The organism is Methylobacterium sp. 37f (genome assembly GCF_023093475.1).
Taxonomy (GTDB): Bacteria; Pseudomonadota; Alphaproteobacteria; order Rhizobiales; family Beijerinckiaceae; genus Methylobacterium.
The window spans coordinates 57672-114147 of the sequence record NZ_JAGHKN010000003.1; the positions used below are offsets into that span (position 1 = coordinate 57672).

Annotated in this window: 50 protein-coding genes and 1 tRNA gene (2 of these 51 only partly in view); 21 read left to right on the forward strand and 30 right to left on the reverse strand. The window is 69.6% G+C overall.

What is annotated here, in order from left to right; translation table 11 throughout:
• Both J7U37_RS02890 and J7U37_RS02895 read right to left on the reverse strand, forming a co-directional pair.
• Positions 1 to 88 carry the start of an AraC family transcriptional regulator gene (locus tag J7U37_RS02890; RefSeq protein ID WP_156633905.1) on the reverse strand. 848 nt of this gene lie to the left of the window's left edge, so 88 of the gene's 936 nt are visible here — the first part of the coding sequence; the start codon lies at positions 86 to 88; the stop codon falls past the left edge of the window.
• A 113-nt stretch (positions 89 to 201) separates the two neighbouring features.
• Positions 202 to 1098, reverse strand: coding sequence for an AraC family transcriptional regulator (locus J7U37_RS02895; RefSeq protein ID WP_056484743.1), 897 nt, complete (start codon positions 1096 to 1098; stop codon positions 202 to 204).
• Positions 1099 to 1202: 104 nt separating this feature from the next.
• Here J7U37_RS02895 and J7U37_RS02900 point away from each other — a divergent pair, with 104 nt between their 5' ends.
• From J7U37_RS02900 to J7U37_RS02915, 4 genes are all read left to right on the forward strand, one after another.
• A complete protein-coding gene (locus tag J7U37_RS02900) occupies positions 1203 to 2705 on the forward strand; it encodes an ATP-binding protein (RefSeq protein ID WP_247634767.1) in 1503 nt (500 codons plus the stop codon).
• Positions 2702 to 3124 (forward strand): response regulator, encoded by a 423-nt coding sequence (locus J7U37_RS02905; protein WP_200935878.1) that lies wholly within the window; start codon positions 2702 to 2704, stop codon positions 3122 to 3124. Before J7U37_RS02900 ends, J7U37_RS02905 begins: the two co-directional genes overlap by 4 nt.
• 86 nt (positions 3125 to 3210) lie before the next feature.
• A complete protein-coding gene (locus J7U37_RS02910; RefSeq protein WP_056484747.1) occupies positions 3211 to 3834 on the forward strand; it encodes a response regulator in 624 nt (207 codons plus the stop codon).
• A gap of 154 nt (positions 3835 to 3988) precedes the next feature.
• Positions 3989 to 4927, forward strand: a complete 939-nt coding sequence (locus J7U37_RS02915) for a pirin family protein (protein ID WP_056182149.1) — start codon at positions 3989 to 3991, stop codon at positions 4925 to 4927.
• Between the two features lie 16 nt (positions 4928 to 4943).
• Here the strand turns inward: J7U37_RS02915 and ggt are convergent, their stop codons facing one another.
• The 9 genes from ggt to J7U37_RS02960 all read right to left on the reverse strand — a co-directional run bounded on the left by ggt (position 4944) and on the right by J7U37_RS02960 (position 16494).
• On the reverse strand, positions 4944 to 6521 hold the full coding sequence (ggt, locus tag J7U37_RS02920; protein ID WP_247634768.1) for a gamma-glutamyltransferase: 1578 nt from the start codon (positions 6519 to 6521) through the stop codon (positions 4944 to 4946).
• A gap of 20 nt (positions 6522 to 6541) precedes the next feature.
• Complete coding sequence (locus tag J7U37_RS02925; RefSeq protein WP_247634769.1) at positions 6542 to 7471, reverse strand: ATP-binding cassette domain-containing protein; 930 nt, start codon at positions 7469 to 7471, stop codon at positions 6542 to 6544.
• Positions 7468 to 8511, reverse strand: coding sequence for an ABC transporter ATP-binding protein (locus J7U37_RS02930; protein WP_247634770.1), 1044 nt, complete (start codon positions 8509 to 8511; stop codon positions 7468 to 7470). Before J7U37_RS02930 ends, J7U37_RS02925 begins: the two co-directional genes overlap by 4 nt.
• A 2-nt stretch (positions 8512 to 8513) precedes the next feature.
• Positions 8514 to 9422 carry an ABC transporter permease gene (locus J7U37_RS02935; protein WP_056182138.1) on the reverse strand — a complete coding sequence of 303 codons (909 nt, stop codon included), beginning with the start codon at positions 9420 to 9422 and terminating at the stop codon, positions 8514 to 8516.
• 331 nt (positions 9423 to 9753) lie between these two features.
• Entirely contained in the window at positions 9754 to 10698 is a 945-nt protein-coding gene (locus J7U37_RS02940; RefSeq protein ID WP_056484755.1) for an ABC transporter permease, read from the reverse strand.
• Positions 10699 to 10714: 16 nt separating this feature from the next.
• Complete coding sequence (locus J7U37_RS02945) at positions 10715 to 12220, reverse strand: ABC transporter substrate-binding protein (RefSeq protein ID WP_247634771.1); 1506 nt, start codon at positions 12218 to 12220, stop codon at positions 10715 to 10717.
• Positions 12221 to 12611: 391 nt separating this feature from the next.
• Positions 12612 to 14231 carry a gamma-glutamyltransferase family protein gene (locus J7U37_RS02950; RefSeq protein WP_247634772.1) on the reverse strand — a complete coding sequence of 540 codons (1620 nt, stop codon included), beginning with the start codon at positions 14229 to 14231 and terminating at the stop codon, positions 12612 to 12614.
• Positions 14232 to 14377: 146 nt separating this feature from the next.
• Positions 14378 to 15394, reverse strand: a complete 1017-nt coding sequence (locus J7U37_RS02955; protein WP_247634773.1) for an EthD domain-containing protein — start codon at positions 15392 to 15394, stop codon at positions 14378 to 14380.
• A 35-nt stretch (positions 15395 to 15429) separates the two neighbouring features.
• Positions 15430 to 16494, reverse strand: coding sequence for an SDR family oxidoreductase (locus tag J7U37_RS02960; RefSeq protein WP_247634774.1), 1065 nt, complete (start codon positions 16492 to 16494; stop codon positions 15430 to 15432).
• Between the two features lie 98 nt (positions 16495 to 16592).
• Between J7U37_RS02960 and J7U37_RS02965 the strand changes: the two genes are divergently transcribed.
• The 4 genes from J7U37_RS02965 (at position 16593) to J7U37_RS02980 (ending at position 19174) form a co-directional block, all read left to right on the forward strand.
• The gene (locus J7U37_RS02965; protein ID WP_056182119.1) at positions 16593 to 16970 is read left to right on the forward strand and encodes a helix-turn-helix domain-containing protein; all 378 of its coding nucleotides are present in this window, start codon (positions 16593 to 16595) and stop codon (positions 16968 to 16970) included.
• A 78-nt stretch (positions 16971 to 17048) separates the two neighbouring features.
• Positions 17049 to 18050 (forward strand): asparaginase, encoded by a 1002-nt coding sequence (locus J7U37_RS02970; protein WP_247634775.1) that lies wholly within the window; start codon positions 17049 to 17051, stop codon positions 18048 to 18050.
• 143 nt (positions 18051 to 18193) lie between these two features.
• Positions 18194 to 18466 carry a hypothetical protein gene (locus J7U37_RS02975; protein WP_056182116.1) on the forward strand — a complete coding sequence of 91 codons (273 nt, stop codon included), beginning with the start codon at positions 18194 to 18196 and terminating at the stop codon, positions 18464 to 18466.
• Between the two features lie 69 nt (positions 18467 to 18535).
• The gene (locus J7U37_RS02980; RefSeq protein ID WP_247634776.1) at positions 18536 to 19174 is read left to right on the forward strand and encodes a DNA-3-methyladenine glycosylase 2 family protein; all 639 of its coding nucleotides are present in this window, start codon (positions 18536 to 18538) and stop codon (positions 19172 to 19174) included.
• Here J7U37_RS02980 and J7U37_RS02985 read toward each other — a convergent pair whose 3' ends face one another.
• Entirely contained in the window at positions 19175 to 20611 is a 1437-nt protein-coding gene (locus J7U37_RS02985; protein ID WP_348772971.1) for an amidase family protein, read from the reverse strand.
• A 4-nt stretch (positions 20612 to 20615) separates the two neighbouring features.
• Here J7U37_RS02985 and J7U37_RS02990 point away from each other — a divergent pair, with 4 nt between their 5' ends.
• On the forward strand, positions 20616 to 20879 hold the full coding sequence (locus J7U37_RS02990) for a hypothetical protein (RefSeq protein ID WP_247634777.1): 264 nt from the start codon (positions 20616 to 20618) through the stop codon (positions 20877 to 20879).
• 114 nt (positions 20880 to 20993) lie between these two features.
• A complete protein-coding gene (locus tag J7U37_RS02995; protein ID WP_247634778.1) occupies positions 20994 to 21932 on the forward strand; it encodes a glyoxylate/hydroxypyruvate reductase A in 939 nt (312 codons plus the stop codon).
• 110 nt (positions 21933 to 22042) lie between these two features.
• Here J7U37_RS02995 and J7U37_RS03000 read toward each other — a convergent pair whose 3' ends face one another.
• From J7U37_RS03000 to leuC, 7 genes are all read right to left on the reverse strand, one after another.
• Positions 22043 to 22225: a DUF3606 domain-containing protein gene (locus tag J7U37_RS03000; RefSeq protein ID WP_056182112.1), complete on the reverse strand. Its 183-nt coding sequence runs from the start codon at positions 22223 to 22225 to the stop codon at positions 22043 to 22045.
• A 214-nt stretch (positions 22226 to 22439) separates the two neighbouring features.
• Positions 22440 to 22886, reverse strand: a complete 447-nt coding sequence (locus J7U37_RS03005) for a hypothetical protein (RefSeq protein ID WP_247634779.1) — start codon at positions 22884 to 22886, stop codon at positions 22440 to 22442.
• Between the two features lie 240 nt (positions 22887 to 23126).
• Positions 23127 to 23399 carry a hypothetical protein gene (locus J7U37_RS03010; protein WP_056182106.1) on the reverse strand — a complete coding sequence of 91 codons (273 nt, stop codon included), beginning with the start codon at positions 23397 to 23399 and terminating at the stop codon, positions 23127 to 23129.
• A gap of 124 nt (positions 23400 to 23523) precedes the next feature.
• Entirely contained in the window at positions 23524 to 23799 is a 276-nt protein-coding gene (locus J7U37_RS03015; RefSeq protein ID WP_056182102.1) for a hypothetical protein, read from the reverse strand.
• 357 nt (positions 23800 to 24156) lie between these two features.
• Positions 24157 to 24330 carry a hypothetical protein gene (locus tag J7U37_RS03020; RefSeq protein ID WP_056182098.1) on the reverse strand — a complete coding sequence of 58 codons (174 nt, stop codon included), beginning with the start codon at positions 24328 to 24330 and terminating at the stop codon, positions 24157 to 24159.
• A gap of 310 nt (positions 24331 to 24640) precedes the next feature.
• A tRNA-Leu gene (locus J7U37_RS03025) sits at positions 24641 to 24725 on the reverse strand.
• Positions 24726 to 24830: 105 nt separating this feature from the next.
• Positions 24831 to 26246, reverse strand: a complete 1416-nt coding sequence (leuC, locus tag J7U37_RS03030; RefSeq protein ID WP_056182283.1) for a 3-isopropylmalate dehydratase large subunit — start codon at positions 26244 to 26246, stop codon at positions 24831 to 24833.
• A 306-nt stretch (positions 26247 to 26552) separates the two neighbouring features.
• Here leuC and J7U37_RS03035 point away from each other — a divergent pair, with 306 nt between their 5' ends.
• The 4 genes from J7U37_RS03035 (at position 26553) to J7U37_RS03050 (ending at position 29524) form a co-directional block, all read left to right on the forward strand.
• A complete protein-coding gene (locus J7U37_RS03035; RefSeq protein ID WP_056484773.1) occupies positions 26553 to 27554 on the forward strand; it encodes a 2-hydroxyacid dehydrogenase in 1002 nt (333 codons plus the stop codon).
• A complete protein-coding gene (locus J7U37_RS03040; protein ID WP_056182089.1) occupies positions 27551 to 28429 on the forward strand; it encodes an AprI/Inh family metalloprotease inhibitor in 879 nt (292 codons plus the stop codon). Before J7U37_RS03035 ends, J7U37_RS03040 begins: the two co-directional genes overlap by 4 nt.
• A gap of 136 nt (positions 28430 to 28565) precedes the next feature.
• Positions 28566 to 29318 carry a rhodanese-like domain-containing protein gene (locus J7U37_RS03045; RefSeq protein ID WP_247634780.1) on the forward strand — a complete coding sequence of 251 codons (753 nt, stop codon included), beginning with the start codon at positions 28566 to 28568 and terminating at the stop codon, positions 29316 to 29318.
• Positions 29315 to 29524, forward strand: a complete 210-nt coding sequence (locus tag J7U37_RS03050) for a SlyX family protein (RefSeq protein ID WP_056182084.1) — start codon at positions 29315 to 29317, stop codon at positions 29522 to 29524. Before J7U37_RS03045 ends, J7U37_RS03050 begins: the two co-directional genes overlap by 4 nt.
• A 496-nt stretch (positions 29525 to 30020) precedes the next feature.
• On the opposite strand, the gene J7U37_RS03055 is transcribed toward J7U37_RS03050, so the two are convergent.
• On the reverse strand, positions 30021 to 31463 hold the full coding sequence (locus tag J7U37_RS03055) for an NAD-dependent succinate-semialdehyde dehydrogenase (protein WP_056182280.1): 1443 nt from the start codon (positions 31461 to 31463) through the stop codon (positions 30021 to 30023).
• A gap of 160 nt (positions 31464 to 31623) precedes the next feature.
• Positions 31624 to 32412: a class II glutamine amidotransferase gene (locus tag J7U37_RS03060; protein ID WP_056484777.1), complete on the reverse strand. Its 789-nt coding sequence runs from the start codon at positions 32410 to 32412 to the stop codon at positions 31624 to 31626.
• 590 nt (positions 32413 to 33002) lie between these two features.
• Here J7U37_RS03060 and J7U37_RS03065 point away from each other — a divergent pair.
• A complete protein-coding gene (locus J7U37_RS03065; protein WP_247634781.1) occupies positions 33003 to 33395 on the forward strand; it encodes a response regulator in 393 nt (130 codons plus the stop codon).
• 135 nt (positions 33396 to 33530) lie between these two features.
• Here J7U37_RS03065 and rpsU read toward each other — a convergent pair whose 3' ends face one another.
• Positions 33531 to 33845, reverse strand: coding sequence for a 30S ribosomal protein S21 (gene rpsU / locus J7U37_RS03070; protein WP_055957071.1), 315 nt, complete (start codon positions 33843 to 33845; stop codon positions 33531 to 33533).
• 583 nt (positions 33846 to 34428) lie between these two features.
• Here rpsU and J7U37_RS03075 point away from each other — a divergent pair.
• Positions 34429 to 35910 carry a PAS domain-containing methyl-accepting chemotaxis protein gene (locus tag J7U37_RS03075; RefSeq protein ID WP_056182077.1) on the forward strand — a complete coding sequence of 494 codons (1482 nt, stop codon included), beginning with the start codon at positions 34429 to 34431 and terminating at the stop codon, positions 35908 to 35910.
• 111 nt (positions 35911 to 36021) lie between these two features.
• On the opposite strand, the gene J7U37_RS03080 is transcribed toward J7U37_RS03075, so the two are convergent.
• Entirely contained in the window at positions 36022 to 40887 is a 4866-nt protein-coding gene (locus tag J7U37_RS03080; protein WP_247634782.1) for an NAD-glutamate dehydrogenase, read from the reverse strand.
• Between the two features lie 1136 nt (positions 40888 to 42023).
• Between J7U37_RS03080 and J7U37_RS03085 the strand changes: the two genes are divergently transcribed.
• Positions 42024 to 43010 carry a PAS domain-containing protein gene (locus J7U37_RS03085; protein ID WP_247634783.1) on the forward strand — a complete coding sequence of 329 codons (987 nt, stop codon included), beginning with the start codon at positions 42024 to 42026 and terminating at the stop codon, positions 43008 to 43010.
• Positions 43011 to 43075: 65 nt separating this feature from the next.
• On the opposite strand, the gene J7U37_RS03090 is transcribed toward J7U37_RS03085, so the two are convergent.
• From J7U37_RS03090 to J7U37_RS03110, 5 genes are all read right to left on the reverse strand, one after another.
• On the reverse strand, positions 43076 to 43495 hold the full coding sequence (locus tag J7U37_RS03090; RefSeq protein WP_056182064.1) for an FKBP-type peptidyl-prolyl cis-trans isomerase: 420 nt from the start codon (positions 43493 to 43495) through the stop codon (positions 43076 to 43078).
• Positions 43496 to 43574: 79 nt separating this feature from the next.
• Positions 43575 to 44744: a GNAT family N-acetyltransferase gene (locus J7U37_RS03095; protein ID WP_247634784.1), complete on the reverse strand. Its 1170-nt coding sequence runs from the start codon at positions 44742 to 44744 to the stop codon at positions 43575 to 43577.
• Positions 44741 to 46063, reverse strand: a complete 1323-nt coding sequence (locus J7U37_RS03100; RefSeq protein WP_247634850.1) for an oligosaccharide flippase family protein — start codon at positions 46061 to 46063, stop codon at positions 44741 to 44743. The genes J7U37_RS03095 and J7U37_RS03100 overlap by 4 nt, the downstream gene beginning before the upstream one ends.
• Before the next feature lie 118 nt (positions 46064 to 46181).
• Entirely contained in the window at positions 46182 to 47159 is a 978-nt protein-coding gene (locus J7U37_RS03105; RefSeq protein WP_247634785.1) for a GDSL-type esterase/lipase family protein, read from the reverse strand.
• Positions 47123 to 48217, reverse strand: a complete 1095-nt coding sequence (locus J7U37_RS03110) for an OpgC domain-containing protein (RefSeq protein ID WP_056484781.1) — start codon at positions 48215 to 48217, stop codon at positions 47123 to 47125. The genes J7U37_RS03105 and J7U37_RS03110 overlap by 37 nt, the downstream gene beginning before the upstream one ends.
• A gap of 321 nt (positions 48218 to 48538) precedes the next feature.
• Here J7U37_RS03110 and J7U37_RS03115 point away from each other — a divergent pair, with 321 nt between their 5' ends.
• Both J7U37_RS03115 and J7U37_RS03120 read left to right on the forward strand, forming a co-directional pair.
• Positions 48539 to 50140, forward strand: coding sequence for an ATPase domain-containing protein (locus J7U37_RS03115; RefSeq protein ID WP_247634786.1), 1602 nt, complete (start codon positions 48539 to 48541; stop codon positions 50138 to 50140).
• Positions 50127 to 51167 (forward strand): sensor histidine kinase, encoded by a 1041-nt coding sequence (locus tag J7U37_RS03120; RefSeq protein ID WP_247634787.1) that lies wholly within the window; start codon positions 50127 to 50129, stop codon positions 51165 to 51167. Before J7U37_RS03115 ends, J7U37_RS03120 begins: the two co-directional genes overlap by 14 nt.
• 15 nt (positions 51168 to 51182) lie before the next feature.
• Here J7U37_RS03120 and J7U37_RS03125 read toward each other — a convergent pair whose 3' ends face one another.
• The gene (locus tag J7U37_RS03125; protein WP_056182051.1) at positions 51183 to 51875 is read right to left on the reverse strand and encodes a GntR family transcriptional regulator; all 693 of its coding nucleotides are present in this window, start codon (positions 51873 to 51875) and stop codon (positions 51183 to 51185) included.
• A 657-nt stretch (positions 51876 to 52532) separates the two neighbouring features.
• Here J7U37_RS03125 and oxc point away from each other — a divergent pair.
• A complete protein-coding gene (gene oxc, locus J7U37_RS03130; protein WP_244478342.1) occupies positions 52533 to 54314 on the forward strand; it encodes an oxalyl-CoA decarboxylase in 1782 nt (593 codons plus the stop codon).
• A 214-nt stretch (positions 54315 to 54528) separates the two neighbouring features.
• A complete protein-coding gene (frc, locus tag J7U37_RS03135; RefSeq protein WP_247634788.1) occupies positions 54529 to 55803 on the forward strand; it encodes a formyl-CoA transferase in 1275 nt (424 codons plus the stop codon).
• 164 nt (positions 55804 to 55967) lie between these two features.
• Here the strand turns inward: frc and J7U37_RS03140 are convergent, their stop codons facing one another.
• A protein-coding gene (locus tag J7U37_RS03140; protein ID WP_247634789.1) for a hypothetical protein crosses the window boundary here: on the reverse strand, positions 55968 to 56476 show its 3' portion. It continues 1210 nt past the right edge of the window; the window shows 509 of its 1719 coding nt (coding positions 1211-1719); its start codon lies off the right edge, out of view; it ends in the stop codon at positions 55968 to 55970.

The following is a 56476-nucleotide window of genomic DNA, read 5'->3' on the forward strand; positions in this document are numbered from 1 at the left end:
TCGCCATCCGGTGCGCGGGCCGGGTCCCGCCCCCTTGCGGCGAACCCCTCTCCGCCGGTCGCATCTCGCAGCCTCCGAGCCGTTGCATCCCCGTCTCCTCACGCCGGCCTGTCTCGGCGGCGAGGATGGGCGTCGCCGACCCGCACGGTCTTTCGCCACATTGCTCGGCCGTTGCGCGATCCTGCTCTTTACCGGGCCGGATCAGGGGGCGCGCTGGCGGTACTCCCCCGGCGTGCAGCCCGTCACCCGCTTGAAGGCGGTGCCGAACGCGGCCTGGCTCGAGAACCCGGACGACAGCGCCACGTCCACCAGCGGCAGCTTGCGCTCGGCCAGCAGCCGGCGCGCCCGTTCCAGGCGCTCGGCACTGACGAAGCCGTAGGGGGTCTGGCCGGTGACCCGCTTGAACAGGCGGGCGAAGTGGAACGGGCTGAGGCAGGCGGCGGCGGCGAGTTCGGTCACGGTCAGGTCGCGGTCGAGGTTGTCGCGGATGAAGGCGATCGCCCGCTGGATGCGCTCGGGGCAGTCGTGGTCGCCGCACAGGGGGTCGGCTCCGTCCGGCCGGTCGTGCCCGTAGGCCTGGGCCACCCGCGCCGTGAGGGCGAGGGCCGCAGCCTCGACCATCATGCGGCCGGCCGAGGTTTCCTGCATCAGCTCGCCGAGGATCGACAACCCGATCTGCCGGATCAGCGGGTCGGGCACATCGGCGAGGTAGCGCACCGTGTCGGCCCGGATGCGGGCATCGCCGTAGAGGCTCGCCAGGGCGCTGAAGCGCTCCGCCGGCAGGTAGATGTGCAGGATCTCCGTCAGGGGCGCCGAGATGTTGATGTCGTCCTCGCCGACGCCGACCGGGCAGAGCCAGATCGTGCCGGCCTCCACGGCGGTGCGCTGCCGGAGGCCGGCCCCCTTGCGGGTGACCCGGGCACCCGGGTTGCGCCGCGTCGCCAGGGTGATCTCCATCTGGGTCGGGACGATCGCCGGCAGGTCGCCGGCCGGGTGGGAGCGCAGCTCCGCCGCGACGCCCTGCCAGTGCCGTCCGCGGGAGGAGGCGAGCAGCCCGGCCTTGGGAAACTTGTGGGCGCCATGCCGGTGGAGATCCATGCGCGCACCGTGCAATCCATGCGTCGATCGCGCCATTATACAGGTGTATCGGAGACCCGTGGGCAGGGCCCCGCTACCCTGGCGAGCCCAGGTGGATGATGCGGATGCGGCAGGTATTTTCGCGGTGGCCGAGCCGGGCCACGCCATCGGCGCGGGTGGAGCGCGCCGTCGGCCGCGATTCCGACGCCCAGGGCATCGACGATGACCGCCTGCCCGCCTGGATGCTGGCCGAGCCGGACTCCCGGGCCGGGGCGTGGCTCCGGGCCTTCGGCCGCGCGGTCCCGCTGGTGCTGGTGCCCGCCGCCCTGGCCTATGTGGCGGGTGCGAACCGGGACGATGCCGACGCGCGCCTCACCGGCGCTGTCGCGGCGCTCGCGATCGTTGGAGCCACGATCCTGGCGGCGCGGCTGGCGCAGGCGCGGGCCGCCAGCGCAGCCAGCCTCGAGGCCATCTTCGAGCGGGCCGGCATCTCGATGTGGCGCGAGGATTGGAGCGCCGTCGGCGACGCCGTGGCGGCGTTGCGCCGGGCCGGCGTGGTCGATCTCGAATCCCATTTCGCCGCGCGGCCCGAGGCGCTGCGTGCCCTGCGGGCGCGGGTGATCATCCGGGACGTGAACCGGTTCACCGTGGAGGAGACCGGCGCCGCCGGCAAGGACGCCTATCTCGGCCCCCTCGACCGGCTCCTGCCCGACACCGACCAGACCTTCGTGCAGTGGTTGGTGGCGTTCGGCCGGGGCGACCGCTTCTTCCGGTCGGAGGCGCATGTGGTGCGGGCCGACGGCCGCGGGGCCGACATGCTGTTCACCGCCATGCTGCCGCGGGACCGGGCCGGTTTCGCCGACATCCTGGTCACGGCCCTCGACGTGACGGGCTTCAAGCAGGCGCAGCAGCGCTTCGCCGTCGCCGACACCGAACTGGCGCGGGCCTCGCGCATCACCACCGTCGGGGCGCTCAGCGCCTCGATTGCCCACGAGGTCAATTCCCCGCTGGCCGCCATCCTGGCCAACGCCCAGGCGGGCCTGCGCTGGCTCCGGCGCCCGCAGCCCGATCTGGCCGAGGCCACGGCGGCGCTCGACGACGTGGTCGCCGAGGCGAGCCGCGCCCGCGACGTGATCGCCCGGACCCGCTCGTATCTCGGCAATGCCCCCCGCGCCTCCGCGCCGGTCGACCTCCTGCGGGTGGCCCGCGAGGCCAACCTGCTGGTGGAGGGCGAATTGCGGCTGCACCGCGCCGCCGTCCACATCGCCGCCGAGGGCGAGATCCCGTCGATCGCGGCCGACGCGATCGGGCTGCAGCAGGTCTTCGTCAACCTGCTCCTCAACGCCGCGCAGGCGATGGCGGAGGCGGACGGCCCGCGCGACATCACGGTGACGATCCGGGCCGCCGGCAGCCAGGTGGCGGTCGACGTGATCGATACCGGCCCGGGCATCGCCCCCGAGCGGCGCGCCCGCATCTTCGAGCCGTTCCACTCGACCAAGGCGGGCGGCATGGGCATGGGCCTCGCCATCTGCCGCAACCTCGTCGACGCCCATGGCGGCGACCTGTGGGTCGATGCCGGGCCGGGCGGCGGGGCCGCCTTCCACTTCTGTCTGCCGGTCGCCGCGTGACCGAGATCGCCCGCGAATTCCCCGCCCAAACGCCCATCGTCGCCATCGTCGACGACGATCCGGCCATCCGCGCGGCCCTGGCCCGCCTGACGCGGGCACTCGGCTACGCGCCGGCCCCGTTCGCCGGGGCCGAACCGCTGCTCCGTGCCGGCCCCTTCTCGCCCGAGGCGGACGGATCGACCATCGCGGTGGTGATCACCGACGTGCAGATGCCGGGCCTCAGCGGCCTCGATCTCCTGCGCATCCTGCACACCCGCCATCCGGCGCTGCCGGTCATCGTCATGACGGCCTATCCCAGCGAGGCCAACCGGGCCCGCGCCCTCGCCTCCGGCGCCTTCGCCTATCTGGCCAAGCCGTTCGACGCCGAGCAGTTCGAGGGTTGTCTCCGCTCCGTCCTCGGTGGCGCCCCGATGTCCTGACGGTTCCGCTGCAAACGCCCAGGTTTCGCGCGACGGTGGTCCGTATCTTGTGTACGTGAGAGACTGTATTCGCGCTCTCATGCAAGATGACCGAAGCAACCGTTCATATCGTCGACGATGATCCAGCGTTGCGCGGCGCGCTCATCCGGTTGTGCCGCTCGGCCGGTCTCGCCGCGGTGGGCTACGGCGATGCGGCCGCCCTCGTGGCGGCTCCGGCCCGGAGCGGCCCCGCCTGCATCCTTCTCGATGTGCGCCTCGCCGACGAGAACGGCCTGAGCGTGCAGGAAGCTTTGCGCGCGGCGGGCAGCACCGTGCCGGTCATCTTCCTGACCGGCTACGGCACCATCCCGATGACGGTGCGGGCCATGCGCGGCGGTGCCGTCGAGTTCCTGACCAAGCCCGTGATGGCCGACGTGCTGCTCGACGCGGTCCAGCGGGCGCTGGCGGCCGACGCGGCCGCCCTCGACGCGCGCCGGACCCGGGACGCGCTGTCGGAGCGCTTCTCATCCCTCACGCCGCGCGAGCAGGCGGTGATGGGTTGCGCCATCGGCGGCCTGATGAACAAGCAGATCGCCGCCGAACTGGGGATCACCGAGATCACCGCGAAGGTCCACAAGCGGCGGGTGATGGAGAAGATGCAGGCCCGCTCGCTGGCGGACCTCGTGCGCATGGCCGATCAGATCGGCTTCGCAGCGACGCGCCAGCGCTGAGGCGGCCGTGCTGAGGCGGCCGTGCTGAGGCGACTGTCCGGCTTGCGGCGCAGAAGCAAACCACGCCGGTATTCTTCAATCGTGGCCCTTGCGACGGCCGTCACATGCCGATGATCCGTCGCCACGCGGGGATCGCCCCGCAGGAGGATGTCGAATGAGCTGGCACAGTGCAGACGATCCGATTCCGGGCGACCGCTTCACCTGCGACGCGATCAAGACCCTGATCGTGCCGCGCTCGCGGGATCTCGGCTCCTTCGCGGTGCGGCGCGCCCTGCCGTCGACCGAGTGCCGGATGGTCGGCCCGTTCATCTTCTTCGACCAGATGGGTCCGTCCGAGTTCCTGCTCGGCCAGGGCATGGACGTGCGGCCCCACCCGCATATCGGCCTCTCGACGGTGACCTACCTGTTCGAGGGCGAGATCATGCATCGGGACAGCCTCGGCACCGAATTGCCGATCCGCCCGGGCGAGCTGAACTGGATGACGGCCGGTCGCGGCATCACCCATTCGGAGCGCACCGGCGCGGACCTGCGCCGGACCGGCTCGACCCTGTTCGGCCTCCAGAGCTGGGTGGCACTGAGCGGCAGGGACGAGGAGACCGCGCCCGCCTTCGCGCATTACGAGGCCGAAGCGCTGCCGATCCTCAGCGGCGAGGGCAAGACCGTCCGGTTGATCGCCGGCGAGGCCTTCGGCGCGAAATCCCCGGTGCGGACCTCGAGCCCGATGGTCTATGCCGACGTGATGCTGGAGGCCGGCGCGGTGCTGCCCCTCGACCCAACCTACGACGAGCGCGCGATCTATACGGTCTCGGGTGCCATCGCGATCGCCGGGGACGGGTTCGGCCCGGGCCAGCTCCTGGTGTTCCGGCCGGGCGACCGGATCAGCGTACGGGCGACGGAGGCCTCCCGTTTCATGGTGCTGGGCGGCGAGCCGATGGACGGCCCGCGCCACCTCTGGTGGAACTTCGTCTCTTCGCGACCCGAACGGATCGAGCAGGCCAAGGAGGATTGGCGCCAGGCCCGCTTCGACACCGTGCCGGGCGAGTCCGAGTTCATCCCCCTGCCCGAGCAGCCGGCCCCGGTGCGCTACCCGTGAGCCGGCCTCCCGCGCCTCAGTAGCCGAGGGCGCAGCCGTCCTTGCGCGGGTCGGAGCCGGCGGCGCGGATGCCCGTCTGCGGGTCGATCCAGATGATCTGGCCGCCGCCGATGGGGACCGGGGCCGGCACCGTGACGTGACCGCGGGCCGCCAGCGCCTCGGCGAGCCCGTCCTCGAAGCCGCCCTCCAGCTCGATGCCGCCGCCATAGGCGAAGCTGCGTGGCGCATCGAGGGCTTCCTGCACGTCGAGGCCCCGGTCGATGATGCCGGTGAGCAGCTCGACATGACCCATGGCCTGGTAGTGCCCGCCCATCACGCCGAAGGGCGCCACCACGGCGCCGTCGCGCATCAGCATGCCGGGGATGATGGTGTGCATCGGGCGCTTGCGCGGCGCGATGGTGTTGGGGTGTCCGGGCTCGACCCGGAACGAGAAGCCGCGATTGTGCAGCAGCACGCCGCTCTCCGGCGCGGTGATGCCGCTGCCGAAGCCCTGGAAGATCGAATTGATCAGCGAGATCGCGTTGCCGTCGCGGTCGACCACGCAGAGATAGACCGTGTCGGTGTGCCGGATCTCCGGCCACAGCACCGGCTCCTGCGCCCGGGTCATGTCGATGGCGCCATGCGCCCGCGCCTGCCAGGCCTGGGACAGCAGGTGCTCCACCGGCACGGCGTTGACCACGGGATCGGCGAAGAGCGCGTCGCGGTGGTGGTAGGCCTGCTTGCAGGCCTCGGCGAAGAGATGGACCCGGTCGACCTCGGACAGCGCGCCGACGTCGTATTGCAACAGCACGTTCAGCATCATCAGGGCGGCCAACCCCTGGCCGCTCGGAGGACATTCGTAGACGTCGTAGCCGCGGTAGCGGGTTGCGATCGGCGTCACGTATTCGGGCGCGGCTCCAGCGAAATCCTCGAGCGTGTGCAGGCCGCCGAGGGCGCGCAGACGCGCCACCATGTCCTCCGCCACCGGTCCCTCATAGAAGCCGGACGCGCCGTGCTCGGCGATGCGCCGCAGGGTGGCGGCGAGCTTGGGGTGGCGCATGGTGGTGCCGACCTTCGGCGCCTCGCCGTCGATCAGGTAGGCGGCGGCCGAGCCGGGATCGGCCCGCAGCTTGTCGCGGTTGCGGGCCCAGTCGTAGGCGACGCGCGGCTGGACCGCGTAGCCCTCCTCGGCGTAGCGGATCGCCGGCTGCAACAGTTCGCTCAAGCTGCGGGTGCCGTGGTCGGCGAGCAGCCGCGCCCAGGCCGCGACAGCGCCCGGCACGGTGACGGCGTGCGGCGAGGTCGCCGTGATGGCGACCTCGTTCGCCACGTACCAGGCATCGTGCGCGGCGGCCGGGCTGCGGCCGGAGCCGTTCAGCGTGATCGGGACGGCCGTCCCCTTCGGGGCGTAGAGCGCGAAGCAATCGCCGCCGATGCCCGTCATGGCCGGCTCGACCACGCCCTGCACCGCCACCGCCGCTATGGCGGCGTCGACGGCGTTGCCGCCGGCCTTCAGGATCTCGATGGCGGCCAGCGAAGCGAGCGGGTGCGAGGTCGCGACCGCGGCCTCCTGGGCATAGACGGGCGAGCGCCCCGGCTTCGAGAAGTCTCTCACGGCGATCGATCCTTGAAGGGTCAGGAATAGCGGGTGTCGGCGACCCAGTGGCCGGGCACGACCTCGACCAGGCCGCCCGTGGCGTTCGGGTCGGCAGGCGGCAGGAGGGAGGCGGCGCGCAGGCGGGCGCGCTCCTCCACCGGGTTCGGCACCGGCACCGCGCTGAGCAGGCGCCGGGTATAGGGGTGGCGCGGGTCCTCGTAGAGGGCGTCGGCCTCGGCCATCTCGACGATGCGGCCGTGCCACAGCACGGCGACGCGCTGGCACAGGTAGCGCACCATGCGCAGGTCGTGGGAGATGAACAGGTACGAGATGCCGAGCTCGTCCTGGAGGTCCTGCAGCAGGTTGACGACCTGGGCCTGGATCGAGACGTCGAGGGCGGCGATCGGCTCGTCGGCGACGATGAAGCTGGGTTTCAGCGCGATAGCGCGGGCGATGCAGATGCGCTGGCGCTGCCCGCCGGAGAACTGGTGCGGGTAGCGCCGGGCGAAGCGCGGATCGAGCCCGACCCGGGCAAGCAGGCCCTCGACCTCGTCGCGGCGCTCGGCCCGTGCCATGGCCGGACGGTGGAGCTTGAACGGCTCGGCCACGTAGTCGCCGATGCTCATGCGCGGGTTGAGCGCGGCGTAAGGGTCCTGGAACACCATCTGGATGCGGGCGCGCATCCGGCGCATCTCGCCGGCGGAGAGCTTGGCCAGATCCGTACCCTCGAAGGCGACGGTGCCGGCGCTCGGCGGATTCAGCATGGTGACGGCGCGGCCGATGGTGGATTTGCCCGAGCCGGATTCGCCGACCAGCCCCAGGGTCTCGCCGGGCCGGATGTCGAAGCTGACATTCTCCACCGCCCGGAACACCGAGCCCTTGCCGCCCCACCAGCTGCGGAGCGGGTAATGCTTGCTGAGATTCCGCACCGAGAGCAGCGGATAGCGATCGACCGGTTCGGGCGTCATCGGGCGGAGCCCTCGGCGGCGAGTAGCGCCGGCAGGTCGTACCAGGCGGCGACGAGGTGGCCGGGCGCGGCCCCCGGCGCCTGGGCGAGCGGGGGCGCCTCGTGCAGACAGCGCGGGGTGGCGTAGGCGTTGCGGGCCGCGAAGGGATCGCCCGCCGGCGGATGGCGCATGTCGGGGGGCGCACCCTCGATCTGGTGCAGGCGCCGGCGTCCGGCCCGGCCGCGCGTGAGGTCCGGCAGCGAGCGCAGGAGTCCCAGCGTATAGGCGCTGCGCGGATCGCGAAACATGTCGTCCACGGGGCCGCGCTCGAGGATGCGGCCGGCATACATCACCTGAACGGTGTCGGCGATGCCCGCCACCACGCCGAGATCGTGGGTGATCCAGATGATCGCCATGCCGATCTCACGCTTCAGCTCCTGCACCAGGGCGATGATCTCGGCCTGTACGGTGACGTCGAGGGCGGTCGTCGCCTCGTCGGCGATGAGGAGCTTCGGGCGGCACGACAAACCGATGGCGATCATCACCCGCTGGCGCTGGCCGCCGGAGAATTCGTGCGGGTACTGGTCGAGGCGCGCGCCGGCATTCGGGATGCGCACGAGGTCGAGGAGGTCCCGGGCGCGGGCGCGGGCCGCCCGCCCGTCGAGCCCGAGATGGATGCGCAGGGGCTCGATGATCTGCGCCGCCACGGTCATGCCCGGGTTGAGCGAACTCATCGGGTCCTGGAACACGAAGCCGATCTGGCCGCCCCGGATCTTTCGCAGGGCCTTCTCCGGAAGACTGAGCAGGTCGCGGCCCTCGAACAGCACCTGCCCGCCGGTGATCCGGCCGGGCGGGCGCGGGATCAGCCCGAGCATGGCCAGCACGTGGACGCTCTTGCCGGACCCGGATTCGCCGACGATGCCGAGGGTCTCGCCCTCCTTGAGCGCGTAGGACACGCCGTTGACCGCGTGGACCGCGCCGCCCTCGCTGTCGAAGGCGACGCCGAGGTCACGCACGTCCAGCAGGGTCTTCGGGCTGTCTTGAACCATCGCCTGCGCCATCGTCAGGTCCTCTGCCTTGGGTCGAGGGCATCGCGCAGGCCGTCGCCCAGGAGGTTGAAGGCCAGCACCGCGAGGAAGATCGAGGCCCCGGGCCAGATCGCCATCCAGGGCGCCTGCTCGAGGAAGTTCTTGGCGACGTTGAGCATCGAGCCCCAGGACGGCTCGGGCGGCTGCTGGCCGAGGCCCAGGAACGACAGGCTGGCCTCGGCGATGATCGCCGCCGCGATGGTCAGGGTCGCCTGGACCAGGATCGCCGGCACGATGTTGGGCACGATGTGGCGGAGCGCGATGCGCCAGGGCGGGTTGCCGACGGCACGGGCCGCCTCCACGAACTCCTCCGCCGCCACGGCCTGCACCTGCGCCCGGGTCAGGCGCACGAAGGTCGAGGTCGCCGACAGGCCGATCGCCACCATGGCGTTGGTCAGGCTCGGGCCGAGGAAGGCCGCGAGCGCGATGGCGAGGATCAGGAACGGGATCGCCAGGAGCGCGTCGGTCAGGCGCATGATCAGCATGTCGACCACGCCGCCGGCATAGCCCGCGATCAACCCGAACGGCAGGCCCAGAGCCACCGCGAGCGCCACCGAGGTCAGGCCCGCCCCGAGCGAGGCGCGTGCCCCAAAGACGATGCGCGACAGCACGTCGTGCCCGACCTCGTCGGTGCCGAACGGATGCGCCCAGCTCGGCGCCGAGCGGATCGCGCCCCAGTCGGTGGCGATGGGATCGTAGGGCGCGACCCAATCGGCGAAGATCGCCATCAGGATCAGCGCCACCACGATGACGAGGCCCACCATGGCGGTGCGACGCGCGGCGAGGCGCGCCCAGAATTCACGGACCGGGCCGGGTTCGGCGCGGAGCACCGGCGCGGATGCCGGCAGGGCGACGCCGGTGGGAGCGAGGGCGGCTTTGGTCATGGGGCCTCCCTGTGGACGCGGTTCCACCGGCCCCCTTTCCGCGATGGCATCGCGAACGCAGATGCCGCGACGCTGTCATTCCGCGGCGCCGCAAGCGAGCCCGGACCCGAAGGGGCGCGCCAGCGGCGTGCAATCCAGAGCCGCCGACGGCGTGAAATTCTGCACCACCTGCGTTTCTGGATCCCGGGCTCCGCTCCGCGGCCCCGGGATGACGCGGCGCTCCATGGGGGCTTCTCGTACGACACCGCATGGATGAGCCTACCCTGCCAGGATAGGAAGGCGCCCGCGCTTGCTCGTCGTTCATGCCGATGCATTGGAAAAGCCGCCATGCTCACGCGCGCCTCAGCTTCGGATTGACGAAGGCGGCTAGAAGGTCCGCCGCGAGGTTGAGCAGGACGTAGGTGGTGGCGGTGCAGATCACGACGCCCTGCACGGTGGCGTAGTCGCGGTTGAACACCGCATCGACCATCAGCTTGCCGAAGCCCGGCACCGAGAACACCTGCTCGGTGAGCACCGCGCCGGAGAGGAGCTGCCCGAATTCGAGGGCGCCCAGGGTGATGATCGGGATCGCCGCGTTGGGCAGGGCGTGGCGCAGGATCAGGCGCAGCGGCGAGACGCCCTTGGCCCGGGCGGTGCGGACGTAGTCCGATCCCAGCACGCCGAGCATCGCCGCGCGGGTGTGGCGCATCATCACCGCCGCGATGGCGTTGCCGAGCACGAAGGCCGGCATCGCCATGGCGCGCAGGTTCTCGGATAGGCTCTCGAAGGGCGAGACGTAGCCCGAGGCGGGAAGCCAGCCGAGCTGCACCGAGAACAGCAGGATCATCAGGATGCCGAGCCAGAAATTCGGCACCGACAGGCCCCAGAGGGCGATGCCGTTGGCGAGGGTGTCGGCGGCCTGCCCCCGCTTCACCGCCGACAGGATGCCCATCGGCACGCCGATCGCGAGCGCCACCAGCATGGCGAGGCAGGCGAGTTCGAGGGTGACCGGCAGCTTCTCCACGACGAGATCGAGCACCGGCTTCTGCAGGCGGATCGACTCGCCGAGATCACCCTGCAGCACGCCGCCGGCCCAGAGGGCGTAGCGCACCGGCAGGGGCTGATCGAGGTGGTACTTCTGCCGGATGAAGGCGATGACCTCGGGGTCGCGCTCTTCACCGGACAGGGCCGTCGCGGTGTCGCCCGGCAGCAATTGCTGCAGGGTGAAGATGATCATCGAGGCGATCACCAGGGTGGGGATCGCGAGCGCCAGGCGCTGGACGAGGAAGCGCAGCATCGGCCGGGCCCCCGCCTCAGTTCAGCGTGAGGCCGGTGAAGCGCACGAGGCCGTCGGGATAGGGCGTGAAGCCGGTGAGCTTGGTGCTGTAGGCCCAGAACAGCTTGCGGTGGAACAGGTAGATCAGCGGCCGGTCGGCCATCACCCGGTCGGCGAGGTGCTTCCAGGCCTCGGCGCGCTGGCCGGGATCGACCGTGGCACGCTCGGCGGCGAGGGCGGCGTCCGCTTCCGGGTTGCAGTAGCGGGCGTAGTTCAGCGGCGTCTTGCAGGCGAGGAAGCTGAAGGTGTTGCCGTCCGGATCGGGCCGGCCGCTCCACGAATAGAGGTAGGCGTCGAAATTGCCCTTGTCGGCGGCGTCCAGCGCCGTGGTGAAATCGGTGGCCTGGAGCTTCACGTCGAAGCCGGCCTCGCGGGTCATCGCCTGGATGACCTGGCCCACCTGGGGCGCCTCGTTGTTGGCGTAGACCGTCAGGGTCACGCTTGGCTTCGGCACGCCGGCCTCCGCCAGCAGGGCTTTCGCCTTGGCCACATCCCGCTTGGGGATCGGATAGGCCGGAACGTAGGCCGGGTGCTTGGGCGAAACCCACTGGTTGCCGGGCAGGAACTCGCCGCTGAATACCACCTGGTTGAGGGCGTTGCGGTCGATGGCGAGGTCGAAGGCGGCGCGCACGCGCGGGTCGGCGATGGTCGAGCCGGCCCTGTTCGGGTTGAACACGATGGACTGGAAGCCGAGCTCGATGGTCGAGCCGACCTTGAGCTTCGGGTCGCGGCTCACCTGCGGCAGGTCGGTGGGCGTCAGGCGCTCCAGCAGGTCGAGTTGGCCGGCGCGAAGGTTGGTCAGCCGCACGGTGCCGTCGGGAATCGGCCGGAACTCGATGCGCTGCAGGTGGATCTGGTCCTTGTTCCAGTAATCGGCAAAGCGCTCGACCACGATCCGGTCCTGCGGCACCCGCTCGACGAACTTGAACGGCCCGGCGCAGACCGGCGCCGTCGAGAACTTGTCGCCCAGGCGTTCGGCGGCCTTGGGCGAGACCATCATGCCGGCCCGGTCGGTGAACTGCGCCATCAGGGGCGCGAACGGCGTCTTGAGGAAGATCTTGAAGGTCAGGTCGTCCACGACCTCGACCCGGTCGATCGGCGCGATCTCGCCGCGCCGCTGCGAGCCGGCCAGCTTCATGTGCCGCTCGAGGCTGTACTTCGCCGCGGCCGCGTCGAGCTTCTCGCCGTCATGGAACAGCACCCCCGGCCGCAGGGTCATGGTGAGGGTCTTCTGGTCGTCCGACAGGCTCCAGCCGGTGGCGAGCTGCGGCACCGGCTTCAGGTCGGGGCCGATATCCACGAGCTTGTCGCACAACGCCGCGAAGACCATGCGGCCGGCGAAGGTGCGGGCCAGCGTCGGGTCGAGGGCGTCCGGGTCCTCCATCAGGCCGAAGCGCAGGGTTTGGGCCTGCGACGTCCCGACAAGACCAGGAGACAGCGTGGCAATGCCCGCAACGAGACCGGCAGCGAACAAACGCAGCATCAAGCTTCCTTCAGAACAGGGATCGGTCCGGATCGCAGAGCCGCCGCACGGGAGGGCCGATCGGCGCGAGCCGGGAAGACGTTCGAAAGTGCATACATTATCCGTGCCAGGGGAGCGCTTGGCAACGGCTGGGACGCCGGGAGGCGGCGTTCGGATGTGGGAGGCGCAAGCAATCAGGGTCGCCTGCCTGAAGCAGCCAAGGCTATTCGTAGCTGTGACGCACCGTCATTCCGAGTCGTCGGAGGCGAGCCCGGAATCCAGAGCCGCCGGACAGCGCCCAACCTCGCGATCCCGATGGATTTGGATCCTGGGCTCCGCTTCGCGGCCCCAGGATGACATTCCGGGTGATGACATTCCGGGGCTTGCCGGAAACTCAAGCGTTCTTCACGTTTCACCACACCGCCACCTGTCCGTCGCGGCGGGGATCGCTGGCGCCGACATAGCCCTCGGTGCCGGGGTCGCCCATGCGCCAGATGAACTGGCCGGCGCCGAAATCCTGGTAGCTGTCCTGGATCACGTCGACCCGGTGGCCGCGCGCCTGCAGGCCCTGCAGGGTCGCGGCCGGCATGGTCGATTCCGCGTTGATCTCCAGGCCGGCGTTGAAGCGCCAGCGCGGCGCGTCGCAGGCGGCCTGCGGGTTCTGGTGGTGGTCGATCATCCGCACCAGGGTCTGCAGGTGGCCCTGAGGCTGCATGTTGCCGCCCATCACGCCGAAGCTCATCACCGGGGCGCCGGCTTTCGTGAGGAAGCCCGGGATGATGGTGTGGAAGGGGCGCTTGCCGGGCGCCACCCCGTTCGGGCTGCGCGGGTCGAGCACGAAGCCGTAGCCGCGGTTCTGCAGCGACAGGCCCCATTCGGGCACCACCACGCCGGAGCCGAAGCCCATGAAGTTCGACTGGATGAAGCTCACCATCATGCCGGATTCATCGGCCGCGGTGAGGTAGATGGTGCCACCACGGACCGGATTGCCGGCGCCGAAATCCTGGGCCCGGCGCGGATCGATCAGCTTGGCGCGCGACGCCAGATAGGCGGGGTCGAGCATCGCCTCCGGGGTCACCTCCATGGTGCGCGCGTCGGCGACGTAGCGGTAGGTATCGGCGAAAGCGAGCTTCATCGCCTCGATCTGGAGGTGCTGCGCCTCGGGTCCGTCCACCGCGAGGCCGGCGAGGTCGAAGGATTCGAGAATGCCGAGGGCGATCTGGGCGGCGATGCCCTGCCCGTTCGGCGGGATCTCGTGCAGGGTGTAGCCGTGATAGTCCTTGGCCGTCGGCGTCACCCATTCGGGCCGGAAGGCAGCGAGATCCGCCACCGTCATGGCGCCGCCATGAGCCGCGGCGTGGCGCGCCATGGCCTCGGCGATCTCGCCCTCGTAGAAGGCGCGCCCCTTCGTCTCGGCGACGGCCCGCAGCGTCCGGGCGATGCCCGGCAGAGTGACGCGCTCGCCCACATGCGGTGCGCGGCCGTGGGGCAGGAAGGTCTCGGCGAAGCCGGGCTGGCTCACGAGATCGGCGACCTTCGCGGCGGCCGCCCATTTCTGCTGCACCACCACCGGGGCCAGATAGCCGCGCTCGGCGATCTCGATGGCGGGCTGGAGCAGGTCCCCGAAGGGCAGCTTTCCGAAGCGCTCGCTCAAGGCGACCCAGGCGGCGACGGCGCCCGGCACCGTGACGGAATCCCAGCCCCGCATCGGCGGCCGCTCGGCCGCCCCGTATTTCCGGGTGAAGTAGTCGGCGGTCCAGGCGGCGGGCGCCCCGCCCGAGGCGTTGAGTCCGTGCAGCGCCTTGCCGTCCCACAGGATGCAGAAGGCATCCGAGCCGAGACCGTTGCTGCACGGCTCGGTGATGGTCTTGGCCGCCGCCGTGGCGATGGCGGCATCGACGGCGTTGCCGCCCTGCCACAGCATGCGGATGCCGGCCTGGGCCGCCAGCGCGTGCGAGGTCGAAACCATGTTGCGGCCGAAGATCGGCATCCGCACGGTGGGATAGCCGGTGGTCCAGTCGAACGGCGTCATCGGGTCGGGGTCTCGCGCATCGGAGGGTGTCCGCTGAGTGTGGAGACAAACGCCGGGGCCGCCAAGTCGCCAAATCGGCGTGCAAGTCGAAGAATGGGCGACGGGACGGAGCAGCAAGGTGAGGGAGCCGCCCCGGTTGGTCGCCCTCAGCGTTCCGTCGCCCGTTCCGGCATCAGGCGGTTGATGACGCTGTAGTTGATCGCCGTCCAGAACTCGGACGTCTCCGGATCGGCGATCACGTTCTCCGCCGCCTCGATCACGGCATGGTCGGCCGTCACCAGGAAGTCTTCGACGTCGTTCAGCGAATCGAAGGACAGGACCGAGATGCCGTCGATCTTCGAGCCCTCAGGATCGGCCTGGGTCGCGCCGAACGGATGGAGCTGGGCGTAGCGGCGGACATACTGCGCGGTCGCGCCCTGCGCGCGGACGAGGTCGGCCTGCGCGTGCAGCCACGCCTCCTGGAACGCGGCGCGCGACAGGTGCGGGCGGCGCCGGTGGATCTTCACCAAGCTGACGGGATCGCGGTGACGCGCGCTCGGGATCAGGATGTATTCCCGCGCCACTTCGCGAGTCACCATGCGGAAGGCGGTCCGCTCGTCGGCGACGATGCGCTCGGCATATTGCTCCTGGCCGAGCACGGCCGCGATGTCGTCCTCGTCCGCGTAGGCGATGTAGGCGAAGCCGTCGAAGCTCGGGCGTCGGTAGGCCGGGACCTGCGCCGCCGGATCGGGCACCAGCTTGCCCACTCCGTCCACCATCGCCCGGTAGGGTGGCCGGAAGCCGGAGGACGGCCCCGAGGCGACGCGGTGGACCTGATCGTAGCGCACCACCCGGTCGTTCCGCGTGCCGGGCTCCGCATGGGCGAATTTCGGCCCGTGCACCTTGCGCCAGTATTCGTCCCAATGCTCGAAGGCGAGGTTGGGGTCGGGCTCCAGCGCCACCGCCTCGGGATGGCGCGCGGGCCGCATCACGGGCCGGCCGTCGCGGCCGACATTCGCGCCGTCGTCGCGCGGGCGCCGGGACGGCGAGGTGTCGTCGCTGCGCGAGACGAAGGTCGGCGTCACGATCAGCGGCTTGGTGGTGGAGCGGACCGCCTCCCCGTGGGGCGGCCGCTGCAGCATGTCCGAGCGGGCGAGGTCGGGGGTTCCGGCGGGATCGGTCATCGGGGCTCCTGGGTGCGGACGGGACGGCGTCGGGATTACGGGATCACCTGCTCCGCCCGCAGGCGCGCGAACAGGTCGAAGAAGGCCTCGTCGGTGGCCTGATAATCGAGGAAGCCGAGGCGCCGGCTCTTGCTCATGTCGGTGACGACTTCGATCGGCCGCCCGAGATCGGCGTCGGTGTGCCAAGCCGAGGCGAGGCGGCCGAGATCGGCCTCCTTGAGGCCGTGGCGGGCGGCAAGCTCGGCCCAGAGCGGGGCGGCCCCGTCCATCTGCTGCTCCAGGGGCAGGACTTCGCCGTCGAAGGGCGCCGGCGCCACGCCGAACCACTCAGCGATCCGGCCCCACATCCAGCTCCAGCGGAAGACGTCGCCGTCGACGATGTTGAAGGCTTCGTTGCGCGCCGCCGGCGTGGTCGCGGCCCAGGCGAGCTGGCGCGCCAGGATGCGGGCGTCGGTCATGTCGGTCAGCCCGTTCCACTGCGCCGCCGAGCCTGGGAAGCGGAACGGCCGCCCGGTCTCGCGGCACAGGGTGGCGTAGACGGCCAGCGTCACGCCCATGTTCATGGCGTTGCCCAGCGCATAGCCGATGATGGTGTGCGGCCGGTGCACGCTCCAGCCGAAGCCGTCCCGCTCGGCGGCGGCGAAGACCTCGTCCTCCTGCGCGTAGTAGAAGTTCTCGACGTCGAGGCGGCCCTGATCCTCGCGAAACGGCGTCGCCGGCAGGGTGCCCTTCCCGTAGGCCTCGAACGGCCCGAGATAGTGCTTGAGGCCCGTGACCAGGGCGACGTGCTCGACGCCGCCATTCGGCCGGAGGGCGTCGAGGAGGTTGCGCACCATCGCGCCGTTGACGCGGATGTTCTCCGCCTCCGTCGCCTGGCGCAGCCACGTGGTGATGAAGACGTGGGTCGGACGGACCTGCGCCAGGGCGTCCTTCAGGCTGTCCGGTTCGAGAAGGTCGGCCTGGACCGGGGTGACACCCGGCGAGTCGGTGGGCGGCTTGCGCGCGAGGCCGGCGACGGACCAGCCCTCCGCAACGAGATGATGCGCGAGATTGTTGCCGACGATGCCGCTGACACCGGCGATGAGGGCCGTCCTGCTCATGATGGGTCTCCGTTTTGCGTCGAAAGGGACCTATGGAGCGGGTCCGGCCCCGACCAGACGGCACCGTTTGGGGTCATAGGCACGAGAAGGTAACCAGCATGGAGCGGGGAAGTGCGGACGAGGCATGGCGCGAGGACTGCGCCCCGCGCCGGGTGCTCGACCTGTTCGCCACCAAATGGACCAGCATGGTGCTGCACACGCTCCAGGCCCGCCACGGCGGGGCGGCGCGCACCGGCGTGCTCCAGCGCAGCCTGCCGGGCATCTCGAAGAAGATGCTGACCCAGACCCTGCGCGACATGGAGGCGAGCGGCCTCCTCACGCGCCATGTGGCCGGCACGGTGCCGCCCGCCGTGGAGTATCGCCTGACCGCGCTCGGCCACCGCTTCGTCGAGCCGGTCGAACTCCTCTACGCCTGGGGCCGCACCAATGCCGACGCCCTCGACGCCCTCAAACCCCGGCCGACCTCCCGGCGCTGATTGCGTGCCGAACCCAATTCAACAAACCTCCTGCATACGCGGGCGTTATCGAGCGGGAACGGGTGGAGACGGACGATCATGGCGGCACGACCCAAAGTGGCCTTCCTCGGAACGGGCGGGACGATCTCGTCGCTCGGGTGGGATTCCCTCGACGTCCTCGACTACACCGCCACCGGACAGCGCCTGGACGCCGAGGCGATCCTCGCGCGGGTGCCCGAGGCCCGGACCATCGCCGACATCGTGGCCGTGCCGTTCCGTGCAGTTCCGAGTCCGGCGATCGGGTTCGCCGAGTGGCGCGCCTTGGCCAATCTCTGCGCGGAGCTGGCCGGGGCGCATCCCGACCTCGCCGGGATCGTGATCGGGCACGGTACCGCCACCCTGGAGGAGACCGCCTATGCGCTCAGCCTCACCCTCGCGGTCGATTGCCCCGTGGTGATGGTGGGCGCCCAGCGCCCGATCAGCGCCCTGTCGAGCGATGCCGGCCTCAACCTCGTGGCGGCCCTGCGTACCGCCGCCGACCCGGCCTCGCGCGGACGCGGCGTTCTGGTGGTGCTCAACGACGAGATCCAGGCGGCCCGGGAGGTGACGAAAACCTCGGTCGGCCGGCTCCAGACCTTCCGAACACCGGATTTCGGCGTGCTCGGTCAGGTCGACGGCCCGGCGGTGCGCTACTACCGACGCGCGGAGCGTCGGCACGGTCCCGGCACGCCCTTCGACATTCGCGCCCTGCCCGCCCTGCCCCGGGTCGACGTGTCTTACGCCTATGCGGATGCGGACGGCACGGCCGTGCGCGCCTTCGTGGCGGCCGGCGCGCAGGGCCTCGTCTCGGCCGGCCTCGCGCCCGGCATGACCCCGCCGGGCGAGGCCGACGCGCTCGCGGCCGCCGTCGCGGCGGGCGTGATCGTCGTCCAGTCGACCCGGGCCGGCAGCGGCGTGGTGCCCGCCACCACGCGGTTGCGGGAGCGCGGAATCCTCAGCGCCGACAACCTGACGCCCCAGAAGGCGCGCATCCTGCTGGCCCTCGCGCTGACCGTCAGCCGCGACCCGGCGGACGTCGCCGAGATGTTCGCGACCTACTGAGGAATGCGGCACCCGAAGGGTTCACCGGGACGTCTCCACGCGAATATTGCGACCTTTCCGGCTCTCGGCCGTTGATGGGACAGACCGGACCGGTCGCCTAAAGCGCGATCGGCCCCCCACGCACCATCACGAGGAACCGCTTCATGAAGTCATTCGTCATTGCCACCGCCCTCCTTCTCAGCCCCGTCGCGCTGTCGGCCACGGCCCAGGCCCAGGGCACTATCCGCGGCGCCGAACGCGGCGTCGAGGACGGTAACCGCGCGGCCGGCCCGATCGGCGGTGTGGTGGGCGGCGCCGTCGGTGCAGCCACCGGCACGGTCGGGGGCGTCCTCGGCGTCGATCCGGATCGCCGCGAGGACCGGATGGAGCGCCGCGAGGAGCGCACCACGATCACCCGCGAGCGTCGCGACCGCTAAGAAATCCACGGCCTCGGCCCCCGAGCGGGGCCGGGGCTCCGGCCTGTTCCTTGCTCGCCGCCCACTATGATGCCTGAGGCCGATTCCCACGCGCACCTGCTCGCCGTGGCGCAGGGGCTGTCGACGCCGCTGCACGCGGCCCTGGCCGGCTTGGGTCCGGTCGCGATCACGCCCCCGACTCACGCGCGGGTCGCCGATCGCCTCGCCCTCGAAGTGGTGAACCAGCAGCTCTCGACGAAGGCGGCCGCCGCGATCTGGTCCCGGGTCGAGGCCGCATCCGCCGCCCAGGGCCTCGCTCCGCGCGACCTCTTCGTTTCCGAGCACACCGAGACGCTGCGCACCTGCGGCCTCTCCGCCGCGAAGGTCCGGGCCGTCCAGGCGATCAGGCTGGCGGACGAGGCGGGCCTGTTCGGCCCCTCGCTCGCCACCCTGCCTCACCCGGAACGGTCCGCGATCCTGCGCGGCATCAAGGGCGTCGGACAATGGACCGCCGACATGATCGGCCTCTTCCACTACGGCGACCCGGACATCTGGCCGGCCGGCGATGTCGCCGCGGTGGGGTGCCTCCGGCGCCTGACCGGCTGCACCGACACCCAAGCCTTCGACACTCACGCCTTCACGCTCCCCTTCGCGCCCTACCGCTCCCATCTCGCGCTGTCGCTGTGGCGTCTCCGCGATGGGATGCCGGCCCCGACCGTCGCGGCCTGATCAGCGCCGATCCGACGCCGTCAGCGGCGGCGTGCTGGCCGGCGCCCGGCGCAGCTTCGTCGCCTGCTCGAAAGCGTGGGCGAGGCCGAGCAGCTTCGCCTCGCTCCAGGGCCGCCCGAGCAGATCCATCCCGATCGGAACGCCGTCCGGCGCCGTCGCGCTCGCGGCCGAGAACCCGGCCGGTACGTCGATGGCTGGGAAGCCCGTCAGCCCGGCGACGATGCCGTTGCGGTCGGCCTGATTCAGTTCGCCGATCGGCACCACCAGCCGCTTCTGCAGCGGATAGACCAGGGCGTCGAGGGTCTGAGCCTCGAACACCGCCGCCACATGCGCCTTGAAGGCGGCAATCCGCCCGAGCCGCGCCGCGTATTCGGGATCGGCCATTCCGTCCTGGCGGGCCTCGGCGCCGGTCAGGAACTTTTCGAGTGCGGCGCGATGGAATTGGCCCGAGGCGAGAATGCCGGCCAGATTCGTCTGCGGCGCATTCGGGATGGTGGCGAGGTAGGCGTTCATCAGAGCCTTGAACTCGTAGGTCTGGACGTCGTCGTCGCGGTTCAGCGCATCGGCCTCGAAGGCGGGATCGTCGACGGTCACCAGGGTGGCGCCGGCCGCCGCGAGGGCATCGAGCGCCTGGCGCATGACGCGATTGACCTCGGCGTGCTCGGGCTTCGTGCCGAACAGGGCGGTGACGACCCCGAGGCGCGCGCCCTTCAGGGCATCGGGCTTGAGCGCATCGGCATAGCGCTCCGGAACCCGGCCGGCCGCCGCCGCGGTGAGCGGATCGGCCGGATCGACGCCCGCCATGGCCTGCAGCAGCGCCGCCGCGTCCGCGACCGTGCGGGTGATCGGCCCGATCGCATCCTGCGTCTTCGAGACCGGCATGATGCCCGCGAGGCTGATCAGCCCTTGCGTGACGCGCAGGCCCACCAAATTGTTGGCCGAGGCCGGCGAGCGGATCGAGTTGACCGTGTCGCTGCCGAGGCCCCCGAGGGCGAAATCGGCCGCGATGCCGGCGCCGACGCCCCCGCTCGAGCCGCCGGGGGTCCGGGTCAGGTCGTAGGGGTTTCGCACTTGGCCGCCCAGCGAACTGACCGAGACGCCCCCGAGGGCGAATTCCTGCATGTTCGCCTTGGCGAGCACGATGGCGCCGGCCGCGCGCAGCCGGGCGACGGCGGTCGCGTCCCGCGCCGGTTGCGCCCCCTCCAAGGACGCCGAGCCGCCGGTCGTCGGCACCTCCGCCGTGTTGTAATTGTCCTTGAGCAGCAGGGGCACGCAGCCGAGAGGCTTGGAGGCGCCGGCAGCCCCGACAGCGCGGTCGGCGTCGTAGGCCTGCGCCTGCGCCAGGGCGTTCGGGTTCACCGCCCGGATCGCGCGCAGAGCCGGCCCGGCCTGATCGTAGGCGGCGATGCGGTCGAGATAGGCCTGGACCAGGCCCACGCAGGTGATCCGCCCGGAGGCCAGCGCCTGCCGCACCTCGGCGATGGAGGCCTCTTCGACGGCGAACGCCCCAGGCGGTCCGCCCTGCGCCGCGGCCGGCGAGACCGGCAGCGCCAGGCAGATCGCGACGGCGATCGGCAGTCTCCGAGGGGACCAGAGCCTGAAGACCGAGGAGAATCGGGAGATGGGAGAAAATCCGGAGATGGAAGAAAATCCGGAGATGGAAGAAAATCGGGAGACGGACGAAGAAATGGACATGTATCCCTGACGGTCAGATTGCGACGCGTGCCATGAGGCATGCATCATACCAGCTTCCTCGCCGCGCCAAGCCGCCCGTAAAGATGCCGCCCGTGAAGATGCCGCCCGAGAGAAGCCCCCGGCCATGACGTCTCCCCTGGTCCTCGTCACCAGCCTGCCCCCGGACGAGAACGCAGCCTGGCGCGACTGCCTCGCCCGGGCCATGCCGGCGGAGCGCATCCTCGAGCCCGAAGCGATCTCCGATGCGGGCGCGGTGGAGATCGCCATCGTGGCGAACCCGGTGCCCGGATGGGCCTGCGCCTTCCCGCATCTGCGCTGGGTCCAGAGCCTGTGGGCCGGTGTCGACCGCCTGCTCCGCGATCCCGCCCTGCCCGACGTGCCGGTCCGGCGCCTCGTCGATCCGACCCTGGCACGCGCCATGGCGGAGGCGGTGGCGGCGGCCGTGCTGTCTTGGCACCGGGATTTTCCCCGCTACGCGGCCCAGCAGCGCGCCGGACTCTGGCGCCAGCACCCGGTTCGACCGGCCAGCGCCCGGCGGGTGACGATCCTGGGCCTGGGCGAGATGGGCCGGGCCTCGGCCGAATTGCTCCGGGCGATCGGCTTCCCGGTCCAGGGCTGGAGCCGGTCGGGCCGGCCCGCCGGTGCGATCCCGGTCTCGTCCGGCCCGGAGGGATGGGCCGCGTGCCTCGCGGAGGCCGATATCCTCGTCAACCTCCTGCCCCTGACGCCCGAGACCCACGGCATCCTCGATCGGTCCGCCTTCGCGTGCCTGCCCGAGGGGGCGGCCCTGGTGAATATCGGGCGCGGCGCGCACGTGGTCGAGGACGACCTGATCACCGCGCTGGCGACGGGCCGCCTCGCGCATGCGATCCTCGACGTGTTCCCGGAGGAGCCGCTGGCCGAGACCCATCGCCTGTGGTCGCAGCCCGGCGTGACGATCCTGCCCCATGTCGCCGCGCCGACCAGCCTGGACTCCGCCGCCGCCATCGTCGCCGAAACGGTCGCCGCATTCCGCCGGACCGGACAGGTGCCGGTGGGAATCGACCGCGGGCGCGGATACTGAAACCGCGCCGTCGCAAACCTCGGGGCGGCGATCGGCGCGCCCAGACGTCTTCGTTTGTCTTGTCGGGATGATCGGTTTCCACGGATCCCCGACAAACTCTGGCGCTTCCTCTAACGCTTCTTGCCGAGTTCGGCCGCGATGTCCTTGGTCATCCGCCCGACCTTGCGGTGCGCCGCCGTGATCTGGTCCTGGGTGACGCCCCAGCGCTTCATCCAGAACTCCACGGCCTTCCGCTCGGAGAGGTCCAGGCGCTCCTTGTCGATGAAGCCGCGCTTGTCCTTGAGGCCAGCCATGATTGCTCCTGTGGGGCGGAGAATGCTCCTGTGAGATCGGACCCGTGTCGGCCCGCGAGGGCGCGCGGTCAAGCGGTCCCGAAGGCGCGCGGCGCGCCCGCCGGCCCGGCCGGCGGGGCGATGCCCTGCGGGCGAAGACTCCGCGAATCCGAACGAAGCCGCCGGGTTCGTGCCCGACGGCTTCGGGCTCGGTGCGCCCCGCCCGTCTCTCCGCCTACCAGCGGCCGTCGCCATGCGGTCGGTCGCAATCCCGGCCGAAGCCATATCCCTCGGAACGGTATCCATACCCCGCGCGGCGATAGCCGTACCCCTCGGGGCGGTCGTACCCCTCGAATCGATCGTGGTCGAAGCGCGCGCGACGCGGATACCGGTAGACCGGCGCGTCGGCGAAGTCGTCTTGCGGGACCACCCGGGCGGGGCGATAGCGGACCACCGGGGGTACGGCGTCGTCATATCCGTAGACCGGCGCGGGACGGGCATAGCCATAGCCGTCAACCGGGGCCGCCTGCGCGACGGCGGCCCCCAGGAGGGCGCCGGCGGCGAGCCCCCCGATGAGGCCGGCCGCGACGGCACCCCCACCGCCCCGGGCCTCAGCCTTCGGCGCTCCGAGAGCGCCGGCGGCAACGAGCGCCGCGGCCGTCAACGCTGCAAACCTGTTCATCGCCGAACCCCTGATGCTTCGCCCAAAGCCGCGCCGAGCCCCGCGCCAAAACCGGCCTGCGGCCCAGCCGGGGATGTCCCGGCCGTGAGGAAGACCTTGGCAGATCCACGCTGCATCGCGGCTGAAGCGCCCCGGCAGCATCCGTTCAGGTCCGGGCGGGCGGTGGCGGTGGCGCGGGGCACCGCGCAGGCGGACGGGATTCCGCCCTGGCGCGGAGGACCAGACCGAATTCGGACGCCGTCAGTGGAGCGTGCCGCCCCCTCGCTCGGGTTCGGGGACCGGCTGCTCGATGAGCGCCTCGCTCAGGGGAAATTCAAGGATGATCTCCCGCGCTTCGTCCTCCACGAACAGGACGGCGGTGAGGAGCGCGGGGTCGCTGTCGGCGCCCTGAAGCAGTTGCCGGGCGAGAATCCGGGCGGCGTCCCAAGCGGCATCGGCGCTCGCCAGCTCTCGGCCGTCCGGGTCCACCACCACGTCGTCCCCGATATGTGTGTGGAAGAAGTAGCGTTGCATGCGAAGCCCGTCCCTTGCCCGTCGCGAGACCATCCGGGTGGCCCGCCTCCGCAACCGAGATGGGGATGGGCACGGCCGAACCCCAGCCTTCGGCCCAGCCGTGCCTGTCCGGTCCGCTGAATCGTCAGCGCGTGGGGGCGCTGGTCCCCTTGCCGGCCGCGCCCGGTGACGCTCCCGAGCCTGCATCGTTGGCCCCGGTGCTGTTGGCCGTGCCCGAGCGGCTCTTGTCGCCGGTCGAAGGGCCGCTTCCCGCCGCACCGGGCGAGGCGCCGGCGCCGGCGTCGTTCGGGCCGGTGCTGTTGAGGGTGCCCGACCTGGTGGTCCCGGAGCCCCCTTCGGCGGCGATGGCCCCCGAGGACAGGACAAGCGTGGTGGCGAGCGCAAGCGCGACGGCCTTCATGGTCTCTCTCCCTGATGTTTGGCGTGAAGCACGCCCAGGGTAACGCCGGGCCCAGCTGCGATGTTCTGGCACCGCCCCCCCTGCGCCGAGGCCCCATGGCCGCGCATCACCCGGGTCGATGCCCCGGGATGCCGAGCGCGGCCCTGCCGCCACGCGGACGAGCCTCGCAAAAGAGGCCGCTCCCGGACAGGAGCGGCCCAAGTCGAAGGAGGAACACCCACGCGGGTGCCGCACGCGACGCAAAGGGGGGCGTGGGTCGCGTGCTGCGCGGCAACAGAGTTCGCCACGCCCCGTTCCACGTTCCAGGCACAAGGTTGCTTTTCGGGTGTTCGCGCGCCGTCTCCTCGAACGGGGCTGCTACGGCGCCGCGCCGTCCGCCTTCTCCTGGAGCGCCGCATCGTACCCGGCGGTCCATTGCCCATGCGCTTCGGTGCCCTCCGCATAGGGGCAATCCTCGCGGCGCAGGCCCTTGCCGGGCGCGTAGAAGCCCAGGGCGTAATGGTCGAGATTGTCGTCTGGCGGCTCGGTCATGGGAAGCAAGGTAGGGCGCCGGGTGGCCGCTCCAAGCGGCTTTCCGCTGGCTTGGGAACGCAATCGCGACAGACCGGCGTCGGCCCCTCGCGGACCGAGCGCGTGCAAGGTCCATCGCCAAGACTATCCGCGAGCGTCCTGCCGGCCGCGTTTCAGTTATCTCGGCCAGATGCGCGCCAAGAGCGATAACGAGTTCTAAATCGGAATACTTGATCGAAGCGGGTGTCGGACCGACCCCGTCTCACAGCGAGCCTGCGCTCAAACCTTATCGATCATATGTGTTGTGCGGATCAGCGGCTGAGCCAGCTGATGGTGCCCAGGAAAGGACTCGAACCTTCACCTCTTGCAAGACTGGTACCTGAAACCAGCGCGTCTACCAATTCCGCCACCTGGGCTCGTCGGGGCCGCTTGCGGCGCCGACGCGGATTTCGTTTAGGCGGGGTGGGGCCGGTCGTCAATCCGGATTGTGCGGGATTTTCGACCGGCCCTTCGATTGTGGCTCAGGCCTCGCTGCGCCACTCGCGGATGTCGACGAAGCGGCCGGCCACGGCCGCCGCCGCCGCCATGGCGGGGGAGACGAGGTGGGTGCGGCCGCGATGGCCCTGGCGGCCCTCGAAGTTGCGGTTCGAGGTCGAGGCGCAGCGCTCGTTGGGGCTTAGGCGATCGGCGTTCATGCCGAGGCACATCGAGCAGCCCGGCTCGCGCCAGTCGAACCCGGCCGCCTTGAGGATGCGGTCGAGGCCTTCGGCTTCCGCCTGTTGCTTCACGAGGCCGGACCCCGGCACCACCATGGCCGAGACGTTGGCGTGGACCTTGCGGCCCTCGACCATCTGGGCCACCGCCCGCAGGTCCTCGATCCGGCCGTTGGTGCAGGAGCCGATGAACACCCGGTCGAGGGTGATGTCGGTGATCTTCGTCCCGGGGGTCAGGCCCATATAGTCCAGCGCCTTCTCCTTCGACTGCCGCTTGTTCTCGTCGGCGATCTGGGCCGGGTCGGGCACGGCGCCCGAGATCGAGACCACGTCCTCGGGGCTGGTCCCCCAGCTGACGATGGGCGGCAGATTGGCGGCGTCCAGGCGCACCTCGCGGTCGAAATACGCGCCTTCGTCGGTGACCAGGCTCTCCCAATAGGCCCTGGCGCGGGCGAAGGCCTCGCCCTTGGGCGCCTTCGGCCGGCCCTCGACATAGGCGTAGGTGGTGGCGTCCGGCGCCACGAGGCCGGCGCGGGCACCGCCCTCGATCGACATGTTGCAGATCGTCATCCGGCCCTCCATCGAGAGGGCGCGGATGGCCGAGCCGGCATATTCGATGACGTAGCCGGTGCCGCCGGCCGTGCCGATCTCACCGATGATCGCCAGGATGATGTCCTTGGCCGTCACGCCGGGCGGCAGGGTGCCGTCGACGCTGACGCGCATGTTCTTCGCCTTCTTCTGCAGCAGCGTCTGGGTGGCGAGCACGTGCTCCACCTCCGAGGTGCCGATGCCGTGGGCGAGCGCCCCGAAGGCGCCGTGGGTCGAGGTGTGGCTGTCGCCGCACACGATGGTCTGGCCCGGCAGGGTGAAGCCCTGTTCCGGCCCGATCACGTGGACGATGCCCTGGCGGCGATCCAGCGCGTCGTAGAACTCGATGCCGAAGTCGCGCACGTTCTCGGCCAGGGCTTCGAGCTGGATGCGGCTTTCCGGGTCCTCGATGCCGAAGCGGCGATCGGAGGTCTGCACATTGTGGTCGACCACCGCGAGGGTCTTCTCGGGATGGCGCACCCGGCGCCCGGCCACGCGCAGACCCTCGAAGGCCTGGGGGCTGGTGACTTCGTGGACGAGGTGGCGGTCGATGTAGAGGAGCGTGGAGCCATCGGGCTCGACATCGACGACGTGGTCGTCCCAGATCTTGTCGTACAGGGTGCGCGGCGCGGTCATGGCGTGGCTATTCTGGTTGTTCGTCAAAAACGGATCGGCGTGTTCCTTTAGTAGTGTTCCAAGGCGCGCAGCGAAAGGTGCCTCGCGCGAAACCGCGGCGTTGCTTGCATCGGGCGGATGGCAGCCCGGAGGCGGCCGCATGAAGCCCGCGCAGCGTGAAAAGAGCCCGCGCAGCGCGCGATGATCCCGCCCGGTGCTGTTCGGGCAGGTCACTGGACCGGTCCGGACCGCGCGCCTAAAGCTGTCGCCAACGTCCCCGGTCCGGGGGCCGCGCCCTCACAAGACACCGTCGCCGAGATCCGCCGCATGCAGCCCGTCGACATCCTGATGCTGAAAGCGATGCATCCCGACGTCATGGACGCCGTCGCGCAGCGCTTCACCCTGCACCGCCTCGACACCGCCCCCGACCCGGATAGGTTCCTGGCCGAGATCGGCCCGCGCATCCGCGGCCTCGCAACGGGCGCGCAGGCGCCGGTCGACCGGGCCCTGCTGGCGCGCCTGCCCGGCCTCGCGATCGTGGCGAGCTTCGGGGTCGGCTACGACACCATCGACACGGCGGCGGCGGCCGAACGCGGCATCGTGGTGACCAACACCCCGGACGTGCTCACCGACGAGGTGGCCGACCTCGCCGTCGGTCTGCTGCTGGCGACCGTCCGTCAGATCCCCCAGGCCGACCGGCACCTGCGCGCCGGGCACTGGCCGAGCCGGACCTACCCGCTCACCCCGACCCTGCGCGGGCGCACCGTCGGCATCCTCGGTCTCGGGCGGATCGGGCGCGCCATCGCGCGCCGCCTCGAAGGCTTCGGCGTCGCCCTCGCCTATCACGGCCGCCGGCCGCAAGCCGACATGCCCTACGCCTACCACCCCACCCTCCTGGGTCTGGCCGAGGCCTCCGACGTGCTCCTGGTGGTGGCGCCCGGCGGCCCGGACACCCACGGGATCGTCGACGCGGCGGTGCTGGCGGCGCTCGGGCCGCAGGGCCTGCTCATCAACGTCGCCCGCGGCAGCCTCGTCGACGAACCGGCGCTGATCCGGGCGCTGCAGGCGGGCACGATCCTGGGCGCCGGCCTCGACGTCTTCGCGCGCGAGCCGCACGTGCCGCCGGACCTCGTGGCCATGGATCAGGTGGTGCTGCTGCCGCATGTGGGCTCGGCCTCCGTCGAGACCCGGGCCGCCATGGGCCGGCTCGTGGTCGACAACCTGACGGCGTTCTTCGACGGCCGGGGGCCGCTGACCCCCGTGCCCGAGACCCCCGTGCCCAAGCCCCCCGTACCCGAGACCTCCTGGACCGTGGGGACCCGCGCATGAGCCGCGCCGTCGTGGTCAGCCGCGCTCTGCGCCTCGCCGGCTTGAGCGCCACGCTCCTCGTCCCGGCCCTGCCCGCCGCGAGCCAGGAGACGGCGCCCGGACTGGCCGAGCCGGCGACGCCGGCAGAACAGGCGAGTTCCGCCGCCGGCACGCCCTTCGTCGAGAGCCTGCCGCGCGACATCGCCGGGGTGCCGGGGACCTGGGACCTGTCGCGCGACGGCAGCACCCGGCGCTGCGTCCTGACCCTGTCGGGCGCGAGCGGGCCGGCCGGGCGACGCCTGTCCTTCCCGGCGGGGTGCCGCCGCGCCCTGCCGATCCTCAACGGCGTCGCCGGCTGGCTGTTCGCGGACGGCAACCTCCGGCTCGTCGACAAGGATGTCCGGCCGGTGCTGCAATTCGCCGCCCGGGTCGATGCCCGCAGTCTGGTGGCGGCCGCGGGCGAGGAGCATTTCAGCCTCGTGCCGCTCCAGATCGTCGCGATGGTGCCGCCGACCGATGCGGTGCCCACCAGCCCCGGCGCCGGCAGCGCCGCCCCGGACGCCCGCAGCGCCGCGCCGGCCCAGCCCGAGCCGGCCGGCGACGCCCCGGCGCCCGGCATCTATGCCCTCGACCGCTACCGCGAGCAGGACGTCTGCCGCATCGCCCTGACGCCCGGCACCGCGCCGGCCCCGGTCCGCATCCTTGATTCCTGCCGCGACGGCGGCCTCACGGTGTTCGATCCGGTCTCCTGGCGCTTCGCCAACGGACACTTGACCCTCAACGCCCGCCGCGGCCACGCCGTGAACCTGATCGCCGCCGGCGACGGGCGCTGGCGCCGCGACCCGGAGGTCGGCACCACCTTCGTGCTGCGCCGGGTCGAGGGCGCGGCCCCGTAGGTCCTCGTCTCTGATACTTCCGCCCCGAGTTCTTCCACCCCGAGTTCTTCCACCCCGAGTTCTTCCACCCCGAGTTCTTCCGCCCCGAGTTCTTCCGCCCCGAACGCCTCCCGAAGTCCCGCGATTGCCCGACCCGATGCCCCTCACCGTCGCCGCCCTGTACAAGTTCGTCGCCCTGCCGGACGTCGCCGCGCTGCGGGCCCCGCTCCAGGCCCTGTGCGAAGGGTTCGGGATCACCGGCACCCTGCTGCTGGCGCCGGAGGGCTTGAACGGCACGGTGGCGGGCTCGGCCGAGGCGATCGCGGGCTTCCTCGCCGCGCTCCAGGCCGGACCGCCGTTCGGCGACCGCCTGCACGGCCTCGAATGCAAGCTGTCCCGGGCCGAGGCGCCGCCGTTCCGGCAGCTCAAGGTCCGGGTCAAGCGCGAGATCGTCACCTTCGACGACGGCGCCACCGATGCGGCCGCCGGCGCCGGCACCCCCGTGGCGCCGGAAGCCTGGAACGCGCTTCTCGACACGCCCGGCCTGCTGCTGATCGACACCCGCAACGCCTTCGAAGTCGCCCTCGGCAGCTTCCCCGGCGCGGTCGATCCGGGCATCACCCGGTTCAGCGCCTTTCGCGATTACGTCGCCGGCCTCGATCCGGCGGCGCATCCTCGGGTCGCCATGTTCTGCACCGGCGGCATCCGCTGCGAAAAGGCCGGCGCCTACATGCGCGCGAAGGGTTTTGCCGATGTGCGCCATCTGGCCGGCGGCATCCTGCGCTACCTCGAGACGGTGCCGGAGGCCGAGAACCGCTGGACCGGCGACTGCTTCGTCTTCGACGGCCGCATCGCCCTGGGGCCTGCCCTGGTGGAGCGGCCCGACCACGCCCCGGAAACCCTGCGATGACCGACCTCTCCGCCCGCATCGACGCCCTGGAGATGCGCCTGACCGAACAGGACGTGGTGATCGACGACCTCAACACCACGATCACCGCCCAGTGGCGCCAGATCGACGCCCTCACCCGGCAGATCGCCAAGCTCGTCGAGGAAGTGGAGCAAGCCTCCCACCGCCCCGGCTCGGGCGCACCGGAACCCCCGCCGCCGCATTATTGAGCGGTCGGGCATCCGGCGACCTCATCCGCCCGCACGGCATGGGCGCAGTCCGCGGGTCGATGTCGCGCAAAGCCGGCGCGCGCAGGCCACGGCAGCCAAGAAAGAATCGGCAGCACCCCGTCATCCCGGGGCCGCGGAGCGGAGCCCGGGATCCAGACACGCAGGTGATACACGACTTTGCACGGTCAGCGGCTCTGGATTGCGCGCCGCTGGCGCGCCCCTTCGGGTCCGGGCTCGCCTGCGGCGCCCCGGAATGACGGTGCGGTGCCCTCTGCCGCTGCGTTGCCTGTGAAAAGCGCGCCCCCAGTCGGGCGGCACCCGACCGTTCCCTCCTCCGTCGCCCCTATTGTCGCCTCATCAGCGGCCGGCCACGTCCGCTTCGGGAGGCCGAAGGCTGCGCGGGGCCCCTCTGCTTGCCGGAGAGGGGGCAAGTCGGGGCGCGCATCGATCGTCTCCCTGCCACAGAGGGGGCAGGGACGACCCGCGACTTCGCCCCCTACCCCCCGACGCTCGCCTGGCTGACGAACTTCGTCGTCAGGTAGGCCTCCAGCGCCTCCGAGCCGCCCTCGCTGCCGTAGCCGGATTCCTTGACGCCGCCGAACGGTGTCTCGGGGAAGGCGAGGCCGTGGTGATTGATGCCGACCATGCCGCTCTCGATCCGGGCGGCGGCCTCGACGGCCCGGGCCGCCGAGCGGGTATAGGCGTAGGCGGCCAAGCCATAGGGCAGCCGGTTGGCCTCGGCATAAGCGGCCGCGTCGTCGGAGAAGCGCTGGATCAGCGCCACCGGGCCGAAAGGCTCCTCGTTCATGATGCGGGCGCTCACCGGCACGTCGCACAGCACGGTCGGTGCGAAGAAGGTGCCGCGGTTGCCGATGCGCTGGCCGCCGGTGCGCAGCGTGGCACCCTGCGCCACGGCATCGGCGCAGAGCGTTTCCATGGCCTCCAGGCGGCGGGCATGGATGAGCGGCCCCATGGTGGTCTCGGGGTCGAGCCCGTCGCCGACCTTGCGGCCCTCGGCGAAGGCCACGAAGCCATCGCGAAACCGGTCGTAGACGGAGTCGTGCACCAGCATCCGGGTCGGCGCGACGCAGACCTGGCCGGCATTGCGGAACTTGTTGGCGCCGAGCACGGCCACGGCTTTGTCCACGTCGGCATCCGCGAACACGATCGCGGGCGCGTGGCCGCCAAGCTCCATCGTCGCCCGCTTCATGTGGCGCCCGGCCAAAGCGGCGAGTTCCTTGCCCACCGGAGTCGAGCCGGTGAACGACATCTTGGCGATGACCGGATGCGGGATGAGGTAGCCGGAGATCGCGGCCGGATCGCCGAACACGAGGGAGAGCACGTCGCCGGGCACCCCGGCATCGAGGAAGGCCCGGATCATCGCGGCGCAGCTCGCCGGCGTGTCCTCCGGTCCCTTCAGCACCACCGAGCAGCCGGCGCAGAGGGCGGCCGCCACCTTGCGCACCGCCTGGTTGATCGGGAAGTTCCAGGGCGTGAAGGCGGCCACCGGCCCGACCGGCTCGCGCAGCACCATCTGGACGACGCCGTCCGCCCGCGCCGGGATGATGCGGCCATAGGCCCGGCGCCCTTCCTCGGCGAACCAGTCGGTGACGTCGGCCCCGGCCAGGATCTCGACCCGCGCCTCGGCCAGCGGCTTGCCCTGTTCCAGGGTCATGATGCGGGCGATGGCCTCGACCCGCTCGCGCAGAAGATCGGCGGCGCGGCGCAGCACCTTCGCGCGCTCGAAGGCCGAGACCCTGCGCCAGAGGGCAAAGCCGCGCGCGGCGGCCGCCAGCGCCCGGTCGAGATCATCGCGGGTCGCGACCGCCAGCGTGCCCAGGGTCTCGCCGGTGGCCGGGTTCAACACCGGCAGGGTCTCGGCGCCGGACCCGTCGGTCCAGCTCCCGGCGATGTGCAGCGTCACGTTCGGATACGTCATCGGCGGCTCCCGCATGGCGATGGAGCCGGTTTGTCCGCCCATCCCGCGCCGCCCGCAACCCTTATCCCGCGATGGCTGGGGCGCCTGACGCGGGAAGCCGCGGGACGCATCACGCTGCACCGACGACTCACCCCGTCGTGGATCGCGCGGCCGAGTCTCTTCAGGCGGCGATGCGCTCGGCGGCGCTGGCGCCGGTGACGACGACGGAGCCGCCGATTCGCGCCTGCAGGGTGGCGCCCTTCGGCACCACGGTCCAGCCGTCGCGGCAGCCGTCGATCGGCTCCGACACGACGACGAGGCCGGTGTCGGTCTGGCGGTAATACAGGCTGGGCGGGCTGCTGTCGCAGGCCCAGCGGAAGGCCGTGAGGGTGTCGCCATCGGTGACGACGGCGGTGAAGCGCAGGGGCTCGGTCGCCTCGGCGGCCCGCATCAGCTCGCGCACCGTGGCCAAGGTCTTGTGCATGGCGCCGACCGGGTCCTCCGCGAGGCCGTTGGCCAGGGCCAGCAGGAAGATCGCCTCGGAATCGGTGCTGCCGCGTCGCTGGTCGTAGAGCGCGTCGGGGATCAGCGCCTCGATCCGGCGCTTGATGCGCCCATAGCCGCCGATCTGGCCATTGTGCATGAACAGATGCCGACCGTGGGCGAAGGGATGGCAGTTCGCCCGGGTGGTGGCGGTGCCGGTCGAAGCCCGCACATGGGCGAAGAACATCCGCGCCCGCACCTGCTGGCAGAGGTTGACCAGATTCTCGTCCGACCAGGCCGGGCAGACGTCGCGGTAGAGGCCGGGATCGACCCGCTCGCCGTACCAGCCGATGCCGAACCCGTCGCCGTTGGTCTCCGTCTTCGCCTCGGCCGCGTGGAGCGACTGGTGGACCAGCGAGTGCGTCGGTGCGCAGACGAGGTCGGTCAGGAAGACCGGCTCACCGGAATAGGCGAGAAAGCGGCACATGACGGACAAACACCCCCTGATCCCAATGACCCGCCGAACCGCCCGCCGCCCCTAGGGCAGCGTCCGTCTCATGCAACCACGTCCACAGGCTCGCTGGTCAGGTTCGAGCGAACAGGGTGAATGCATCGTTAACGTGAGCACCGGTCTCGACCTCCTGCGAGGCGAGCCATGCAAGAGACGCACCGCTCTCGCGCCGGGAGGGGCGAGCCGCCCCCATCCACTCCCCCCATCCTCATCACGGGAGCCCGGCGGGAATGCGGCGAAGACCGATTTTTCGACCGCGGGAACCACAGAGCCGACTCAGCGATTCGGATTCTGGTCGGTTGGACTGTGCCGATCAGCCTATCGCCGTTCAGACGCTCGCCATTGGGACTCTTGCCGATCACACCGTGGCGGCGCAGCATCACTGCGAAAGAATCAGCGCCGCGACAGGGTCGCGGCGGACAGGATCACCGCGAATTCCGTCGGCACGGGCCGCAGACAGCCGTCCGCCGACCGTGTGCTGCGTCACGTTCATCCCGGCCCATTGCCCGGCGCCCGTTCCCGCGCCCCTTTCGTTCAGAAACCCAGATGCCCGACGAGGAGACTCCATGGATCGCTCACACACGCCCTGCCCGATCGCTCTCGTGGTCGAGGACGACGCCGACGTCCGCAATCTCGCCACCGCGGTTCTGGAGGAGAGCGACCTCGACGTGATCGCCTGCGACACGGCCGAGGCCGCGATCTCGGTGCTGGAGCGCTCCGGCGGCAACGTCGCCCTGCTCTTCGCCGACGTGCGCCTCGGCGCCGGCATGGACGGCATCGCCCTCGCGAGCACCGTCGAGCGGCGCTGGCCGGACGTCCGGGTGGTGCTCACCTCGGGCGGCGATGCGCGCGGCGGCGGCAGCCTGCCGGCCCAGGCGGTCTACATGCAGAAGCCGTGGCGCGCCCTCGATGTGCTGGTCCAGGCCGAGCACGCCGCCGAGGCAGCCCGGGCCGCCTGAGACGAGTCCTCCCGGACGGTTCAACCCACGCGAAAAAGCCCGGCCGCCGAGCGGCCGGGCTTTTTGCAGATCGATGGGACACGCAAGGCGACGGCGCGGGGCGGGCGATACGTCCCGCCGTGCCGCGCTGCGGCGTCAGGCGTTGCCGGCGGGCGGCAGCACGGTCGGGGCCGTCGGGGCGAACGGCGAACCGCCCGGACGACGCGGCGCACCGGCACCGAAACGGGGCTTCGGCTTCGGCGCGGCGATCAGGCCCTCGCGGATCGCGGTCTTGCGAGCCTGCTTGCGGGCGCGGCGCACGGCCTCGGCCTTCTCACGTGCCTTGCGGACGGAGGGCTTCTCGTAAGCCTTGCGCTGCTTCATCTCGCGGAAGATGCCCTCGCGCTGCATCTTCTTCTTCAGGACGCGGAGGGCTTGGTCGACGTTGTTGTCGCGAACGAGTACCTGCAACGGTTTCAATCCTCTGAAACGGTGTTTGTTGGGCGGCGCCGACCCTTGAGACCCGAACGGAGCCCCGCGACGCGAACTGCAAAACGTCCCGGACCCAGGATTACCCCGGGCGGGACGTCCGTCAGACGGCCTCGAATCGGCGCAGAAACTGCACTTGGGGCAGGCTCATACACCAACCGCCCGCGAGTTCCAACACGCCTTGCGACAGCTCGACGGCATTGTGGCGCTCGGAGTGCGCCGCCGGTCGGCGCCGGGTCGCGCCAGGCACGGCACGGGGATGCTGAGAACAGACGCCGGACATCCTGAAGGATCGCAGTTCTCAAGCGACAGGACAGTGCTGAATCGCTGCGCAGAAGCCTTTATCGTCCGGATGAAGATTTGGATTGATCGCCCACAGCTTTCCCGCAGTGAACGTCGAGGTTCGGAACCGACCTTTGGTTGCTACATCGTCACGAAACCCGGCCCAATTTTCCAATAATTAATTTTTGTATGCAACATTCCTTGAGCAACACGGCCGATCTTCGGACGGGACGGCGCGCAGTTGCGGCATGAATCCTTCAGGGTTCTCACGTTGGGGCGACGGATGTTGGGTCTGCGGAACAAGGCGTCGGTTGAGACGGACGCGAAGCTGGCGGCCCTGGACAAGTCTCATGGCATCATCGAATTCAATCTCGACGGAACCGTCATCACCGCCAACGAGAACTTCCTGGCGGTGATCGGTTACCCGCTGGCCGAGATCCGGGGCCGGCACCACAGCCTGTTCGTCGCGCCGGGCGAGCGCGACGGCGCCGCCTACGCCGCGTTCTGGGCGAGTTTGCGCGCGGGCACCTATCAGGCCGCGCAGTACCGCCGCATCGCCAAGGGCGGGCGCGAGGTCTGGATCGAGGCGTCGTACAACCCGATCCTCGACCGCGCCGGCAAGCCCTACAAGGTCGTCAAGTTCGCCACCGACATCACCCGGCAGAAGATGCAGGACGCCGACCGCGAGGGTCAGATCGCCGCCCTGCACAAGGCCCAGGCGGTGATCTCGTTCTCCCTCGACGGGGTGGTGCTCGAGGCCAACCCGAACTTCCTGGCGGCGGTGGGCTACAGCCTGCCGGAAATCGTCGGCCAGCATCACCGCATGTTCGTGCGGCCGGAGGAGCGCGACAGCCCCGCCTATGCGGCGTTCTGGGCGAGCCTGCGCGCCGGCACGTATCAGGCCGCGCAGTACCGCCGCATCGCCAAGGGCGGCCGGGAGATCTGGATCGAGGCCTCCTACAACCCGATCCTGGACGCGGCCGGGCGCCCCTACAAGGTCGTCAAGTTCGCCACCGACATCACCGCTCAGGTCACCCTCCTCGACGACCTGAGACGGCTGATCGCCCAGAACTTCGGCGAGATCGACAGCGCCGTGCTGTTGTCCAACACCCAGACGCGGGACGCCGAGACGGCGGCCGGCACGACCGCGGACAACGTCCAGACCATGGCGGCGGCCTCCGAGGAACTCGCCGCCTCGGTCGCCGAGATCTCGCAGAGCATGACGCATTCGCGCGCCGCCACCGAGGCCGCCCAGGGCCAGGTCGCGGCGGCCGCCGCCGAGACCCGGCGGCTCACCGACGCCGCCAGCGCGATGACGGGCATCGTCGGCCTGATCCAGAGCATCGCCGGCCAGATCAACCTGCTGGCGCTCAACGCGACGATCGAATCGGCCCGGGCCGGCGAGGCGGGCCGGGGCTTCGCGGTGGTGGCGCAGGAGGTGAAGAATCTCGCCAACCAGGCGGCCCGCGCCACCGAGCAGATCGCGGCCGAGATCGACAACGTCCAGGCCGTCTCGAAGGAGGTCGGCGACGCCCTCCAGACCATCCAGGGCTCGGTGGCCCAGATCGGCGACTATGTCGTCAGCACCGCGGCGGCGGTGGAGGAGCAGAGCGTCGTCACCCAGGACATGTCGGGCAACATGCAGCACGCCGCGAGCGCAGTGGCGGCGATCTCCCAGAACATCCAGGCGATCGCCCAGTCCATCGGCGACGTCTCCCGCGCGGTCGGGACCACGAAAGACGCGGCGCGCGTCCTCGCGCGTTAGAAATGGTCAGGGATCAGGGGAAACCGGTGATCCCGACCAGACAAACGAAAACGAAAGACTCGCGAAAACGAAAGACTCGCGAAAACGAAAAACTCGCGAAAACGAAAAACTCTAGCCGGCGATCGCCCCGCCCTTCGGCCGCGCCAGGTCCGCGAGCAGGCTCGCCGCCACCGTCGCCTTGGAGACCGTGAGGCCGGAGGCGGTCACCGCCTCCAGGGTGGCGCGGGCCTGGTCGAGGGCGGCGCCCCGGCTCCGGCTCCAGGCCTCCACCGCGTCCGCGCCGGCCCCCACGGTGCCGACGATCTCGGCGGTGAGTTGCCGGTGCGCGGTGGCGATGGTGGCGATGGCGCGTTCCAGGGCGATGCGGTCGTAGGTGTCGCCGGTGGCGACCGCCCGGGCCGCGCCGGTGAGGTCCGAGAGCTGGAGCGCCCGGTCGAGGGCGAAGTGGGTCGCGGCGATCTCGGGCATGGCCCCGCCGCCGGTCTCGGCGATGCGTACGATGTCGGGGGCCGAGGTCAGGGTGGTCAGGGCCGCCAGACGCCGGGCCGGCGCCTCCGCCATCCCGAGCCCGACGAGTTCGGCTTCGCGGGCGGCGAGCTGCCGGTTCACCGCCTCGCCCATCACCGCCGGCAGGGCCGCCTGCAGGGCGCTGATGCCCTCGCGGTAGCGGGCGACGATCGGGGCGACGCTGCCCGAGAGGTCGAGGTTGCGCAGGAACCAGACGATGCGGCCGACGAGGAGGTCCTGAACCTCGGCGTAGAGGGCGATCTGCGCCTGTCCGCCGATGGCGCCGGCGAGCCCGTCGATGGCGAGATTCAGCTCCATCAGCCCGTAGGCGTCGCGGGTGATGGCGTAGGCCTTGGCGATGGCGCTCGCATCCGCCCCCGTCTCCTCGACGAGGCGGGTGACCAGCGAGGGGCCGCCGCGATTGACGATGATGTTGGAGAGCGCGGTGCTGATGATCTCGCGCCGCAGGCGGTGGCCGTTGACCGCGTCGGGGAAGCGCTGGCGCAGGGCGGCGGGGAAGTAGCGCTGCAGCTCGCGGTCGAAATAGGGGTCGTTCGGGGCGGTGCTCGCCAGCAGCGCGTCGTAGAGCGCGAGCTTGGCGTAGGCGAGAAGCACCGCGTATTCCGGCCGGGTCAGCCCCTCGCCCTTGCGCATGCGTTCGGTGATCGCCGCATCGTCCGGCAGCAATTCGACAGTGCGGTCGAGGCGCCCGTCCGCCTCCAGCGCCTGCATGGTCCGCATGGCGAAGCCCGTCTCGGACAGGCCGCGATGCTGGGCCAGCGACAGGGCCAGCGTCTGGAGCTGGTTGTTGCGCAGCACCAGGGCGGCGACCTCGTCGGTCATCGCCACCAGGAGGGCGTTGCGGTCTTGCCCGTCGAGGCGGCCGTCCCGCTCCGGGCTCATCAGGGCGATCTTGATGTTCACCTCGACGTCGGAGGTGTTGACCCCGGCCGAATTGTCGATGGCGTCGGTGTTGAGGCGGATGCCGTGGCGGGCCGCCTCGATGCGCCCGCGCTGGGTCGCCCCGAGATTGGCGCCCTCCCCGATCACCTTCGCGCGCAGCATGGCCCCGGTGATGCGCACCGCGTCGTTGGCCCGGTCGCCGGCCTCCTCGTCGGATTCGGTGGTGGCGCGAATATACGTGCCGATGCCGCCGAACCAGAGCAGGTCGACCGGCGCCGTCAGGATCGCCTGCATCAGGTCGGCCGGCGTCGCCTCGGCGTCCGCGATCCCGAGCACGTCCCGGATCTCGGGCGAAAGCGGAATGGTCTTCAGGCTGCGGGCGAAGACCCCGCCGCCGGGCGAGATCAGGCCGGCATCGTAGTCGCGCCAGGACGAGCGCCCGAGATTGAACAGGCGTTGGCGCTCGGCGAAGCTCGCGGCCGCGTCGGGGTTGGGGTCGAGGAAGATGTCGCGGTGGTCGAAGGCGGCCACGAGGCGCAGGGTGCGCGACAGCAGCATGCCGTTGCCGAACACGTCGCCGGACATGTCGCCGACGCCCGCCACCGTGATCGGGTCGCTCTGGGTGTCGATGTCCATCTCCAGGAAGTGGCGCTTCACCGCCTCCCAGGCGCCACGCGCGGTGATGCCCATGCCCTTGTGGTCGTAGCCCTGGCTGCCGCCCGACGCGAAGGCGTCGCCGAGCCAGTGGCCGCGCTCCGCCGAGAGGGCGTTGGCGATGTCCGAGAAGGTGGCGGTGCCCTTGTCGGCCGCCACCACCAGGTAGGCGTCGTCGGAATCGTGCCGCACCGTGTCGGCCGGCGGCGCGATGGCGTCACCCACGATGTTGTCGGTGAGTTCGAGCAGCGTGCGGATGAAGATCCGGTAGCTCGCGGTGCCCTCCTCCATCCAGGCCTGACGGTCGGAGGCCGGCGGCAGGCGCTTGGGGAAGAAGCCGCCCTTGGCGCCCACCGGCACGATCACGGCGTTCTTCACCTGCTGGGCCTTCACCAGCCCGAGCACTTCGGTGCGGAAATCCTCCGGCCGGTCGGACCAGCGCAGGCCGCCGCGCGCCACGTAGCCGAAGCGCAGGTGCACGCCCTCGACGCGGGGCGCATAGACGAAGATCTCGAAGAGCGGCCGCGGCAACGGCATGCCGCTGACCCGGGCGCAGGCGAACTTGAAGGCCAGGGCCTCGCGGCGTCCGCCCCCCGGCGCGACCTGGAAGAAGTTGGTGCGCAGGGTCGCCTCGATCAGGTTGACGAAGCGGCGCAGGATGCGGTCCTCGTCGAGGCTGGTGACGGCGGCGAGCGCCGTCTCGATCCCGGCCCGGATCTCCGCCTGCCGGGCCTCCCGATCGCCCGCCAGCGCCGGATCGAACCGAGCCTCGAACAGGGCGACGAGGGACCGGGCGACGTCCGGATGCGCGCCGAGGGTGGCGGCGAGGTAGTCCTGGCCGTAGCGGATGCGGAGCTGGCGCAGGTAGCGGCCATAGGCCCGCAGCACCGACACCGCGCGCCAGGGCAGCTCCGCCTCCAGCACGAGGCGGTTGTAGCCGTCGGATTCGGCCGATCCGGTGCCCAGCGCCAGCAGGGCGTCCTCGAGCAGAGTCTCGAGGCGGCCGAGATCGATGGCGGCGCCGGTGGCGCGCTCGAGCAGCATGTCGTGCAGCCAGACCCGGGAGCCTTCGTCGGTCCCGGGGGGCAGGATGCGATAGGTCCGCTCGTTGATGACGCGGAAGCCGAGATTCTCCAGCACCGGCACCCGCTCGGAGAGCGACAGCGACGCCCCGCGCGAAAACACCTTGAGGCGGATCTGCGCATCCGGGTCGGAGGCGCGCCGGCCGATATCGGCGGCGCGCGGGCGCTCGGGGCTCAGGCGCTCCAGGGTCATGATGTCGGCGATGGCGACGCGCGGAGCGAAGCTCTCGCGATAGGCCGCCGAGAAGGCCTCGCCGTAGCGGGCCGCCAGGGCGCGGGCCTCCGGCCCGTCGAGGGTTTCGGCGAGCGCGACCCGCAACGCGTCGCCCCAGGTGCGCACCAGGGCCGCGATGCCGGCCTCCAGGGCGGCGGGATCGCGCTCGGGCGCGCCGGATTCGGGCAGGCCGATGATGAAGTGGGTGCGCGCCAGCGGCCCGTCCGGGAAGTACGGATAGGCCGCCGAGAGCCGGCCGCCATACTCGGCGGCGAGGTAGGCGCCGATCCGCGCCCGGACGGTGGAATCGTAGCGGTCCTTCGGCACGTAGACCAGGAGCGAGACGAAGCGGCCGAAGCGGTCGGGCCGCGACAGCACCCGCAGGCGCGGCCGGTCGGCGAGATGCGCGATGGCGAGGCTGAAGCGATAGAGCCGGTCGGCATCGATCTGGAACAGGTCGTCGCGCGGATAGGTCTCCAGCACGTCGAGGAGGCCGCGCCCCGCATGGCTCATCGGGTCGAGGCCGGCGCGGGCCGCCACCTGCGCCACCTTCTCGCGCAGATAAGGAATTTCGCGGGTGGGCAGCGTGTAGGCGCTGGCGTTGAACAGGCCGACGATACCGACCTCGCCGGTGAGCCGGCCATCGGGACTGAACAGCTTGCAGGCGACGTAGTCGAGATGGGCCGCGCGGTGGACGCGCGACTTCACGCTGGCCTTGGTGATGATGAGCGCCTGCGGGCCTTCGAGGAAGGCGCGGATCTCCGGCGTCATGTCCACGAGGGCGCCGCCGCGCCGCAGCACCGCCACGGCGGGATCGCGCAGCAGCCCGAGGCCGGAGCCCTCGACCAGCGCGTGCTCGTCGCCGGCCAGGCCGTGCTCGCGCAGGCCGAGCAGGGTGAAGTGGCCCTCGCCGAGCCAGGCCAGGAAGGCGCGGGCCTCCGCCACCTCCCTCTCGGACAGGGGCGGCGGGGCGCCGGCATAGGATGCCGCCAGGGCGGCGAGGCGGGCCGCCATGGCGGCGTGATCGTCGGTGGCCAGCGCCACATCGCGAAACACCCGGGTCAGGCCGTCGACGAGGCGGGTGCGGGCCGCGTCGTCGTCGAGCCGGTCGAGGTGGATGTGGATGAAGCTCTCGCGGGCGAACCCGGCCTGAGTGTCGGCGGTGGTCTCGCCGACCACCCGGATCAGGACGCCGGTCGCATCGCGCTCGACACCGAGGATCGGGTGGGCGACGAGGTGCGGGGCAAGCCCCTGCTCGGTCAGCTCGGCCAGGGCCGAATCGAGCAGGAACGGGCGGTTGTCGTTGACGATCTCCACGATCGTGAGATCACGGGCACGGCCCTCGCGCACGACGACCCGGTCGCTGACGGACAGGTTCGCCGGCGCGCCGGGATGGCGGCCTCGCGCCAGATTCGCGCGCGCCGCCAGGGCGAGGTCGGCGAGATCCTGCGCCGGATAGGGCGAGAGATCCTCGGGCGGCACCCGTCCGAACAGGTCGGTGACGAAGCCGCCGGGGCCGCCCTGCGCGGCGACCCGCTCGGCGGCGGCCCCGAGGAGATCGGTGCGGGCGCCCCGGGCCTGGGGGCTGGAGAGCGCGGCATTCCGTTCCAGAGCCATGGTGTTCCGTGTCCTTGCGTCGGTGCGGCCGGCCCGCGTCGAGACGAAGAAGCCCGACCCGGCCGTCGCGGCCCGTCGAATCCGGACGCACTTGAGCATCGGTGCCGATGGGTGGCCAGAGCGCGCCCCCCGTTCCATCCCCTGCAAACCGCGCCGGAGGCTACGACCCATGATCGATGTCAGGCTTTCCGGTCACGCCGCCGCATCGACCCACAATAATGCAAAGCTGGGTTGCATAATATGCATGTCGATCGCAAGAGGCGAGCAGGGTGCCGCGCCGGAGCCTGTCCTGACGGGTGGCGGAGCGTGACAATCAGCTTAGTCGTCGGAATCACACGAAGATCAATGAGTCTGCCGACTCGGTATCGCCGATTGAAAGTTGCGATCTCGATCCAATACCCCCGACAGGTGGTAGGTCGTTATGAGATTAAGCAGCTAAAAATACGAATAATCACTTTTTTTTGAAAACAACCACCGGTTATTATGCTCACAAAACGGCACGAATTCTCGTCCTTGGAACTCCTAGTCACATGCCGTAACTCAGTCATACAACGTCGCATTCAAAATTTGCTAAATGTTAGTTGGCGGCTGAGTTGGCGGGAGAGGCCCCTGCGAAGGAATCGCAGGATGTTCTCAGATTAGAATTGCGGCGCCGAGCAGTCCTGACGTCATTTGGTCGACCGGTCGCGTGTTGAGAGGCTGGTGCTGGCAAAGGAGGCAGATCAAACCCTGCTAGCGACCCGCGTGGGGCGTGGGTACGACCATGCGCACGACTCTGGGCGGTCCGGCGCGGTGAGAAACATCTGCGTTCATAGCCCGCAATCAATGCAGAAACCTATGCTGATCATGCGTTGATCTGAACAAGACTGCGAAGATGGACTGATCGATCCACACCGAGCGTCTTCACGGAAAAATACCTATTCCCGGTGTACGTTATTGGTCGACCCGAAGAGCGATATGGACCTCCCTCAGAATTTCGCTCATAAAACCGCGCGGTACGGTCATGTCGTACCGATCCCGAAGCTATCGTGAGAGATGATCACGTGTTCGCCGCGAGCATGACTCGTCTAGAATCGCATCTTTTAACAGGTCAGCAGCGCCGGCCCTTTCCCGCTGCACCCGGACGCATGCTCCAGTTGGCCGAGGATCTGACGCAGATCGGGCTCTGGTCTGTCGATCTGCGATCGAGTGAACTGGCCTTCTCGGATGGATTCGCGCGCCTGACCGGGTTGTCGCAGCTGAACGGCAAGCTGGATACGCTGGGCGACCTGTTCCATCCGGACGACCGGCACATTTTCGAAGAGATCTCCGCCGCCTTGCGAACCGGAATTCCGGTCGATCGCGGGTTCCGGGTTGTGCGGTCCGACCGCTCGGTGCGCTGGGTCGAGCTCAAGGGGCAAGTGATCCTCGGACACGACGCCTATCCGATCCGGGCCGATGGGATCCTGCTCGACGTCACCTGCCGGCACGAGGCGACCCAGTCGGTCCTGCGCAACCAGGCCCGGTACGAGGGACTGGTCGAGGCCGTCGCCTCCGTGGTGTGGGAGATGACGGCCGACGGTCATTACCTCCCCTCGACGAGCTGGTGCGCGCTGACGGGCCAGACCCCGCAGGAATGGCAGGCCGGTGGCTGGTCCGCCGCGATCCATCCCGACGACCGCGCCCAGGCCGCCGCCGCCTGGGCCAATGCCGTCCGGCGCGTCGAATCCTACGAGGCCAATTACCGGCTGCGCTGCGCCGACGGGCTGTTCCGCTGGGTCAGCGCCCGGGCGGTGCCGATCCTCAACCCGGACCACTCGGTCCGGGAGTGGATCGGTCTCGTCATCGACATGACAAGCTCGGCCAGCGTGATGAGCCAGCCCAACGGCATCCCGTTGGAGGAGATCTCGGGCCCGCTGATCCGCAGCGCCCGGGCGATGCTGAACTGGTCGATCCCGGATCTCGCCGCGGCGGCCGAAGTCTCGGGATCCAGCATCAAGCGATTCGAGGAAAGCGACGGCGGTGCCCTGCGGCCGCGAACCCGGACCGCCATCCGGCTGGCCCTTGAGGCGGCCGGGATCACGTTCGTGTCGCGCCAGCCCGGCGAGGTCGGGCTGGTATACCGTCCGGTCTCGAACGCCTGAGACGGACCGAAGATCGCGTGACCTCCACGCGACCCTCGTGAATACGCGTCGGTCGGAAACCCGCCTCAGCGGGCGCCGAGCAGCTCCACGTCGAAGATCAGGGTGGCGTTGGGCGGGATCACGCCGCCGGCGCCGCGCGGGCCGTAACCCTGGTCCGGCGGGATGATCAGCGTGCGCTTGCCGCCGACCTTCATCGTGGCGACGCCCGTATCCCAGCCGGCGATGACCTGTCCGGCCCCGAGGGTGAAGCTGAACGGGGTGCCGCGATCCCGAGAGGAATCGAACTTCTTGCCGGGCTTGCCGCCCTCATCGAGCCAGCCGGTGTAGTGGACGCTGACCTTCTGGCCGGCCTTCGGCTCGGGGCCGGTGCCCACGACCTCGTCACGGTACTGAAGGCCCGAAGGGGTGGTGACGGTCTCGGCGGAAGCGGATGCAGTCATGGCGAGGATCAAGGCTCCGGTGAGGGCGTAGAGGGGACGGCGCATGGATAGTCCTGTCTGGCATGCCGAGGCGGCGCAGTAGCACGGACTCGGGATGCCGGTACAATCCCCGGCGCGAAAACCCTCAGCGCCTCAGCAGGCGCCGCACCTCGTGACGCGCCTCGCCCTCGAAGCGGGCCAGGCGGAGGCGCCGCTCCAGCGAGATCAGGCCGCGCCCCGCATCCGGCACGGCGATGATCTCCGCGACCGCGTCGCGCTCCCGGTAGAGGCTCTCCAGGGCGGAACCGGCCAGGGTCGCCGAATCGAGCCGGTCGGCAAAGGCGTCCACGTGCAGGGCCCGCACGATCTCGGCCTCCAGCACGAGACCCGGCGCGTAGGCGCGGGCGGTCTCGTCGTAGGCGGTCTTCAAGAGGTAGGCGGTCCCCCCCGAGACCAGGGCGAGGCTGACGGCCAGCGGCGTTCCAGCCTGACGCAGGGTGTCGGCCCGGATGCCGACCGGACCTTCGCCCGCTCCGAACACGGCGCGGGCGAAGGTCGCGTGGGCGGCCTGGCACGCCATGGCGCTCCCGGCGGCGCCCTTCCACCCGGCGGCTTCCACGGTCAGGAACACCTCCACAGCCCGCGCGAGCCCCGGACCGCGGGTCTCGGTCTCGAGGCTCACGGCCCCTCCCTCGGCGATGCGCCGCTGGCGGCGGCGTAAGTCCTTCAGCCGGGACGGATGCGGATGCCCGGCCAGGAACGCCGCATGATCGGGGCGCCGCTGCAGGACGGGGCGCCAGAACCGCGCCACCTCTCCGACATCCCAGCCGGCAAGCCCCATCGCAGTTAGCAGATCGCGACCGAGGCTGGTCTCGACCGAGAGCAGCGGCCAGCGCCACGGGCGTCCAGCGGATGCGGCCGCCAGACCCGCGACCAGGGTCGCCAGGATGGCGGGTCGCTCCGGCCCATCGGCGACCAGGGGCGCCGTGGCGGTGATGAAGGGCGAGAGGTAGGGCAGCGACACGCAGCGCCCAAGGCCGCAGATGTCGTAGGATCGGCGAAACGGCAGCACGGCCTCCAGCCGATCGCCAAATCGCACGACGACCACCCGGAGATCCGGTGCGGCGAGGCCGCTCGCCCGATGGGCCAGCATCACGTGGCGACTGTAGAACGGATGGGTATCCCCCGACCGGGACGAGAGATCGTCCCAGGCCGCGGCGTCCTGCCCGAGGGCGTCCAGGGTGGTGACGGCGCAGGAATAGGCCTGACAGGGATAGGCCGACGCTGCAGGCGGGCGCGCGAGAGCGGCGGTCATTGGGCGAGCCTTCCGAAGCGAGCGAGCCGGACCGGCGTGAACAGCCCATGCACGGCATAGGCGACCCGGGCCATCGCGACGGCTCGCACCACGGTGGCAATCGCCATCGCGAACGCCGCCCCCGTGACACCGAGCACCGGGACCAGCGCGAGGCAGAGGCCGCCGGCCAGGATCAGCATTGCCAGGGCGATGCCGGCGGCGAGGCGCTCGCCACCGAGCATGTTGAGCAGATCCTCGCCCGGACCGAAGGCACTGGCGGCGACGCTGCCGGCGACCAGAATCGCCAGGATCGGCAGGCTATCCCGAAACTCGGGTCCGAACAGTCCGAGCAGCACGGGCGCGGCCGCCACGACGGCGATGCCGATCAGCGCGGTGGCCGCCAGGGTCAGCCGCGCCTGCAACGACACCAGGGTGGAGAGTTGCTCCCGATCACCGGCGGCATGCGCTGCCGTGAAGCGCTGTGCCGTGGCGGCAGTAGCGGCGAAATGCACGAAGACGACGAATTGCTGGATGCGGGTCGCCGCGAAGTACAATCCGACCGTAGCCGGCGGCACGAGCAGGCTCAACACCACCACGTCGATGAAGCTGGAGGCTGCGCTGGCGAGATCGCTCGCGGCGATCGGCAGACAGGCGCGGAACCAGTTTCGCCAGGCGTAGCGGCGTGGCCCCGGAGGCAGGATTGCCCGCAGGCGCAGCAGCAGCAGACCGGCCTGGATCGACACGGCGACGCCCGTCGCCACCAGGGTGCACACAACGGCAATGCGGGCTTCCGCCGGGGCTCCGAGCGCCACCGTCGCGAGCATCGCGGCCATGATCAGGCCCTGGCGCAGCAGGTAGGGCGGTGCGATGGCCAGCACCGCCCAGTTCTGGCCACGAGCGACACCCTCGCAGTAATCCTGGAGGGCGAAGAGCGGCAGAACGAGAGCGGCGACCAGAAGCGGCGCGGCGTAGGGACCGTCGAGCAGCGATCCCTCCAGCCAGACCAGGGCGAGTCCGCCGATCGCCACAGCGATGGCGCTGGCCAGGGTGACCATCGCGCCGCCGAGGAGATAGGCCCGGACCGCCGCGAGATCGCCGCGCGCCTGGTCGCCCGGGATGAAGCGGCAAGCGCCCTGCGACAGCCCGAGGGTGGCCGAGTGCCCCAGGATCGCGATCCAGACCCAGATCGCCGCAAAGATCCCGTACTCCGTCCCGCCCATCAGGCGGGCCATCAGGACCTGTCCGATATAGGCGAAGCCGGCCGCCCCGATGCGGATCGCGAAGACTTGGATCGCCGCACCGCCTGCGCCGGTTCGCAGGCGCGTGAGGGTGCTCCACAGGCTGGCGGCTCCGATCCTGTCCGTCGCTATGCTCACCGAATGCCCCCCGCCCGATGCGTTCGGGTCTAGGCCATCCGGCCTTGCGGCGCGGTTAAGCCGGGCGGTTAAAGCATTGCGTTCAGGGGCCGGCGGACGGGGTCGGCTTGGCACCAACCGCGTCGTTCGGAGGCGCCAGGGTCAGGGCCGGGCGCCCGGCGGTGCCGGTGGAGACGGGGTCCGGCTGAAGCAGCGAGAGCGTGATGGCGCGGGTGACGTGCTCGGCCATGCAGCGCAAACCCAGTTCGTTGAGGCGAAACTGGGTGCCGAGCAGGTGCCCCTCTCCTTTGTCGTTGCTGCGGGCGAGGTAGCGCATGGCCTCGTAGCGCTGAACCAGCGGCACGCCCTCCCGCTGGGCCACCTCCTGCACCTTGCGCACGAGGCTTGTATAGTAATCGTCCTTCGCGAGGCTGGCGGTGTAGACCGGACTGACCAGCACGACATCGATCGCGTGGCCCTTGATCCACTGGACGGTCTCATCGAGAGCGCTGCCGAAGGCCTCCAGATCCACCCGCGCGAGGGCATCGTGCGATCCGACCTGCCAGATCACGAGGTCGGGCTCCACCTCGGCCACCATGCTGCGCAGGCGCTCGCCGGCTCCGGAGGCGATCTCGCCCTGCAGGCCCCGGCTCTCCACCACCACGTCGACATTCGTCAGGGAGCGCTCCAGCGCCGTCTCCAGCTTGACCGGGTACGTGGCGGAGGCTCCGAGTCCCATCGTCGAGGCCCCGATGGCGAGCACCCGCACCGGACGATTCTCCTTCAGTGCGTCTTTGACCGCGCCGAGCCGGGCCAGGGTGTAGAGCTTGGAGCCCGGCACCCGGCATTCCGGCGAAAGCGCCACGTCGACGGCTTCCGCATCCGCGCCCTGACCGGCCACCACGACGCTCGGCGGCGAAACGACGGTGGGCGCAGGCGGCACCGCCTTGAGCACGGGATCCTGCTTGACCACGGGGTCCTGATGGGCCGCCGGCTCCTGCGCGTAGGCGCTCTCTCCGCTCCCGTACCAGAGGAGCGAGAGGCTCAGGGCGAGGAGAGCCGCGGTTTGCGGGAGCGCCATTCGACGAACCATGCGGTGAAACCTAGTGCGAACAGGCCGGACCCTACGACGAAAACGTCAACGACGACACCGCCTCCGGTCCAGAACCTGACAAGTTGCGCGGCCAGACTCAGCAGCGAGCCGATGGAGAAGACCGCGAGGGAGTTGCGTCCAAGGCTCGCAAGGAAGTTCGTGACCCAGCCGAGCCGGGGCGCCAGGACGGCGTAGACTGCCTGGAACGCGAGGAGCACGCCGAGGAAGTGCACGACACGGGCCGGCGACAGGTAGGTTTTGTCGAAGGTGAAGACGAGGCGCGGGTCAGGCACGAGAAGCGGATCCGGCCGCAGTTCCAGCACCGACAGGACGATCCCCGTCACGACGATCACCAAGCCGAGCGGAAGCAGTCGCCGCGACCAGCGCTTCAGCCAGGGGGATGTCCGACTCCAATCCTGCATCGTGAATCCGAGCACCAGGAGGAGTTGCCAGCACAGGGGATCGAAGAACCAGTCGCCCTCCCCTGGCCAGGAGGGCAGGTTCCATTCGAAGACAAGGCTCGCGGCATAGAGGGCGAAGGACAGCACCAGAGCGGCGACGCGGCTCACCCGGCCGATCAGCACGAAGATCGGGGCGATGCCGAGAAGCACCACGTAGAGCGGCAGGATGTTGAAGAAGCCGAGCTGGTGGGTGAGCAGCACGAAACCGACCATGGTCTGGATCGGGTCGGCGAAGAAGCCGCCGGCATTGTGCCATTCCAGCAGCAGCGGGTTGTCAAGAAACAGGGCGGCACCGGCGATCATGCCCAGCGCCAGGGCCATGGTGGTGATCTGGGCGCGATACACCTCGATGGTGCGGGACAGGAGTCGCAGCACGCTCTTCAGGCGCGGCTCGGGGCTGCCGTCACGGTTGCGCGTGGCGATCCCGATCGACCAGCCGGCCAGGAAGACGAACAGCTCCGCGGCATCCGAGATGCCGTATTGCGAATAGGTGTAGCGCTCGAAGGTATTACCGGGGATGTGGTTCACGAAGATCGTGATGAGGGCGAGGCCCCGCCAGAAATCCACCGCGTTCGGTTCGCGCATCGGGGCTCGGCACTCCGGCAGCTCGAAGGGACAGGTGCTAGGCGGACTGGAGGTCGCGGCCGCGCGGCAAGGGCCGGCCCTGATAAGGTGCCCTCGACGTTCTGCAAAGTGCAACCTTCGCGGGCTGCCGGTCGGCCCGGATCGGCTCGGTCACCGCCCTCAGTCCGGCCGCAGCCTATGAGGAGATGCGTGTCTTCGCTGGATCGGGTCCAGGGCCGGGAGATCAGGCCTTATCGCCCGACCGGTGTGGTATAAATACCGGGGACGTCGCGCGGTCCCGCACCTATGGTGGACCTCGTTTCTCACGAACCGGAATCATCCATGCAGACCCCCGTCGTCGGCGATGCCGCGCCGATCCCGACCGGAGTGCCCGGCCTCGACGAGATCCTCCATGGCGGCTACGCGGCCCAGCGCGCGCACCTCATCGAGGGACGTCCGGGCAGCGGCAAGACCACGCTGGGGCTGCAGTTTCTCCTCGACGGCCTGAAGCGGGGCGAACGCGGGTTGTACATCACGCTGTCGGAGAGCCGGCGCGAACTCCTGTCGGTGGCCGAGCGGCATGGCTGGTCCCTGGACGGCGTCGAGATCTACGAGCTCGTGCCACCCGAACTCAGCTTGGATTCCGAGCAGCAGCAGAGCCTCATCCACTCGTCCGACCTGGAGCTCGGCGAGACGGTTCGGATGGCGCTGGCGGAGATCGAGCGCGTGAACCCGGTGCGGGTGGTGTTCGACAGCCTGTCGGAGATCCGCCTGCTGTCGCAGGGCTCCCTGCGCTATCGTCGCCAGGTCCTGGCGCTGAAGAGCTACTTCCTGCTCAACAATGCCACCGTGCTGATGCTCGACGACCTCAGCTCGGAGGACGACGACCTCAATCTACACTCGATCAGCCATGCGGTCCTGCGCCTGGAACAGGTGACACCGACCTACGGAGCGGGCCGCCGCCGGCTCCATGTCATCAAGATGCGCGGCACGCCCTACGAGAGCGGCTACCACGACTTCGTGCTCCGGCGCGGCGGCGTCCGCATCTTTCCCCGCCTCGTTGCGGCCGACCACCACACCGCCTTCACCTTTGGAACCGTCGCCTGCGGAGTCCCGGAACTCGACGCGGTACTGGGCGGCGGTCTCGACAGGGGCACCACCAACCTGATCATCGGGCCTTCGGGAGCCGGCAAGTCCACGCTGGCTCTCGGCTACCTCATGGCAGCCCTCGAGGCTGGCGAGCACGGCTTGATCATCAGCTTCGATGAGACCACCGGCATTCTGCTGCGTCGAGCCCTGGGCGTCGGCTTCGATATCGGCCCCCACGTCGAATCCGGACTGCTCCGGATCGAACAGATGGATCCCGCCGACGTATCGGCCGGTGATTTCGCCGGGCGCATCCGGGACGCCGTGGAGACGGATCAGGCCCGCGTCGTGGTGATCGACAGCCTGACCGGGTACATGAGCGCGATGAGCGGGCAGCCGCACCTCGTGCTGCAGATGCACGAGATGACCACCTACCTGAACCAGCAGGGGGTGGTGACGATCCTCGTGCTGGCGCAGCACGGCATGGTGGGCCGGATGGAGGCCCCGGTCGATCTCACCTATGTCAGCGACACGGTCGTGATGCTGCGCTTCTTCGAGGCGGGCGGTCGCGTCAGACGCGCCCTCTCCGTGCTCAAGAAGCGCACCGGCCCGCACGAGGATACGATCCGCGAGTTCCGGATCGACGCCCAGGGTCTGCGGGTCGGATCGGTGCTCAGGCAGTTCCGCGGCGTACTGACCGGCGTCCCGACTTTCGAAGGCGACCGGGCCGATCTCCTCGACGATCGGCCGGACCCGTCGCCCCGAATCATCGACCAGGAGTCCAGGCAACAGGCCGGAACCGGGCCTGATAACTTGACCGGGCCTCATGGTGCGACCGGACCTCATGGCGCAGCCTGAACCCATCGCCCTGATCCTCGCACCGGGTGGACGGGACGCCCGGATCGCGACGGCGATCCTGGCCGAAGTCGGCGTCCCTTCACGGATCAAGGACAGCTTGGCCGACTTGGTCGAGAACCTCGACACGGCCGCCTGCGCGGTCATCACCGAGGAAGCCCTGCTGCGTTCCGACCGACGGGCGATCGCCGACTGGTCCGAGCGCCAGCCCCCCTGGTCCGACTTTCCGTTCATCGTCCTGAACCATCGCGGCGCTTCGCCGGATGAGCGCCTGACCGGTCTCCTCGGGAACGTCACGCTCCTGGAGCGGCCGTTCCACCCCGCGGTGCTCGCAAACGCCGTACGCTCCGCCCTGCGCGCCAGGCATCGGCAATGGGAGGTCGCGGCGTATCTCGACGAGCGTCAGAAGACGCACGAGCGCCAGGCCCTGCTGATCCGCGAATTGCATCACCGGGTGAAGAACACCCTCGCGACGGTGCAGGGGCTGCTCGGCGCGACGGCGCGTTCGACAACCGATGTCGAGACCTTCTACCAGTCCTTCTCGAACCGCATCGTTTCGCTGGGCAAGACCCACACCCTGCTCACTGAGGATTACTGGCAGACGGCGCCCCTGCACGAATTGCTCGAGAACGAGCTCAGTCCCTACAACGATGCCGACGGGCAGCGAATCCGCCTCGAAGGGCCGGTGATCGAACTTGCAGCCGATTTGGCCGTTCCCACCGGCATGGCCTTTCACGAGCTGACGACCAACGCGGCCAAGCACGGGGCCCTCTCGCAGCCCGGAGGTCGGATCTCCATCGTCTGGAACGTCACCGCCGCCGAGGCGGGCCGCCGCTTGCACCTCACATGGACGGAATCCGGCGGTCCCGCCGTCGAGGCCCCGAAACGGAAAGGCTTCGGCTCCACCCTGCTTCAGCGGGTGCTGGCTCAGCAGTGCAACGCCACCGTGACGATCGACTATGCGCCGACCGGCCTGCGGTTTCACATGGAAGCCCCGCTGCCCGAGGAGCGGCTGGTCCCAACCTACTGAGTGCGTGCGCAGGGCTCAGTCGAGATAGTCGCCATATTTTTCGACATGACGGGCGAGACCCAGGCCATGCTCGCGGACCAACCGCTCGGCCCGCTCGGCATCTCGCGCCTCAAGTGCCTGAATGATCTCGACATGCTCCTTGATCGAGTTCGCGGCCCGATCGCCCTGGCGGAGGGCAGTGTTCCGGATGCCGCGCACGTGCATCAGAAGGTTGCTGGTGATGTCCTGGATGACATGGCATCCGCCGAGCGAGATGATCTTCTGATGGAAGCGGATGTTGGCGTCCGAGTACTCGTCCATATGGTCGGTCGGACGTCCCTCGTAGAACTCGGGAAAGTGCTCCCGCAAGCAATGCAACTGCTCGTCGGTGGCATGCTCACAGGCGAGGCGGGCGGCCATGCTCTCCAGCGCCGACCAAGCCTGGATCATGGCGACGATCTCTTTCTTCGACTTCTTGATGACGAAGACGCCACGTCTGGCTTCGAACCGAACGAAGCCCTCCTGCTCCAGCACGGTCAAGGCTTCGCGGACAGGAGTGCGACTGACGCCCAGATCCTGCGAGAGCTTGCGCTCATCCAGCCTGACCTCCTCCCGCTGGCTATAGATGTTCATGTTGGTGATGGCTTCTTTCAGCGCATCGTAGGCCAAGGCACGCAAGCTTGACGTTGCCGCCAGCGGCTTGATCTGGAATGTCGTCGACTCGACCATCTTTACACCTGGAACAATGACAAGGACGCAGACGCCACGTCAATTTGGCCCGAAACATGCCGAACCCGCTGCCGGAACACAAGGAAACCAGGGCGTTTCAGCCGGGACAAGATTTGAATATCCCCCCTGCGGCAACAACATAGCTTCAGCCACTCACTGAAGTGTGACGCCGCACGCCGGAGCTGCCCTTCGCGATTCGTACCCGTTTTACGTGCGAAGTGAGCAATGTCGACTCAGAGGCAGCCGGAGGGCCGTCGTGAAGGGCTAAACGCCCGGAATCCCCTCACATGGCTCAGATCCAATTTGACACCTGGTATTTGGTATGCCACCATTCTTGAACTGGCAATGACCTTGTCAGAGGTGAATGTACCGCACCCGACATAGTGATCGTAGCGCAATCTCTCTAGGTGAGCACCGGTCGCCGGACAGATTTACATTTCTAAACTGAATCGGACTGATTTTCACGGATCGGCCACAAAAAAAGCCTCGACCCCGGAAGATACGCCACCGGGACACCGGACCGACAACCGATCTTTCTGTTAGAAACGACCAGCATCTCTGTCTAAGAGCTCGTCCGTCAACACCGCGTTACTCTGAATTACGATCAAGAACGGCGCGTCATCGAAAAAATAAGCGCCCGAACCGGAGGAAACCATCATGGATAGAACCGCTGGCTCCGAGACCGCTCAGGCCGTCCACGACGTCGCAACCGGCGTCGGTGTCACGTCCGATCATGCGGGCGAGCAGATCGACGGCTTCCACCTCGTCATCGACGCCCTGAAGCTGAACGGCATCACCAATATCTACGGCGTGCCCGGCATCCCGATCACCGATCTCGGCCGCCTTGCGCAGGCCGCGGGCATGCGCGTCATCTCCTTCCGCCACGAGCAGCATGCCGGAAACGCCGCCGCGATCGCGGGCTTCCTCACCAAGAAGCCCGGCATCTGCCTGACGGTATCGGCGCCCGGCTTCCTCAACGGCCTGACGGCGCTGGCCAATGCCACCACCAACTGCTTTCCGATGATCCTCATCTCCGGCTCCTCCGAGCGCGAGATCGTCGACCTGCAGCAGGGCGATTACGAGGAGATGGACCAGCTCGCCATCGCCAAGCCCCTGTGCAAGGCCGCCTTCCGCGTCCTGCACGCCGCCGATATCGGCATTGCCGTCGCCCGTGCCATCCGGGCCGCCGTCTCGGGCCGTCCGGGCGGCGTCTACCTCGACCTTCCCGCCAAGCTGTTCTCCCAGGTGATGGATGCGGAGGCCGGCACCAAGTCCCTGGTGAAGGTGATCGACGCCGCTCCTGCGCAACTGCCCGCCCCGAGCGCCATCGCCCGTGCACTGGACGTGCTCAAGGGCGCCAAGCGGCCGCTGATCGTTCTCGGCAAGGGCGCGGCCTACGCGCAGGCCGACGAGGAGATTCGCAACCTCGTCGAGCGCAGCGGTATCCCCTACGTCCCAATGAGCATGGCCAAGGGCCTGCTGCCCGACACCCACGCCCAGTCGGCCGGTGCGGCTCGCTCCCTCGTGCTGAAGGAGGCCGACGTCGTCCTGCTGGTCGGCGCACGACTGAACTGGCTGCTGTCGCACGGCAAGGGCAAGACCTGGGGTGCCCCCGGCTCGAAGAAGTTCATTCAGATCGACATCGAGCCCAAGGAAATGGACTCGAACGTCGAGATCGTCGCCCCGGTGGTCGGCGACATCGGCTCCTGCGTCACTGCTCTCCTCGAGGGCATGGGCCAGAACTGGCAGGCCCCCCCTGCGGCCTGGACCGACGCCATCCGGACCAAGAAAGAAGAAAACCTCGCCAAGATGGCCTCGAAGCTGAAGAAGAACTCGGCTCCGATGGACTTTCACGGGGCGCTCGGCGCACTCCGCACCATCATCAAGGAACGTCCCGACGCGATCCTCGTCAACGAAGGCGCCAACACCCTCGACCTCGCTCGCGGCATCATCGACATGTACCAGCCGCGCAAGCGCCTCGATGTCGGCACCTGGGGCATCATGGGCATCGGAATGGGCTTTGCGGTGGCGGCCGCCGTCGAGACCGGCAAGCCGGTCCTGGCGGTCGAGGGTGACAGCGCCTTCGGGTTCTCCGGGATGGAGGTCGAGACGATCTGCCGGTACGATCTGCCGGTGTGCATCGTGGTCTTCAACAACAACGGCATCTATCGGGGTACCGATACGGATCCCACCGGCCGCGACCCTGGCACTACGGTGTTCGTGAAGGACTCGCGCTACGACAAGATGATGGAGGCCTTCGGCGGTGTCGGCGTCCACGTCACGACCCCGGACGAGCTCTCCCAAGCCGTCAACGCCGCGATGGATTCGGGCAAGCCCACCCTGATCAACGCGGTGATCGACCCCAGCGCCGGGACCGAGAGCGGCAACATCGGGAGCCTGAACCCTACGAGCACAGTGGTTCGCAAGAAGACCGTCTGAACCTCCAGGCCTCCGGAGATCGACGTGGTCTCCGGGGACCATCGAGCGGGCCGGCTCCCCCGGGACGGCTGCCCGCTCGATGCCAGAGAGTTCGGCCAAGCGGCGCCGGAGGCCCTTCGGCCTCTCTCGTCGATCGCCTCGAAGGTCAGCGCTCGAATCCCCGTGCCGAAGTCTCCCTTGAAGCTGAAGTCTCCCGCGAAGGTGAGCCCGTGCCATGAAAGCCCTCGAAGGCGTCAAAATCCTCGACTTCACCCATGTCCAGTCGGGACCGACCTGCACCCAGTTGCTGGCCTGGTTCGGCGCCGACGTGATCAAGGTCGAGCGCCCGGGCGTCGGCGATGCCACGCGTCAGCAATTGCAGGACATCCCGGATGTGGACAGCCTGTATTTCACGATGCTGAACCACAACAAGCGCTCGATCACGCTCGACACCAAGCATCCCAAGGGCATCGAGGTGCTGTGGCGCCTCATCGATGAATGCGACGTCCTGGTCGAGAACTTCGCCCCCGGGGCGCTCGCCCGGATGGGCCTGACCTGGGAGGCGATCCACGCTGCCAACCCGCGCATGATCCTGGCCTCGGTGAAGGGCTTCGGCCCCGGCGCCTACGAAAACTGCAAGGTCTACGAGAACGTTGCGCAATGCGTCGGGGGTGCCGCCTCGACCACGGGCTTTCGCACCGACATCCCGATGGTGACCGGCGCGCAGATCGGCGATTCCGGCACCGGGCTGCATCTGGCGCTCGGCATCGTCACCGCCCTGTACCACCGAACCCAGACTGGCCTCGGCCAGCGGGTCGACTGCGCCATGCAGGACGGCGTGCTGAACCTCTGCCGGGTCAAGTTGCGGGATCAGCAGCGCCTGGAACGCGGCCCCTTGCCGGAATACAGCCAGTTCGGCGAGGGCATTCCGTTCGGGGACTCGGTGCCGCGGGCCGGCAACGATTCCGGCGGCGGCCAGCCCGGCCGGATTCTGAAGTGCAAGGGCTGGGAGACCGACCCCAACGCCTACATCTACTTCATCACCCAAGGGGCAGTCTGGCCAAAGATCTGCGACGTCATCGGTGAACCCGCCTGGGCGACGCATCCGGACTACGCCACACCGAAGGCGCGGCTGCCGCACCTCAACGAGATCTTCACCCGCATCGAATCCTGGACGATGTCCAAGACCAAATTCGAGGCGATGGAGATCCTGAACGCGCTGCACGTGCCCTGCGGACCGATCCTGTCGATGAAGGAGATTGCGGAGGACGAGTCCCTGCGCAAGTCCGGGACCGTCGTGGAAGTCGATCACCCGACGCGGGGCAAGTACCTCACCGTTGGAAATCCCATCCGGTTATCGGCGAGCGAGACCGAAATCACCCGGTCGCCGCTGTTGGGCGAACACACCGATGAAATCCTGACCCAGGTCCTCGGGTACTCCGAGGCCGAGCGTCTCAAGATCTCCGAATCCGGCGCCATCGGCACGATGCAACAGATCGCTGCCGAGTAGGCACGTCCCCCAACCCGGTCTCTCCTCTCCACCCGGTCTCTCCTCCCAACTTGGCACGGCTTCGATCCGTCGAAGCCGTGCTTCTTTTGAGGACGATCGAATCGAGGGATGCCAAGCGGCCCTTTTCGGCGCCGACGATCCGGGTGCGACCCGAGGCGGACGTGCTATCCTGCGGAAGCCAGTTGGCGGGCTCGCTCGCCCCAGGCGCCAAGCGTACGCGCTTGGCTCGGGATCAGCACTTCGCCGGCATCCCCCAAGGTCTCGTCCATCCGGATCACGCCCAGCCCCATCAGTACGCGGTGGACGATCGGGTCCGCCTCCGCCAGCGCAGGTGCAAGACCAGTCACGCGGCCGCGGTCGAGGCGAGCAAGAACGCGGCCGGTGCCCTGTTCGGCAAACCGGATCGTGGTCATCCTGCGAAGGCAGTCGCGCAGGAAGCGCATGTCACCGAGCCTGTCCCGCGGCGGTACGCCGACATACACCGCGTCGGGATCGCGCGCCTGGATGTTGATCGCCCGATAGCGATCGATATCGAGCAGGACCCGCACGTCGAGGATGTTCATGACGCCGCCCACCCCAAAGGCGACGGTTCGTGGCCGTTGGCCGTCCGGCACGCTGTTGTCCAGAAACTCGAAGTGAACTTCCTTGTCTCGCCGCAGCACCCAGGTGAAGA

What these genes read in the sequence shown, in the direction of transcription:
- J7U37_RS02895 (WP_056484743.1), bottom strand. Translation starts at nt 1,098, where the DNA reads ATGGATCTCCACCGGCATGGCGCCCACAAGTTTCCCAAGGCCGGGCTG.
- J7U37_RS02900 (WP_247634767.1), top strand. Translation starts at nt 1,203, where the DNA reads ATGCGGCAGGTATTTTCGCGGTGGCCGAGCCGGGCCACGCCATCGGCG.
- J7U37_RS02910 (WP_056484747.1), top strand. Translation starts at nt 3,211, where the DNA reads ATGACCGAAGCAACCGTTCATATCGTCGACGATGATCCAGCGTTGCGC.
- J7U37_RS02915 (WP_056182149.1), top strand. Translation starts at nt 3,989, where the DNA reads ATGAGCTGGCACAGTGCAGACGATCCGATTCCGGGCGACCGCTTCACC.
- J7U37_RS02925 (WP_247634769.1), bottom strand. Translation starts at nt 7,471, where the DNA reads ATGACGCCCGAACCGGTCGATCGCTATCCGCTGCTCTCGGTGCGGAAT.
- J7U37_RS02930 (WP_247634770.1), bottom strand. Translation starts at nt 8,511, where the DNA reads ATGGCGCAGGCGATGGTTCAAGACAGCCCGAAGACCCTGCTGGACGTG.
- J7U37_RS02935 (WP_056182138.1), bottom strand. Translation starts at nt 9,422, where the DNA reads ATGACCAAAGCCGCCCTCGCTCCCACCGGCGTCGCCCTGCCGGCATCC.
- J7U37_RS02940 (WP_056484755.1), bottom strand. Translation starts at nt 10,698, where the DNA reads ATGCTGCGCTTCCTCGTCCAGCGCCTGGCGCTCGCGATCCCCACCCTG.
- J7U37_RS02945 (WP_247634771.1), bottom strand. Translation starts at nt 12,220, where the DNA reads ATGCTGCGTTTGTTCGCTGCCGGTCTCGTTGCGGGCATTGCCACGCTG.
- J7U37_RS02950 (WP_247634772.1), bottom strand. Translation starts at nt 14,231, where the DNA reads ATGACGCCGTTCGACTGGACCACCGGCTATCCCACCGTGCGGATGCCG.
- J7U37_RS02955 (WP_247634773.1), bottom strand. Translation starts at nt 15,394, where the DNA reads ATGACCGATCCCGCCGGAACCCCCGACCTCGCCCGCTCGGACATGCTG.
- J7U37_RS02960 (WP_247634774.1), bottom strand. Translation starts at nt 16,494, where the DNA reads ATGAGCAGGACGGCCCTCATCGCCGGTGTCAGCGGCATCGTCGGCAAC.
- J7U37_RS02965 (WP_056182119.1), top strand. Translation starts at nt 16,593, where the DNA reads ATGGAGCGGGGAAGTGCGGACGAGGCATGGCGCGAGGACTGCGCCCCG.
- J7U37_RS02970 (WP_247634775.1), top strand. Translation starts at nt 17,049, where the DNA reads ATGGCGGCACGACCCAAAGTGGCCTTCCTCGGAACGGGCGGGACGATC.
- J7U37_RS02975 (WP_056182116.1), top strand. Translation starts at nt 18,194, where the DNA reads ATGAAGTCATTCGTCATTGCCACCGCCCTCCTTCTCAGCCCCGTCGCG.
- J7U37_RS02980 (WP_247634776.1), top strand. Translation starts at nt 18,536, where the DNA reads ATGCCTGAGGCCGATTCCCACGCGCACCTGCTCGCCGTGGCGCAGGGG.
- J7U37_RS02995 (WP_247634778.1), top strand. Translation starts at nt 20,994, where the DNA reads ATGACGTCTCCCCTGGTCCTCGTCACCAGCCTGCCCCCGGACGAGAAC.
- J7U37_RS03000 (WP_056182112.1), bottom strand. Translation starts at nt 22,225, where the DNA reads ATGGCTGGCCTCAAGGACAAGCGCGGCTTCATCGACAAGGAGCGCCTG.
- J7U37_RS03005 (WP_247634779.1), bottom strand. Translation starts at nt 22,886, where the DNA reads ATGAACAGGTTTGCAGCGTTGACGGCCGCGGCGCTCGTTGCCGCCGGC.
- J7U37_RS03010 (WP_056182106.1), bottom strand. Translation starts at nt 23,399, where the DNA reads ATGCAACGCTACTTCTTCCACACACATATCGGGGACGACGTGGTGGTG.
- J7U37_RS03015 (WP_056182102.1), bottom strand. Translation starts at nt 23,799, where the DNA reads ATGAAGGCCGTCGCGCTTGCGCTCGCCACCACGCTTGTCCTGTCCTCG.
- J7U37_RS03020 (WP_056182098.1), bottom strand. Translation starts at nt 24,330, where the DNA reads ATGACCGAGCCGCCAGACGACAATCTCGACCATTACGCCCTGGGCTTC.
- leuC (WP_056182283.1), bottom strand. Translation starts at nt 26,246, where the DNA reads ATGACCGCGCCGCGCACCCTGTACGACAAGATCTGGGACGACCACGTC.
- J7U37_RS03035 (WP_056484773.1), top strand. Translation starts at nt 26,553, where the DNA reads ATGCAGCCCGTCGACATCCTGATGCTGAAAGCGATGCATCCCGACGTC.
- J7U37_RS03040 (WP_056182089.1), top strand. Translation starts at nt 27,551, where the DNA reads ATGAGCCGCGCCGTCGTGGTCAGCCGCGCTCTGCGCCTCGCCGGCTTG.
- J7U37_RS03045 (WP_247634780.1), top strand. Translation starts at nt 28,566, where the DNA reads ATGCCCCTCACCGTCGCCGCCCTGTACAAGTTCGTCGCCCTGCCGGAC.
- J7U37_RS03050 (WP_056182084.1), top strand. Translation starts at nt 29,315, where the DNA reads ATGACCGACCTCTCCGCCCGCATCGACGCCCTGGAGATGCGCCTGACC.
- J7U37_RS03055 (WP_056182280.1), bottom strand. Translation starts at nt 31,463, where the DNA reads ATGACGTATCCGAACGTGACGCTGCACATCGCCGGGAGCTGGACCGAC.
- J7U37_RS03060 (WP_056484777.1), bottom strand. Translation starts at nt 32,412, where the DNA reads ATGTGCCGCTTTCTCGCCTATTCCGGTGAGCCGGTCTTCCTGACCGAC.
- J7U37_RS03065 (WP_247634781.1), top strand. Translation starts at nt 33,003, where the DNA reads ATGGATCGCTCACACACGCCCTGCCCGATCGCTCTCGTGGTCGAGGAC.
- J7U37_RS03075 (WP_056182077.1), top strand. Translation starts at nt 34,429, where the DNA reads ATGTTGGGTCTGCGGAACAAGGCGTCGGTTGAGACGGACGCGAAGCTG.
- J7U37_RS03080 (WP_247634782.1), bottom strand. Translation starts at nt 40,887, where the DNA reads ATGGCTCTGGAACGGAATGCCGCGCTCTCCAGCCCCCAGGCCCGGGGC.
- J7U37_RS03090 (WP_056182064.1), bottom strand. Translation starts at nt 43,495, where the DNA reads ATGCGCCGTCCCCTCTACGCCCTCACCGGAGCCTTGATCCTCGCCATG.
- J7U37_RS03095 (WP_247634784.1), bottom strand. Translation starts at nt 44,744, where the DNA reads ATGACCGCCGCTCTCGCGCGCCCGCCTGCAGCGTCGGCCTATCCCTGT.
- J7U37_RS03105 (WP_247634785.1), bottom strand. Translation starts at nt 47,159, where the DNA reads ATGGCGCTCCCGCAAACCGCGGCTCTCCTCGCCCTGAGCCTCTCGCTC.
- J7U37_RS03110 (WP_056484781.1), bottom strand. Translation starts at nt 48,217, where the DNA reads ATGCGCGAACCGAACGCGGTGGATTTCTGGCGGGGCCTCGCCCTCATC.
- J7U37_RS03115 (WP_247634786.1), top strand. Translation starts at nt 48,539, where the DNA reads ATGCAGACCCCCGTCGTCGGCGATGCCGCGCCGATCCCGACCGGAGTG.
- J7U37_RS03120 (WP_247634787.1), top strand. Translation starts at nt 50,127, where the DNA reads ATGGCGCAGCCTGAACCCATCGCCCTGATCCTCGCACCGGGTGGACGG.
- J7U37_RS03125 (WP_056182051.1), bottom strand. Translation starts at nt 51,875, where the DNA reads ATGGTCGAGTCGACGACATTCCAGATCAAGCCGCTGGCGGCAACGTCA.
- oxc (WP_244478342.1), top strand. Translation starts at nt 52,533, where the DNA reads ATGGATAGAACCGCTGGCTCCGAGACCGCTCAGGCCGTCCACGACGTC.
- frc (WP_247634788.1), top strand. Translation starts at nt 54,529, where the DNA reads ATGAAAGCCCTCGAAGGCGTCAAAATCCTCGACTTCACCCATGTCCAG.